This is a genomic window from Burkholderia sp. ZZQ-2 (assembly GCF_050768715.1).
GTDB classification, from domain to species: Bacteria; Pseudomonadota; Gammaproteobacteria; order Burkholderiales; family Burkholderiaceae; genus Burkholderia; species Burkholderia cepacia.
Genome location: NZ_LDVA01000351.1, coordinates 55,941 through 101,403, shown reverse-complemented (window position 1 = coordinate 101,403; position 45,463 = coordinate 55,941). Strand labels below are relative to the sequence as shown.

Here is a 45,463-nt window from a genome sequence, read left to right as displayed (position 1 = left end):
CGGCGTACCGAATGGGACTACACCGAGGCCGGGCTGCTCGCCAGCCGGGTGGACGCGGCCGGCCAGACCCTGCGCTACCAGTGGGACAAGCTCGGTCAGCTCACCGCGCTGCGCAACGAGAACGGCCGCGAAGCCGAGTTCCACTACGATCCGGTGGGTCGCCTGCTCGCCGAAACCGGCTTTGATGGCGCCACCACGCGCTACGAGTACGAGGAAGAAACCGGCAAGCTGGCGCGCGCGGTGGACGGGCAGCGCATCACCGCCTACACCTTCGATGCAATGGGCCGCCTCGCTGAGCGGCGCGCGGCGCTGCAAACCGGCGAGACGCCGCCGCGTGAGCAAGCCTGGCAGGTGGAACGCTTCGCGTATGACCTCAACGGCAACCTGGCGCTGGCCACCAACGCCGACAGCCGACTGCAATGGTTCCACGACGCGGCCGGCAACCTGGTGCGCGAGCACCAGCACTACATCTGCCTCGGCAAGCCGCTGGTCGGCGTGTGGCAGCACGAATACGACGCGCTCAACCAGCGTATCGCTACCGTGCGCCCGGATGGGCACCGCGTAAGCTGGCTCACCTACGGCAGCGGACACCTGCTGGCCCTGCAATTGAACGAGCGCGAACTGGTCAGCTACGAGCGCGACGACCTGCACCGTGAAATCGTCCGCACCCAGGGCAATCGCCTGCTGCAGAAGCAGCAGTGGGATGCCATGGGGCGGTTGAGCGAGCAGGTACTTGCCCACGAGGCCAAAGAGCCGGCCACGCAAACCGCTGGCGGCAGCCGCCTGCTGGTGCGCCGCTACCGCTACGACGCCAGCGGCCAGCTCACCGACATCAACGACACGCGGCGCGGCCAACTGGCCTACCGCTACGATCCGGTGGGCCGGCTGCTGGAGGCACAAAGCCGCCTGGGCCACGAAACCTTCGCGTTCGACCCTGCCAGCAACCTGATCGATCCGGCCGAACAGCGCGAGGCCGAGCGCCAGCGCATGCCGCGCATCAAGGCGCTGGACAACCTGCTCAAGCAATACGCCGGCACCCACTACCAGTACGACGCGTGGGGCAACCTCAGCAAGCGCTGGCACCAGGGCAAGGAGAGCCGCTACACCTGGGACCTGTTCGACCGGCTCACACACTACGAGGATGAGCGCCTTGCGGTCGATTACACCTACGACGCTCTCGGCCGGCGCCTGTCGAAGTACAGCAAGGCCCACTACGAGGAACGTCGCGAGGCCGGCCCGCACTGGAACCGCGCCGAGCGGGTGAAGCGTAACCGCGAACTGCAATGCGGCTTTACGCTGTACGGCTGGGACGGCGATACGCTGGCGTGGGAAAGCAAGATTGCCGACGAGGATGGCTTTGGCGCGCGCACCACGCATTACGTGTACGAGCCGGGCAGCTTCGTGCCGGTGGCGCAGGCGGTACGCGACGACGCCATTGAACTGCTCGACCAGCCGGACTACGGCGACTACTACCGGCAGGACGAAGACCCGCTGTGGATGCCACCACCGCCCGCGCCACCGATAGACGGCTTAGCCTGGTATCAGTGCGATCACTTGGGCACGCCGCAGGAACTGACGGACGAGCAGAGCGAGATTGCGTGGGCGGCGGAGTATCGCGCCTGGGGTGTCGCGCAGGAGGCGATTCGCAAGGCCTCCGATGGACGCGTGGAAGTGCGCAATCCGATCCGGTTCCAGGGGCAGTACCATGATCACGAGACGGGGCTGCACTATAACCGGAATCGGTACTATGACCCATACTCCGGTCGGTTCGTCAGTAAGGACCCGATCGGGCTCGCCGGTGGGATCAACGTCTATCAATACGCACCCAATCCAACGGGGTGGGTTGATCCGCTTGGGTTATCCGGTTTTGAACCTAAGGTTCTAACTAGCGGAACTGTCTTTAGAAATGCATCGGGGACCCCCGATAGCTTGACTCCGCGCTTAGGAAAAGACACGACCCGAATCGATGGGAAAGAGCCGGGCTTGTCGGCAGCCACTTCGGAAGCGGGATTGGACAGCGGGAAATATGTTGAGCAGGACATCGGCAAGCTTTGTTCGTGCGGGCTTCAAGCGACGCATGATAAGCCGAATGGTCACGTGACCATTCGACCGATAAACGATCCGACCGATTCCAAATTAACAGACTGGGCGAAGTCCAGGGGAGGCAGCTCGACGCATTCTCTGACAGAAGGTATATTGGGAGCAGTCACTGGTCGGGGGAAAAAGTGATGGCGACCGATATCCAATCCTATTTGTCAGAATATGTAGCAAAGGTAAAATGTGCCATTGAAAAGAGGGTTAATATTGAGTCATCGAATTCAGGATTTTACCAAAACTCTCTCGGCGGTACGGCATACGTAAGCTTCTACCCAAAGGAGATCGATCTAACACTTGATCTGACAGGTGTGGGTGATAAATACAGGGTAACTGCCGATCTGACGGATCAAGAGGGAAAAGTGATTTCTGGAGATATCTTTAAATTCGATGGGGATCCAGAGTATTTGTGCATGGCGCTTGACGCGTTCTTCCCTGATTTGGTTAAGTTGGTTTCGGATTTCCTTTAAATGAATGAGATGGCCGCGTCAGCGGCCCCTGGTTCGTCTACAGCCGGCATCGGTACTATGTCCAGGCACGGGGAGACTCATCAGCAAGGACCCGATCGGGCTGGCGGAAGGGTTGAACGCGTTCCAGTACGCGCCGAACCCGGCCGGGTGGATTGATCCGCTGGGCTTGGCTAAGACAACATGCGACTTATATGCATTTGGTAATGCCAGTGGTCCGCGCGAACCTAGAATTCAAGGCGTTAACACAAAATCGGGACAAAACGCAGACTTGATTGCCGACGCAGTTGGAATGGTGGGGCCGACTACTGAAGGAGGAGCGTCGACATTCGGTGATATCAATAAGGCACCTATCACAAGCTTCCAGCTGGATCGGAACTCCCAGACGGGATAGAGGTCGTTGCGGATGGCAAGGACGTTGGCGGGTCGCATGCCGCAACTCATCATACAGTTTGTCCGTCTAAGCGAATGTCGGGACAGACATTTGTCGAGAAATTCAAAAATATGCCTTGAATTAAGGCCCGGAAGAATTAATCATGAAAGATGAAGAAAATGACTCGTGGAAAAATCTTAAAGAGGCTTATCGGATCTACGTGAAATTGAGGGATGGGTTTGTAAAAAAACATCTGCCGTTTCTTTTATTCAGGGAGCCTTTTCCGTGCCTGAGGAAAGGGCTATGGCTATCGATTTGGTGTTGAGTTACCCTGAGTCAGAGAGGGTTGATTTTTTTAAACAGTTGATCTCAATGTCAAGCTATGTAAATGGCTTCACGGAAGAGTGCAGAAATTTGATATTAGAATTACCGCCTGATTGGGTGATGAAAAATATCGAGGCAGAAGTTGATGGGGTGCTGGTTAATGGGGGTTATGAAGAGTATCGCTGTTTGCTAGAGTTGTGTTGTGAGCTGGATCGAGGGTTGATGATTAAATTTGCGAAACGTGCTCTGGATAGTTCTGACGAAGACATCAAGGATGCAAGTGCAGATTTTCTGTCCCGCTAATCTTATCGAGGTCGAGCAGTTCAAATGGGCAGCGATATCGCTTCAATGCGGCGTGGCAACTGTCGCGCATCGAGGATATGCGTCAGCTCTTCCCCCCGTCCTCGCCCTTATACGCCAGCCTCAACCCACCCCGCCCCCCCGATCGCGCAATCTCCGTCGGCGTCGCACCCACCACGCGATTCATCCAGTTCGCCATGTGGCTCTGGTGCGCAAACCCGGCTTCGAGCGCGATCTGGCTGATACTCAGCCGGCCTTCGAGCAGCAACGCCTTCGCCCGCTCGACCCGGCGCCGCACGACGTACTGATGCACGGGCATCCCGAGCGTTTCGCGGAACAGCACCTTGAAATGCGGGACGCTGATCGACACGAGCGCCGCGAGTTCGGCAAGCGTCATGCGCCGCTCGAGATTCGCTTCGACATAGTCGATCACGCGCGCGGCCGCCTTCGGCGCGAGCGTGCGGCGGCGCTCGCGAAGCGCTGGCTGGCCGTCGACCAGCCGCGCGACGAGCGCCGTGCACAGGCTTTCCGCATAGAGCGGATCCGACGCGTCGTCCGCTTCGAGTTCGGCCGCCATCGCCCACGCGATGTGCTGAAGGCGCGGGTCACGCACCTGCAGCCGGCGGCGGATCTGCCCCTGCGACGGCTTCAGTTCGAGCTGCTCGACGGTGCGCCGCACGAACGTGTCGCTGAGCATGATGTGCAGGATCCGGCAGTCGGCGCTGTCGGTCCACTGGCCGGGCAAGCCCGCCGGAATCACGTCGACGTCGCCATGCGCCTGAATGCGCGATACGCGTTCGCCGTCGCACACGCAATCCGCGCGAACAGGCCCGCCGATATGCACGCCGATCCGATGATGCTCGGCCGCCGGAATCCGGTAGGTGCCCGCGCGGATTTCCAGCAGCGACGCGCCGAAGCCCTGCCAGCCGAGCCCGCGGCTGGAGCGCAGGCTGACCGGGACGCCGTTGTCCGTCGGCGCCGCGAGAATCGCATCGCTCATGGCCTTCCTCCGGTGAATGGGAATATCGAACGCGCATTGTGACGCGTTTTCGGCCCGCCTGCCGGACCTGCCGGCTGCTCACCCGGGCCGAGCAGAAAAAGATCATCCGTTTCTGCTCGTGCCCATCCTTGCGTGTGCGCCGGCGGGCGCCGTGCCGCTTACGATGGCCCCATCCGACACCTACGGAGACCGTCATGCCTCACTGCCTTGCGCAACGCGCCGCGCTCACCGCGCCGTCGCCCGCCGCCACCCACCCCTCGTCCGGCCCCCGCTCCCGCTCCCGCAACGACCGCACCACGATAGCCGCCCGGTGCCTGCGCATCGTGGGCTGGTACCGGCTCGAACGGCTGCTCGCGTCGATCCCCGACAGCAACGACGATTTCGGGCTCGTCTGACCGGCCGCACCGCCGGCATCGTCCACCTACTTGCGCCGCCGCTCGTGCGGTGCCACCGTCGCGCCGTCGATCACCGGCGCGCCCTGCTTGATCAGAAAATCGCGGAACAGCCCCGTGACCTGCGAAATGCGCCGGTCGGCGAGCGTGACCACATACCATTCGCGTTCGATCGGGTTGCCGGGGAACGGCAGTTGCCCGAGCAGCCCGGTGCGCAATTCGAGTGCACACGCGTGCAACGACAGGAACGCGACACCGAGCCCGGCTTCGGCCATCTGCTTGATCGCCTCGTTGCTCGACAGTTCGGAGCCCACATGGAAGCGGTGGCCGGCCGTCTTGAAGAGGTTCTCGACGGTCGAGCGCGTGCCCGCGCCGCGTTCGCGCACGAGCAGGTGCGCGGATTCGAGATCCTTCAGCGAGATGCGCTTGCGCTGCATCAGCGGATGGCCAGGCGCCGCGACGAACACCATCGGATGCTTCGCGAACTCCACCGCATGCGTACGCAACTCCTTCGGCGCGCTGCCCATCACCGCGAGATCGATTTCATGCGTGGCGAGCATGCGGATGATGTCGTCGCGATTTCCAACCTTGAAATAAGTCTTCACATGCGGACGCGTCGCGGTGAATTTCACGAGCAGCGGCGGAATCAGGTACTCGGCCGTCGTGATCGCACCGATCCGCAGCGTGCCGCCGAGATCGCCGGTCAGCGCGGCCACTTCGTCGCCGGCCTCGCTCCACAGATGCAGGATCTCGCGCGCATAGCGCGACACGATCTCGCCGGCCGCGGTCAGCTGTACCCCGCGCCCCACCCGCTGCAGCAAGGCGGCGCCCACCGCCTCCTCGAGCAGGCGAACCTGCAGCGACACGGCCGGCTGCGTCAGGTTCAGCTCCTCGGCCGCCCGCGACACGCTGCCGAGCCGCGCAATCATGTCCAGCGCCTTCAGCTGCCGGAACGTCGCGGTCTTTCCTATAAGTGAATACATATGAGTCGCTTATAAACATTAAATTGTTCGAGTGGGTTCGAAACTATATCGTCGGTTCTTGAGCAATGTCATCCGAATCGTCATTCAGCGGGAGCCCCACATGGACAACACCACGCCCAACCTTGCAACGGACCGCGCACCGCGCCTGCCGCGCATCGTGATCGTCGGCGGCGGCGCCGGCGGCCTGCACCTCGCCACACGTCTCGGCGATACGGTCGGACGCCGCGGCCAAGCCGAAGTCGTGCTCGTCGACCGCTACCCGACGCACTTCTGGAAGCCGCTGCTGCACGAAGCCGCATCGGGCCATCGCGACCCGGCATCGCACACGATCGAGTACGCGGCGCAAGCAAAGCGCCACGGTTTCCGTTTCGTGCAGGGCGCGCTGCAGCGGGTCGACCGCGCGGCACGCACCGCAACGGTCGCGGCCGTGCAGGATGCGGACGGCACGGAAATCCTGCCGCAGCGCGAGCTCGACTATGACGACCTCGTGCTCGCCGTCGGCAGCGTGACGAACTTCTTCAACGTGCCGGGTGCCGCGCGCCATGCGTTGCCGCTCGAAAACCTCGACCAGGCCGAGGATTTCCGCCGGAAGTTCCTCGCGGCCTGCACAAAGGCAAATCACCTGGCCGAGCAGCAACCCGCACGGCGGGCGGCGCCGATCTGCATCAACGTGATCGGTGCGGGTGCGACGGGCGTCGAGCTGGCCGCGGCATTGCGGCATGCGATCCAGCAGCTGACGACGTACCGCTTCAAGGCGCTGGTATCCGCACGCGACGTGCACATCCGGTTGATCGAAGGCGGCCCGCGCATCCTGCCGGCACTCGACGCGCGGCTGTCCGGCAAGATGCACGCGCAGCTTCGCGCGCTGAACGTGGACGTGCTGACCGATACCCGCGTGGCGGAAGTCGGCGCGGATGCGGTGACGACCGCGACGGGCGAACGGCTCGCGAGCGACATCACGATCTGGGCGGCCGGCGTGGCGGGCCCCGCGATGCTGCGCGAAATCGGCGACATCGCGCTCAATCGTGCGAACCAGGTGATCGTGACCGATACGCTGCAGACACCCGACGATCCGCACGTGTATGCGTTCGGCGACTGCGCCGCATGCCCGACGGCTGGTGCGAGCGGCTTCCTGCCGCCGCGCGCGCAGGTTGCGTACCAGCAGGCCGTGTATCTGGTCAACGCGTTCGCGCGCCGCGTCGCCGGCAAGCCGGTGACCGGCTTCACGTTCCGTGATGCAGGCACCGTCGTGTCGCTCGGGCATGCGGGCGCCGTGTACCAGGCCGACCTCGGCCTGCGTTCGCGCTCGCTGATCGTCGACGGGCTCGCCGCGATCGGCCTGTACAAGTTCCTGTATCGCAAGCACCTGTTCAGCGTGGTCGGCGTGAAGCGTGCGCTGTTCCAGTCGCTGAGCCACTGGCTGCAAAGCCGCAACCAGCCGTCGATCAAGCTGCACTGAGCGACGACTCGCACGCAGCATCGCACAACGGCATATCGGGCGGCCATCGCTCGATATGCCGTTTTTTTATATGCATATAACGGTTGCATCCACAACGTGCGCGACTTTGGTGCATCACATCGAAAACAGTCGATGCGATGCATGTCGCTCGAAAAATGTCGCGCGACACGCATCCCGCGCCGGTTCTGGCTGACACCCCGATTCATTAGTCGAATCGTATAGGTTGGATAAAAATATTAATTGGTCGCGTTTTCAGGATCGACGCTAAGGTGTGTGGCATTCCCGTCGGCGAACGGATCATCACGTTTCTGAAGAGGAATCACCGTGGTTATCGAAGCCATCGTCACCCGTCTCGACGCCGCATTCGCGCAAATCGAAGCAACACCGGATTCGCATGAATCGCGCCATCAACGCGATGCGATCATCCAGTGGCTCGACCGGGCATCGGAAGAAGGATATCGACTCGGTCTCGTCACGACGCTGCCGGCCGCACGGCTCAGCGACATGTTCGAAGGCCAGTTCGGCCGCGCGAACCTCGACCGCTTCTCGGTCGTCGTCACGGACGCAAATCAGCAGGACTCCGGATCAAACCAGCATCCTTTCGACGTCGCACTGCAGGCACTCGGCGTACCGCCCGAACGCGCGGTGGGGATCGCGAGCAGCGAACCGGAGCGCCGGGAAGCCGAGCATTTCGGCCTGTCGCGCTGCGTGAACATCACCGACACCGTGCGCTCGATCGCATCGGCCGGCCTGCACTGACCGCCGGCACACCGGCTGGCGACGGCCGGCCACCCTCGATCCGGCGGCCATCCGACGATTGCCCGGCCGAATCCTGACATTCTGCTGTCAAAGTCGCTTGCAACACTTCCGGGCTTGACCCATCCCTCCCGGAAACGGGACGACGCGAAACCGCATCGTCCCGCCCGTTGCACACCACGATGACACGCCCGACCCGCACCGCCGCCGCCCTCGCCGTTACCTGCCTGCTGCTCGCCGCTTGCGGCGGGGACGATTCGACGCCGCCCGCGGCCTCGGCCGACAACAGCGGCTCGACGCCCGCACCGCAACCGCAACCCCAGCCCACGCCGGCACCCGCGACCTATTACCAGACGAAGACGCCATACCGTCCGCAGCAGGACGCCGCGACGTACGAAGCACCGCCCGCCGGCTACGCGCCCGTCTACACCGAACTCGTCGCGCGCCACGGCTCGCGCGGGCTGTCGGGTTTCAAGTACGACGGCGCGATCTACGCGATGCTGGTCAAGGCCGAAGCCGACGGCGCCCTGACCGCGCTCGGCGCACAGCTCAAGGCCGATACGTACGCGATGATGAAAGCCAATGCGCTGCTCGGCTATGGCGTGGCGGGCATCTCCACGCCCGGGTACGGCAACCTCACGCAAACCGGCATCCGTGAACACCAGCAACTCGCCGCGCGCCTCGCGCAGCGGCTGCCCGCGCTGTTCTCGGCCGGGAACCGGCAGATCGTCGTCGTCAACTCGGGCCAGGACCGCGCGGTCGACAGTTCGACCTTTTTCTCCGCGTCGCTCGTGGCCGCGCAACCGGCACTGGCCCCGGCGATCACGCTGCCGGCCGCGCCGGCTGGTTATCCCGCGAGCGCGCCGGTCGTGCAGCCGGCCGGCACCAACCGTTTCCTGCTGTACTTCCACTCGCTGAAGCCGGCCACCGACCTCGTGACCGATACGGGCAATCCGTACTACGCGACCTACCAGGCGAACCAGGCCTACCAGGCTTATGCGAACGACGCGGCGGTAGCCGCGAAGCTCAACGCGATCAAGGCCGCGCCGCAGGCGGCCGACGTCGCGCAAACGGTACTGTCCGCGCTCGTGTCGCAGGCATTCATCGCGAAGCTCGGCACCAGCGGCTACACGTTCGCGAACACGGGCACCTATGCGTTCACGTCGGCGGACGGCAAGTTCACCAACACGCTGAAGGGCGACGGCAAGACGAAGATCGCGACGGCTGTCGATGCGGTGAACGTGCTGTACAACCTGTTGCAGGTCGCGCCCGCGATGACGGCGGAAACGGGCGGCGTCACGATGGAGAAGTACATCGGCGCGGAGCAGGCGCAGTATCTCGCGTATCTGCAGGATGCCGAGGACTACTACCAGAAGGGGCCCGGTGTCCAGGAAGCGAACCCCGTCACGTACCGGATGGCGAAGGTGCTGCAGGACGATTTCTTCGGCGAAGTCGATGCGATCGCGCGCGGCGACCTGACCCGCGCCGCGAAGCTGCGCTTCACGCATGCGGAGATCATGATTCCGTTCGCGTCGATCATGAACCTGAAGAACGTATTCGTGCCGACGCCGCAAGCGCAGACGTACACGTACGCGAACAACCCGTGGCGCGGCGATCAGGTGTCGCCGATGGCCGCGAACATGCAGTGGGATGTCTATCGCAACGGATCGCGGCTCATCGTGAAGATGCTGTACAACGAGCGCGAAACGGATTTCCAGGCTGCGTGCGATGGCGCGAAGCTCACGCCGGGCAGTCACTTCTATGACTACGCAGGGTTGAAGCAGTGTTACGGGTATCAGTGACGTGATGCAGGCAACGCCGCGCGCGACAAGCCCGTTTCGACACCCGGACGATGCATATCGCCCGGGCTTCAACATGCGCGCGCCTGCCTGCTAGATCTTGCGGACGCCGTTCTGAAGCAGCGTCCGGTGCAGGAGGTCCACCTGCGACGCCGCGAGCACCCGCTTCGGGATGAGGCGGAACATCACCGCCGACTGACAAAGCAGGATCACATAACGATCCTCGCTCCAGTGAACGAGATCCGCAAAACGAAATTCCTCGTGCGAGGTCGGGGATTCGACCACGAAATGGTCGCTGCGCCAGATGACCGTGTGCGGCTGCTGGAGGGTCTTTTGCTGGCTGTAGATCTTGCGAGCGGCACGACGCAACAGCAGATGGTTGAGCAGCGGCACGCCGATCGTGACCACCGCCGCGATTCCCGCCATCCACCAGACATTGCGCCAATCCGGAAACGCGCCGCTTGCCACCCGGAAACCACCGAACAAAAGGACGACGTACGCTATCGACGTGATCGCGAATGCCTTGAGCAGATATTTCCAGTTATATCTGCGCCAAAGATTCAGGCGGTAAGCGTGGACCAGATCGTCCACCGTCGGTTGAAACACGATATCGGTATCGCTCATGTGCGGGCTCGGAATGTTCGCTGTTTTTTTATGCTTGCGCTGGATTGTTCACCGCGAGCGCCGCGATCCGGACAGTCGGCGATGCGTGCGCAGGGTGACCTGCAAACGAGGCCGCGCGAAATCGCCGGCCATTCGATGCATGGATCGCCAATATACATGCGCAGAACTCGGACTCAGGCGAATCGCGTATCGGCGGCGGCGCTCACCCTGTCGGGCATGCACTTCCGACGCTCACGCAACCCGCCCGCCGGCCATACTGGGCTCGACCAGCATCACCTCGATCCGCTCCTTGCCCTTCCCGGTATTCCGGCGCCTGAGCGTCAGTATGCCGATCTCGCCGGTCGACGCCGGATGCGTGCCGCCGCACGCCGTCGTCGCGAAGCCGTCGACCGTCCAGAAGCGGCGTTGCGCGTCGACATCGCTGAAGTCGGTCACGATGCGCAGGTCGCGCATCGACAGATCGGCCGCAGCTGATTCGATCTCCGGAAACAACAGCGACAGGCTCGTGTCGCTCGCGAAGTCAACGCGTGCCTTGTTCGGCCCGATATGCGCGCCAATGCGCTCGATACCGGGCCGGAGCCGGTAGACCAGTTGCAGCACCATTTCCGCCGCGAAGTGCAGACGCATCAGCCGGTACCGCCGCACCCAGTCGATGCGCCAGGTCACGCGATCCCCGACGCTCAGCGAATGATCGTGCGGCAGCGTGTAGACGATGTCGAGACCCTGCTTTTCAGCGTGGATGACCTGATAGCCGCCGAGCGAACCCGAGTCGCTTTCCTGCCCGCCCGAAAACGCGAAGAAGATGGTCGCGTCCACCCGCACGTATTCGCCGTCGACGTGCGTGACGACGGTATCCAGCGTGGTCCGGTACGGATCGTCCCAGAATACTTTCTTCGTCATCGCCGCCGCGCCTTTCGCCGAGGAAAGCACGCAGGTTAGCCGGATCGCGTCGGGGTGGCTTGTACGATCTTGCGCCCGGATGCCGGTGCGTCGTCGCCTGGCGTGACGAGCGGCCCCGGCCCGGCCTCCCCCTCACCCTTGCGTTCGACGCTCCACGTATGGATCGGCCGATGCCCCGGCCGCTCCCATTCGGGCGGCATCCACAGATGTTTCAGCCGCTGCAGGATCGGCCCCGGCGCGAATACGTCACGCCACATGTCGACGAATTCGTGCAGGTTCAGCACCAGGAAGTTGTACGAACGAATCTGCTGCGTGATCCCGTAGTCGACCGGCTCCGTTTCCTCGACATAGGTGCCGAACAGGCGATCGAAGACGATCAGCACGCCGCCGTAGTTCCTGTCGATATAGCGCGGATTGCGGCCGTGATGCGCGCGATGGTTCGACGGCGTGTCGAACACGTACTCGAACCAGCGCGGCAGCCGCCCGATCGCTTCGGTATGCACGAAGTACTGGTACACGAGATCGACCGCGAGCAGGAACAGCACGACCGCGGGCGGGATGCCGAACCAGACTGGCGGCAGGTAGAACAGGAACACGCCGACGAACGCGTTCAGCAGCGACTGCCGCATCGCTGTCGTGAAGTTCATCACTTCACCGCTGTGATGCGGCACGTGCGCGGCCCAGAACCAGCGCACGCGGTGCGACGTGCGATGAAACCAGTAGTAGCAGCATTCCACGACGACGAAGATCGGCACGATCGTGAGGCCGTTTACCGGCACGTCGAACAGCCGGTGCCGGTAGACCCACGCGAAGATCGCACCGGTGAACAGGAGCCCCATCACGGTCTCGGCCACCTGATAGCCGGCGCCGAGCGACAGGTTCGCGACGATCTCCTTCCAGCGAAACGGTTCACGGCGCCCGCGCCCGGTCATCACCGCGTATTCGATCGCGAACGCGATCAGGAAGACCGGCGTCATGCCGATCAGCAACACCTGCTTCCAGTCCACGTCGTTACCCAGGAACGCATGGAGCCACGTCATCAACTCGGTCGGCATGTTCGCAGCCTCGGTCAGGAACTGGCCGGCAGTATGGTCGCGCGCGGGTCGCTGCGCGTTGACACTTGCCGACGATTACTTGACACTTTCCGCCATGCCCGCCGCCTCCCCGCTTTCGACGCAGCGCGTCTACTACTCGAGCACCTACGTGCGGCTGCTGTTCGACTATCTGTCCGAGCAGGGCAAGGATGCCGCGCGCGTGCTGGGCGAGGCGCGGCCGCCCGAGGACGACCGCGGGCTCACGCTGTACGCGAGCGCGCACTGGCGGCGCCTGCTCGAATGCGCGGTACACGTGCTCGACGATCCGCTGCTCGGCCTGCACGTCGGCCAGCGGATCACGCCCGCCCATCTCGGCGCGCTCGGCTACGCGCTGCATGCGTGCCGCGATGCCGGCGCCGCACTCGCGCGCTGGCAGCAATACGAGCACCTGATCGCGAACGTCGCGCGCATGGAAGTGCGCGTCGAGGCGGCGTCGGTCGCGATCGAATGGCACGATGCGCCCGAGCCGCTCGGCCCGCTCGTCGACGAAGTCGCGCTCACGGCCATCGTCCAGTTCGCACGCAACATCACCGGCACGCGTGACGGGCCCGACGAAGTCTGCTTCGTGCACCCGTCGCCCGGCGACGATCGGCCCTACGTCGATTATTTCGGCTGCCCGGTGCGGTTCGGCCAGCCGGTGAACCGCCTCGCGTTCCCGCTGCACCTGCTCACCCAGCCGCTGCGCCAACCGGACGACGCGCTGCTGCGGATGATGGAACGCCAGGCAAGCGCGCTGCTGGCCGAGCTGCGACAGACGGACGATCTCGAACAGTCGGTGCGCGAAGCCGTCGCGCGCCTGCTGACGCAAGGCGAAGCGAGCATCGAACAGATCGCGTCGGACCTGCATGTGTCGTCGCGCACGCTGCATCGGCGGCTTGCCGAACTCGGGCTCAACTTCCGGACACTGCGCGAGGACACGCGGCGGCGGCTCGCGATCGATCACCTGAACGATCCGCGGCTGACCCTCGCGGAAGTCGCGTGGCTGCTCGGGTATTCGGAACACAGCGCATTTACGCGCGCCTTTCGGCGCTGGACCGGCGAATCGCCGCAGCAGTGGCGCAGCCGGCAACCTGCGCGGGCGGCGAGCGTCGCGCGCGGCTGAGCGCGGTGCGCAACCGTGCCGCCGACGAACTCGCGTCCACCCGCGCGGTCGAACGAGCATCGCCGGAGAATCCCATGAAACGCGTTGCCGCTGTCGCTGTCCTGACCCTGCTTGCCGCCGTCAGCTTGCCGGCAGCCGCCGGTGCAACATCCGGCAGCGCCGGGCCGGCGCCCGTTCAAGCGCACGCGAACAACTGCGTGCCGTCCCGCAGCGCCACGCCCGACGCGCGCTCGCCGTCGAAGGCGCCGCCGATCCGCGTATGCGTCAGCGATTCCAATACGCAACTGAACCTGCCGTGGTTCCTGACCGACGTCCTCACCGCCGTGGATACGCATCAGTCGGGCGGTGACCTGCTACGCAAGATGCGCGACGATTTCTGAACGCGGCCCGCGCGACGCGCGGGCACCGCATCGTTCACTCATCTTCGGACGCCTGCAGCACCTGCGTGAACGTGCCGACCATGCCGGCCCACATCGCGGGGTCGGCAATGCTGCGCAGCAGCGCAAGCGCTTCATTTCGTTCGCCTTTCGAAAGCGGACCCTGTGCGCCGCTGATGGTGTTGTAGCGCGGCGTGCCGCGCGAAGCGAGCGCGCGATCGAGCACGTAATTGCGGGCCTGCCCGTTTACGTCGATCCGGATCCACAGCGAACCGCCGTCGGCTGCGGCTGCACCATCGATCACGATGACCGTGGGCACGGTATTTTCTTCCATCCCGAAGCTCCGGCGAGACGTGCGACCGTATCGCGCGGCGACCGAACGTGGGGCCGCGGGCAGGTCGGCAAAGACAGCATCCCGAAAGAATGTTTCCTGTCGAGACACAATGACAAAATTACACCAATTGTTGAATAACAATATTTCGTAATCTCTCGTCACATCTTATACTTGCCGCGCACCATCCTCGTGCCAAGAGACGGTGTTTTTTCGTCCCGGCCGCAAGACCATGCGGCCGGGGATTTTTTCGGTACGTTCCGCCAATTCATATGCGCCGGATGCGCATGTTCATGGAGGCAAGCCTCGGAATGAACGGCCAATTGCGACGAGGCCGTCACGGATGTCCGTCGCGACCTTAGAATCGATCGCATCGAGATGGCGGCGCGCATGACGCAGGCGTGCCGTCGATGTATCGACCGGTTCGACTTGCCTCTCCCAACACACAACACCAAAGGCGACCGCGGGAATGTCGGCGTTCACGCCAGGCTCGAAACCAGTTTTCCAGCGCAGCGGCGCCTGGCCGCGGGTCGTCTTGTTCGTCGCCGTTATCGTTTGCGTACTCATGCCGGTATTCGCGATCGCGCTTGCCGACCGCTATGCGCGCGATACCGTCATCGAACATGAACGCGTCGTGGCGAACGACATCGTGGCATCGGTCGACCGCATCCTGGACGGCGCGCGCCTGCGACATGTGGACGAACTCACCGCACTCGTCGGGCGGCCATGCGCGACGGTATTCCGGACGCTCGCCGAGATAGGCACACGCCTGCGCTACCTGCGCGCCGTCGCGCTGGTGTACGACGGCCGTGTCATGTGCTCGTCGGCGCTGGGAGCAATCGACTTGCCGCTGGGCGCGTACACGCACGAGCCGGAACCGGGTTCGACGCTCGTCACGCTGCTGCGCCAGACGCCGTTCCAGCAGGGCATCCCGGTGCTGCCCGTGTTTTACGCCACCGCGCCCGGCGCGGGCGTGCTCTACTTGGTCGAAGGCGACTACGTGGCCGACGCACTCGCGCACGGTGCCCGCTACGGGACGGAAACCGCGACGCTGTCGATCGCGGGTTCGGGCCATCTCGATCAGTACGGGAAGTTTGCGCCGGAATCGGCCGCGGAACCCGCACGCGGCAGCACGATCGTGTCGCCCCGCTGGCCGTTCACGGTGTCGGTTGCGGCATCCACGCGTTACGCGTCGCAGGTTCGGCATCACTATCGGCTGATCGGCATCACGATCGTGCTGCTGGCGGATGGCCTCGTGATGGCGGCCTACCTGCTGGCGATGGCGCCGCGCCGGCTGCTGCTGAAGGCCGTGCGCAACGCGCTCAGGCGCGACGAACTCCATGTCGTGTACCAGCCGATCGTCGAGGTCGGGACGCGCAGGACCGTCGGCGTCGAGGCGCTGCTGCGCTGGCAGCATCCGAAGTGGGGGGCCATCAGCCCGGCGGTGTTCATCCCGCAGGTCGAATCGAGCGCGGTGCTGCCGAAAGTGACCGAATTCGTGCTGCGGACCGCCGTGTCGGAACTCTCCGCACTGACGCCGTCAATGCCGCTGCGCATCGCCGTCAACATCGCGCCGAAGGATCTCGAGCGCACGCGGTTCGTGTCCATCGTCGAGAATGCGATTCGCGCACTGCCGCCCGGCTTCACGCTGGTGCTCGAAGTTACCGAGCGCATCCTGCTCGAGAAGAACGCGCGGACCACCGCGATCTTCCATGCGCTGAGAGCGAAAGGCGCGAAATTCGCGATCGACGATTTCGGCACGCATCACAGCAATCTCGACATGCTGTCGCGTTTTCCGTTCGACTACGTGAAGATCGATCGCCAGTTCGTCTCGCAACTGAACGGCGGCAGCGCGGGATTGATCGAGGGAATCGCGTCCGTCGCGCATCACTACGATCTGAAGATCATCGCGGAGGGCGTGGAAACGGAAGCGCAGCATCGCGCGCTGCAGACGGTCGGGATTCAGTACGCGCAGGGATATCTGTATCAGCGGCCGCAACGGGCAGAGCACTTAAAGCAGGATGTCGCGTGGGTGTAGGGCGCCGGTGCGTGCGCCGATGCGCACGCTGCCGAATCGCCGCGGGTCGTCTCGTCGTGCACGCGGATCACGCCATATCCGCTTGCGGGTTTCACGCCGACGGCATGCCTTGCGACGGTCCAGCGGTCTCGCGACGCGCAGCGGCATAGAACACGCGGAACCACACCCAGTAGGCCGCGCCGGTTGCGGCGAGAACGACGACCGGCATGATGCCGGACATCAGGCTGGCTATTCCGAGCACGTCGCCCACGAGGCGCAGCACCGCATAAGCCAGCAGCAGGACCGATGCCATCGACGCAAGCGACGCCCCCAGCAGACGCCGGACGTGCAGTCGACCGAGATCGCGAGGCAGGCCGAGCATCGCGCCTGCGAAGACGATCGCTGCGGGAACGACGATCCCCCCGACGTAGTTCAGCATCACGAGCTTGAGATCGTCGTCGAAATAGTCGAGCAGGATCATCACGGCCTGCGTCATGAAGAGCAGCAATACGCTGGCAAACAACCAGGCCGCGAGACCCGCAATGCGCCGCCGCGCATTGCCGCGCGGCGCCCCTTGCAACGCGTCGTTGCGAAACAGGTGGGTGACGAACCACCACGCAAGCCAGGCGACCAGCGCATAGAGGACGGCATTCACCGGCGCGATGAGCGTCACGATGTGCGTCAGGCTCAGGGAACCGCCGCGCAACATGCCCACGAGCGCCTGGAATACCAGTACCTGCACGACCTGCCAGACCAGCAGGCACAACGCAAAGGCCGTCAGCGGCAACGCGGGGCGACGGAATGCAAGCTGGTCCCGATACTCTCCGTGCCAGCGGACGATCAGGAACACCAGGCCGCTTCGAAACACCAGGCTCCCGATGAAAGTGGACAGTTGCACGGCCAGCATATTCACGGACGGCGAAGACTTCGTCGACCACACGTAGAGGCCGATCAGAAATTGCGCCGCGGTAATGACCGCCGCGATGAGCGCGGCGATACCGGGTAAAGAAATTTGCCGGGAGGAGGCGTTCATGGGGAGTCCGGGGTAAATGGGTTCATCGGCAATGCGTGCGGCGCCGCACTTCCAGGCAAACCGAACAGCCGCGCCATCCCCGCAGCAACAGGACGGCCGGGCATCCGCCGGGAAAATGCGCGTGTGCGTTTCGTGCGGTGCTTCCGGGCAACGACCCACGGCACCAATCGGGGCGACACACCGGTTGCGACCGTTTCCGGCGAACCGGCTGTCCGGCCAAGACCCTCGAGCGTGTCGCGCAGAAGGGCCCGCCCCGGCAGCCCGAGGACGAGCGACAGCGAGCCGGATTCAATCGGGATCAGTGGATGCGTGCGGTTTTGCGGTCGATTGCCTTCGCTCAGGTCGAGCGACAGGCCGGTCGACTGCGGCATGGAGGCTTTCACCAGCGACGACTGGAAGCGAGGCTGGCGAAGTCAGGTCGGCATGCGTCATGCGCTCCCACGCAGCTTGCGCGATGTGTCGGCACGTCATCGCGACCGATGCAGGACTGCCCGGCCCTGCGGTGGGGAATCGGAGCACGATTGCCAAGCCGGGAATTGAACGCGACAAGCAATGCTTGCCGAGCCGGCCGTTCCGCAATTGCTTCCATCATGCGGTGCGCATTCATGGCGCCTCTCTCAGAATGATGTTGTTCTTGACCGGCGATTCTACGAATGATGATTCCGTGACGTCAATCGGGCCGGATTCATCAGCATGCCGGCGGATGATCGGGATCGGACAGGCATGTGTCCCGATAGGCGTCGTCGACGGCACGCAGAAACGCCTTCCGTCCGCTCTCCAATGCCGTGGCCGTGTGCGCGTCCGGCGAGACAGGCATCACGCGGCCGTCAGGCGACATCGAATATCCGAGATCGACGAACGCATCGTCCGGCGCGCGCTTCGTTCCGATCCAGTAGCCGATCGAAACCGAGCCGGCGACGCCGGTCGCGCCGTTGTAACCCACTTCGAATCGTCCGGCCTTGAAGATGCGCGGCCGCATTTTTTCCGCATAGGCCAGCACTTCGGCAACCGTTGCGCCATCTTTTGTCCGATGCTGCCTGACCGCCTGTATCCAGTTGGCTTCCGTGGTCGCCGGCAATGCCTTCACTTTCGGGGAAGCGCATATCGCACGCCCGCTTCCACACAGGCAGGCCGCAACGACGACGCAGCCGGCAACACGTGCGACGCGATCAATCGCGAGTTTCATTCAATGATCCTTGACGGGTTCAATCGAGCCCGAATCTTACGATCATCGGCCCGGATGCCGGAACGGTATCGCGCACCCCGTCCCGGCACTGCCCCGCCCAAGCGCTGAAATCGGCCGCCCGGGCATCCACGACGAGCGGGCGTCTCGACAGCGTTCGAGCAGGGTCCCATACGGATTCACCCCGTCGATGCCGCGACACCGCATTTCGTCGGCGCAAAAAACCCGGGAACCCGATGCGCATCTGCCGCGCGGCGCTTCAGTCGAACGTACGCACCACGGCGGATGCCTTGGTTGCGATCAACCAGCTGCCGTCCACCTTGTGCATGACGAAGTGATCGTTGAAGAGCCGGTTGCCGATCCGCACCCGCACCGTCGCCGTTGAAAGGCCGTCCGACACATGCGCCATCGAGAGGATCGCCTCGTCCCTGGGCGCGCCGGTCGATCGCGGACTCGGCCTCCCGTTGATGAGCGCCGCATACTCGTGCGACGCCAGCGTGCGAAACCGGCCTTCATCGAGCCACTGAATCATGCAGCTCGGGTGAAAAACCTTGTCGAAGTCGCGGCTCTTCGGCTCATAAGCCAAATTGAAGTAGTCGTCGATCAACGCGACTACGGCCTGGGTCTGGGTCATGGCTGGCTTTCCTCGATAGTGAACCGCTCGTATAGTGAGCGATCGCCCCCGCCCTCGGCTACGGCGACCCGGTTATCGCTGCCATTACAGGAACACATGGATCATGGAAGACCTCGACGGAGGACTGGTAAGCGGCTTGCTTGTCCTTGCGGCCCTGGCCGAATCCGGGAGCTTCGGTCGAGCGGCCTCCCGCCTCGGCAAGACTCAGCCCGCGGTCAGTCGCGCGATCCAGCGGCTGGAGGATCGCCTGCGCGCGAAGCTCGTGCATCGCACCAGCCGGCACGTCGAAGTGACGGACGCGGGCCACGAACTGTTGTCGAAGGTGCTGCCGTTACTGCAGGGGATCGAGGAGGCGACCGCCGGCACGTCCGGCCAGGCCTCGGTCGCCAGCGGCACGCTCCGTGTGGCGTGCGATGCCGCGTTCGCCCGCCTTGTGCTCGCGCCGGAGCTGGCCCGGTTCATGAAGGAACACCCCGCTCTGCACCTGAAGCTGGAGACCCGGAACGACCTCTCGGACCTCGTCAGCGACGGCTTCGATCTCGCCATCCGCTTTGGCCCCCCATCCGTTTCCACCTTGGTCTGTCGAAGGCTGTACAGCCCGCGGGTGCTGACGGTGGCCGCGCCGTCCTACCTGGAGCGACGCGGCCGGCCGAGGTCGCCGCAGGATCTGGTCGACGACGGCCACGAATGCATCCTGGCCATCGACCCGGCTACCGGCCGCCCCTTCGACTGGGAATTCTGGCGTGACGGCGAAAAAGTGAAAGTAGCCGTAACCGGCAGCCTGACCGTCACGGATGCGGGCACCAAGATCGGCGCCTGCGTTGCAGGCTTCGGGATCGCCCAGGTGATCGACCTTGGAATCGACATGCACCTGCGTGCCGGCACACTGGAGCCGGTGCTGACCGACTGGTGCGACGAGACGTTCCCGCTATATGTCTACTACCCCAGCCGGAACCACGTTCCGGCCAAGGTGAGAACGTTCATCGACTTCGTCGTCGGCATGATGCCCAGGCTGCAGTCCAATGGCTACGGCGCGTGCCGGCAACCGCCATCCGCCGTGCTCGAAACGCTGCGGCGCGAGTAGTCGCCTTCTTTCCGTCGCGCGCCAGCCGGCACGCGGAAGATCGCGCAACGCCCGCCGGCTTCCTGCCACCTGTTGCCACGCGCGCGCCCGTCGGCACGGCCGCCATTCAAGCGCTAAAATCCGCCGCCTGGGCATTCACGACGAGCAAGCGTTTTGACGGCGTTCGAGCAGGGTTTCATCCTCACCCGCCATTGGCGGGACACCGCATCCGGCATCGAGATCGAGTTCTGGCTGGCAACCGAACACGGTCCGCGCCGCGTGCGCCTGCGCCCGCAGGAAGCCGTCGCGTTCATCCCCGCCGAACAGCAGGCGCTCGCCGAACGCGCGCTGGCGGGCGAGCACGACGCCGAGTTGCGCCCGCTCGCGCTGCGCGATTTCCGGCAGCGCCCCGTCGTCGGCCTCTATTGCAAGCGCTATCGCCATCTGTCCGGGCTGCAAAAGCGCCTCGCCGCAGCCGGCGTCGACGTCTACGAAGCCGACGTGCAACCGCCCGACCGCTACGCGATGGAACGCTTCATCACGGCATGCGTGCAGTTTCGCGGCCGGCCCGGCCGCGACGGCACGCTGACCGGCACCGAGCTGAAAGCCGCGACCGGCTACCGCCCGGCCCTGCGCTGCGTGTCGCTCGACATCGAAACCAGCGTCCACGGCGAGCTGTATTCGATCGCGCTCGAAGGCTGCGGGCAGCGGCAGGTCTACATGCTCGGCCCGCCGAACGGCGATGCAAGCAGCGACGCAGGCAGCGACGCAGGCACGCGGGACTTCGACCTCGACTATTGCGACAGCCGCGCCGCGATACTCACGCGGCTCAACGACTGGTTCGAAACACACGATCCCGATGCCGTGATCGGCTGGAACCTCGTGCAGTTCGACCTGCGCATCCTGCATGCGCATTCGGAGCAATACGGCATCCCGCTGAAGCTCGGGCGCGGCGGCAGCGTGCTCGACTGGCGCGCGCACGGCCAGCAGCCGGACCACTTCTTCGCGGGCGCGGCCGGCCGGCTGATCCTCGACGGCATCGACATGCTGAAATCCGCGACGTGGACGTTCCCGTCGTTCAGCCTCGAATACGTGTCGCAGGCACTGCTCGGCGAAGGCAAGTCGATCGACAATCCGTACCAGCGGATGGACGAGATCCAGCGCCGCTTCGATCACGACAAGCCGGCGCTCGCGCGCTACAACCTGAAGGACTGCGAGCTCGTCACGCGCATCTTCGACAAGGCGGACCTGCTGTCCTTCGCGCTCGAACGCGCGAGCGTGACGGGCCTCGCGGCCGATCGCACCGGCGGGTCGGTCGCGGCCTTCACGCACCTGTACCTGCCCCGCATGCACCGGCTCGGCTACGTCGCGCCGAACCTCGGCGACGTGACGGGGCAAAACAGCCCCGGCGGCTTCGTGATGGATTCGCGCCCCGGGCTGTACGACTCGGTGCTCGTGTTCGACTACAAGAGCCTCTATCCGTCGATCATCCGCACGTTCCTGATCGATCCGGTCGGGCTGATCGAAGGGCTCGCGAATCCCGGCGACGACGCATCGGTGCCCGGCTTTCTCGGCGCGCGCTTCTCGCGTACCGCACACTGCCTGCCCGATATCGTGCGCCGCGTGTGGGAAGGCCGCGACGATGCGAAGCGGCAGCGCAACGCGCCGCTGTCGCAGGCGCTGAAGATCATCATGAATTCGTTCTACGGCGTGCTCGGCTCGACGGGCTGCCGCTTCTTCGACCCGCGCCTCGCGTCGTCGATCACGATGCGCGGGCACGAGATCATGCACCGCACGCGCGAGCTGATCGAAGCGCAGGGCTACGAAGTGATCTATGGCGATACCGATTCGACGTTCGTGTGGCTCGGCCGTGCGCACGACGACGATGAAGCCGGCGCCAAGGGCCGCGCGCTCGTCGAACACGTGAACCGCTGGTGGCACGCGCACCTGCGCGACCACTTCGGGCTCGAGAGCGCGCTGGAGCTGCAGTACGAGCGGCACTACCGCCGCTTCCTGATGCCGACCGTGCGCGGTGCGGAAGAAGGCAGCAAGAAGCGTTACGCGGGCCTCGCCGCGGCGGCCGACGGCGGCGAGGATCTCGTGTTCAAGGGGCTCGAAACGGTGCGCACCGACTGGACGCCGCTCGCGCAGCAGTTCCAGCGCGAGCTGTATCGACGCGTGTTCAGCCGCGAGCCCTACCAGGATTTCATTCGCGACTACGTGCAGCGCACGCTGGCCGGCGAATTCGACGACCAGCTCGTCTACCGCAAGCGCGTGCGCCGGCCGCTGCGCGAATACGAGCGCAACGTGCCGCCGCACGTGCGCGCGGCGCGGATCGCCGACGAGTTCAACCACGCGCAGGGCCGGCCGTTGCAATATCAGCGCGGCGGCTGGATCAGCTACGTGATGACGACGGCCGGCCCCGAGCCGCTCGAGACGATGCGCTCGCCGATCGACTACGCGTTCTACCTGAGCCGCCAGTTGCAGCCCGTGGCCGACGCGATCCTGCCGTTCCTGCGCGACGATTTCGAACGCGTGATCTCCGGGCAGGGGCAGTTGTTCGGCGATTGACGACGTGGCGGCACCGCGGCATGGCACGCCTGTCGCCCACTGTGGCGCATTCCGGAAACACAGTTCACCCGGAATCGGCATTTATCCGGCCGGCACGGATTCCTAAACTTGCTTCGTCGGTTCGCTGAACCGCCACGCAACCGTCTGAGGAAATCATGAAATCGATCATCGCCACCGTCGTCGTCGCCACCGCTGCCGCGACTGCCCTGCTCGCCGCGCCGGCCGTGTCGTACGCGCAGTCGTCGCACTCGACGCTCACGCGTGCGCAGGTACGCCAGGAACTGTTCGACCTCGAAGCCGTCGGCTACGACCCGGTCGCCAGCAACGGGGACAACTATCCGGGCGACATCGTCGCCGCGCAGGAGCGCCTGACCGCCAAGCGTTTCGCGGCACGCAACAACGCCGCTGCCGCCTATGGGCCGGGCGGCACGCCGGGCACGGATGCGGGCGCACCGGCGGTCGCGGCGCCGCGGCCGTAACGCGCAGCCGGAAGCGCCGGCGAAGCAGGCCGTTGCGCGCCGCCGGCCGCACATCCGGCTAGAATACCGGCCTGCTGCGCGTCCTGCCGCGGCCGGAGGACATTCATCATGACCGCACGACGCGGTGCCGCGGTCGTCATTGCGCCCGGCCACGAGACAGCCAGCCTGTCGAAAGCCCATAAGACGTTCAATACGCTCGTCCAGCAGATCGAAACACGGCGCGAACGCCTCGGCGCATGGGACGCCGTGACGCCGGCCTTCCACAAGAAATTCGTCGACGGGCTGCTGCCGCTCGAGCAGGCGGCGACGGCGTTGCGGATCAGCCTGCTCAACCGGCTCGACGACGCGTTCCTGCAAAAGGGCTTGAGCAAGGCCGAGCAGCGCACGCTGTCCGACGTGATCGCGAACATGGCGCGCGACCTGCTCGACGTCAGCGACGACGCGCAGTTGAAGATCATCTACAACCGGCACCGCGCATCCGGCGACGACGACCGTACGGCAGCCGATCGCGCACGGCCGAAGCCGGCACCGGAGCCGGCGCCGGCCCCCGCGCCGGAAGACGATCTCGACACGCTGTCGCCCGACGAACTCGCCGAGCGCATGCAAGCCGAGCTGGACGAACAGTTCAGGCGCGACATGGCCGAGCACGAGGCCCGCGAGGCGCAGCGCGCGAAACGCAAGAAAACGCCCCGGCAATCGGCAGCGCAAGCGAGACGCGAAGCCGAGCAGGCCGAATCGAGCAAGTCGATCCGCGACGTTTATCGCAAGCTCGCGAGCGTGCTGCATCCCGATCGCGAAACCGATCCGAAGGAACAGGAACGCAAGACCGTACTGATGCAGCGGGTCAACCACGCGTATGCGAAAGGCAACCTGCTGCAACTGCTGGAACTGCAGCTCGAGATCGAGCAGATCGACCGGCGCGCGATCGACGGCCTCGGCGAAGACCGGCTGATGCGCTACAACGGCATCCTGGAGGAACAGGTGCGCGAGTTGGACCAGGAGATCCGGCACGTCGAAACCCACTTCCGCCGAACCTACGGCATCGCATCGTCCGTCAAGATCGCGCCCGATACGGTCATGCGGATACTGACGCGCGACATTGCCGGCATGCAGCGCAGCAACCAGGACCTGGCCATCGCGGTGCGCGAATTCGACGACCCGGACAACGTCAGGGAATGGCTGAAGGAGATGAAGCGCCGGCCGGCATCGTCCCGCTTCGACGACGATTCGTACTGAACGCACGCGCCCGGCGCAACGTCGGCACGGCGCAGAGCAGCGCACCGCGCCGCGCCTCCGTCACCCGTTCACGCCCGGTGCCCCGAGATCGGCCCCGCTTCGCCGGTCAGGTTGAACACGCTGTCGATCCACGCGAGAAACGTCGAGAACGTGAAATCCGACCACTGCTGCGTGCGGAACGCCTTCATCACCGGCGTCTCGGCCGGGTCCTGCTGGTTCAGCAGGTTGTCGACGAACGTGCCGATATCCGCGTCGGTGCCGTTCTCGTGGATCCCCGACCCGGTGAAGCTGACCGCCGTCACCTGATGGTTGGCGATGAAGTCGTTGCGCGCCCACGGCATGAAGTAGCCGAAGTTCGGCAACGGGTTCAGCGTCTGCTTCAGCCCGTCCAGCTCCTTCCCGAACATCGCGAGCGACAGCGCGTCCTTCGTCGCGTCGTCCGGCGCAGCGATCACGGCCGGCACGAACGCGCGATAGTGATACGCGGCGATGATCTTGTCGCGCTGGTAGCTGGAAAAACCGAAGCGATCATGCGGAAAGGTCGCCGACAGCGCCGCGTACGCGCTCCCCATGTTGCCGGGGTCGAACCGGCTGGTCAGGCGGCTGTTCACGGTGATCATCCCGTCGGGGCCCGTCATCCCCCACTCGGTGCGCACGCGGTCGTACAGGCCGACCGACGGATGCGTGGCCGCGTCCGCATCGAACGGCGTGTTGAACACCGTGCCGGCGTCGTCGAGCAGCGAACTGTGCGCCTGCGGCTGCAGCGTGTTGCGCAGCGTCGCGTAGTTCGCGAGCGTGCCGTAGCCGCCCGCGCTCATCCCGTACACGAGCAGCCGGTTCGGCTTGCCGAAGCCGTGCGACGTCAGCCACTGCGCGACGGCCTGGATGTTCTTCAGCCCGCTGTAGTGCTGCAGGCGCCAGTCGCCGGACGGCGACGTGTAGTTGCGCACCGCGCTGCCCATGTGGATATCTCCGGTGCAATAGGGCACGAAAACCTGTGTCCATTGCTGCGTTTCGACCTTCGGCTCGCCGACGAGAATGTGCGCGAGATCCATGCGCGTCAGCAGCGGCGACAGGAACGACGACAGCAGGCTCTCGTTCGCGGTGCCGTTCATGTAGTTGTGCGGGATGCCGTCCGGGTTGAAGCCGCCGAGGCCGGCCTCGGCACCGGTCGACGTCTGCGTGCAGGTGCCGTAGTCCCAGCACGCGCCGCCCGGCTCCATCATGTACAGCAGGTTGTCCGACTGCGCGCGATTGATGTAGAAGCGCATCGGCGTGCCGTTGCCGCACGATGCACCGGTGCTCTCCGGCAACGTCACTTCGTACCACGAATAATAAGGAACCGACGGATCCGGCATCGTCGTATCGGCCGCGTGACCGTTCAGTGCCGCGCAACCGAGCAGCGCGGCAACGGCCGCGCTCAGCAGGCATCGTGCTGTGGACATCTCCCCTCCTTGTCGATGGACATGACGCGGCCGCCGGGCGCCGCCCCGGCCGCGCGGATTCGGCGCTCAGTGCACGCCGGACGGTGAAGCGCCGTCGAACAGCTGGACGCGCAGCGCCTGCAGGCGTTGCGCGATGACGGCTTGCTGCTGGTCGGGATCGGGAATGCTCGCCTGAACCTGCCGGACGACGTCGCGGCTCTGCTGTTCGTACGAGAGATAGCGCGGGTCCTGCGCCGGCGACGGGCCGACCGTCCGCTGCGCATAGGTGTCCCATTGCGCGCGCATCGACCGGATCGCCGCGCCGCGCGTCGCCGGGTCGGCTTCGGTGTCGGTCAGCAGCGCCGCGCTCAGCGCTTCGGCCTGCACGGGCACGATCTCGTTGCGCGCGACGTGGTCGGGAAGTTCGTCGAGAATCCGGCGCGCGAGCGCGTCGCGCTCGGTTGGCGGCAGGCTGTTGCGGCGATCGCCGTAAGCGGCGACCTCGTCGCGGAAGCGCGCGAATGCGACGATGCGCTTCACTTCCGCGTCCGCATCGGGGCGCCCGGCAAGGCTGCGGCGCAGCGCGTCGACGTCGAGCCGTCGCTCCTCGGGGCCCGGTGTCGCGGCGCCGGTGCCGGTACCGAACGTATCGGCCGCGCCGGACCGCGTGCCCGCCGTCGCGACCGGCGTGCCGGACGACGCGGCTTGCGCCGGTGTCGCCGCTTCGTATCGCCAGATCGCGACGGCGGCCACGCCGATCGCCGCGATCGCGCCCGTGCGCCGCCAGAGTGCCCTGTTCTTCTTCACGTCGCCTCCTCGTCACGTCATGCCGTTCTTCGCCGGTGCATCCGCGAGTAGGTTCTAGGTCGAATCCGGCATGCAGTCAAAAGCGGCACTAGAACGCGGGCACTAAACCTGCGCGCAGCGGCGATGGCCGGCAAGACGTTTGAAACGCATTTCGTTGTCGCATCGGCACGCGCGTGATGTCGAGCGTCGTGCCCGTCCGGCGGCGGTTCGCGCCGGCACACGCGATGTGCGCCGCGACACCAAGCAAGCAGCGATCCACCTTCACGGGGCGCGACGCTCACGCTTGCGCGTGGCCGATACGGATGGCCGGATAAGACCCGCCGAACGACCCGCTGAGCGCTTGGTCGTCATTTTGGCCGGCCCTATGCTGGTTTCCGACACGCGCCGAACGGTCGGCGCGGCACACACCCCACCCCAGCCGAGCCCGTTCCATGAGCCGTGCAGACCTTCCGCATCGCGCACCCGCCGCCGTCCACGACTATCCGACCTACCGCGACGCGCTCGCGGGCCGCCGCCTTCCCGCCGCATTCGTCGATCTCGACTGCCTCGACGCGAACCTCACCGACCTGAAGCGCCGCGCGCGCGGCCTGCCGATCCGACTCGCGACGAAATCGGTACGCTCGCGCGAACTGATCGGCGCGGTGCTCGCCGCCGGCCCGTTCATGCAGGGGCTGCTGTGCTATTCGGCCGCGGAAGCCGCGTGGCTTGCGGACGGCGGGTTCGACGACATCGTCGTCGCCTATCCGACCGTCGAGGCCGACGACCTTCGCGCGGTGGCCCCGCAGCTCGGGCGGGGCCGCTCGATCACGCTGATGGTCGACGATGCCGCCCAGGTCGACGCGATCGACCGCCTCGCACGCGCGGAAAGCGTGACGATCCCGCTCGCGATCGATCTCGACATGTCGTCCGCGTATCCGGGCCTGTATTTCGGCATGTACCGCTCGCCGGTGCGCGACGTGGCCGCTGCACTCGCCCTCGCGAACCGCATCGGCGAGCGGCAGCACGTGCGGCTCGACGGGCTGATGGGTTACGAAGGACAGATCGCCGGCGTGGCCGACACGGAGCCGGGCAGCGGCGCGCGCAACGCGCTGGTGCGCCACCTGAAGCGCCGCTCGGCGCGCGAGATCAACGCGCGCCGCCACGCGGCCGTGCAGGCGCTCGCGGCGGCGGGCCACACGTTGCGCTTCGTGAACGGCGGCGGCACCGGCAGCTTCGAAAGCACGCTGGGCGACGCGTCGGTCACCGAGCTCGCCGCCGGCTCCGGCCTCTACGCGCCGGCGCTGTTCGATCACTATGCGGCGTTTCATGCGCAACCCGCCGCCGGCTTCGCGCTGCCGGTCGTGCGGATTCCGCAGCCGGGCATCGTGACCTGCTCGGGCGGCGGCTATATCGCGTCGGGCCCGGCCGGCAAGAGCCGGCTGCCCCGCCCGTGGCTGCCGGCCGGCTGCACGCTGATCGACAACGAAGGCGCGGGCGAGGTGCAGACGCCCGTGCGCGTGCCGCGCGGCGTCGCACCGGCGATCGGCGATCCGATCCTGTTCCGCCACGCGAAGGCCGGCGAACTGTGCGAACGCTTCAACACGCTGCTGCTGATCCGCGGCGGCCGCGTGGTCGGCGAGGCGCCCACCTATCGCGGCGAAGGCAAGAGCTTTTTCTAGCGGGCCGCGCAGCCCGTCGCTCAAACCGTTCACCTCATTCGATCGACAACCACGGAGACAATGCCATGTGGCGTAACTGGTCGGGATATGTCTGCAGTCCTGATGCAACCGTGTCGACGCCCGCGTCGCACGCCGCGCTCGCAGCGGTGCTGCGCGAAGCGGCGTCAGCCGGCGCCACCGTGCGCGCGGCCGGCGCCGGGCACTCGTTCTCGCCGCTCGTGCAGACCGACGACGTGATCCTGTCGCTCGACGCGATGCAGGGCGTGATCGACGTCGACCGCGACCGGCGCGTCGCGCGCGTGCATGCCGGCACGCGGCTGTGGGCGCTGGGCCCGGCGCTCGCCGCGCACGGCCTCGCGATGGAGAACCTCGGCGACATCAACGTGCAGTCGATCGCCGGCGCGACCAGCACCGGCACGCACGGCACCGGCATCACGCTCGGCAACCTGGCGACGCAGATCGACAGCCTGACCTTCATGTGCGCGGACGGCAGCGAGATTCGCGCGAGCGCCGACACGCATCCCGAGCTGTTCGCCGGCGGCCGGATCGGGCTCGGCGCGCTCGGCGTGCTGACCGAGATCGGCCTGCGCCTCGTGCCCGCGTTCAAGCTGCGCCTCGAGCGCGGCGGCATGCGGCTCGACGATTGCCTCGCTCAGGCGGACACGCTGATCGCCAGGCATCGCTCGTTCGAGTTCTACTGGTTCCCGCACACGGACACCGTGCTGACCAAGGCGTGGGACATGACCGACGAGCCGGCCGACGCAGTGCACTGGGCGAGCCGCGCGTCCGAGTCGTTCCTCGAGAACACGGTGTTCGGCGCGCTGTGCGGGCTCGGCCGGCGCGTGCCGGCGCTGTGCCCGCCGTTGAGCCGGCTGTGCGCATCGACCGTGTCGGCCGGCCGGCACGTGGATGCGAGCTACGCGATGCTGTCGACGGTGCGCCGCGTGCGCTTCAACGAAATGGAGTGGTCGGTGCCGGCCGACCGCGGCGCCGACGCGCTGCGCGAAATCCGCGCATTCATCGCGCGCCGCAGCTTCCCGCTGATGTTCCCGCTCGAATACCGCTGGGTGCGCGGCGACGACATCTGGCTGAGCCCCGACTACGGGCGCGACAGCGTACGCATCTCGGCGCACCAGTATCGCGGGATGCCGTTCGACGCGTATTTCTCGGGCGTGCAGGCCATCTGCCGCAATCACGGCGGGCGGCCGCACTGGGGCAAGGTGCATGCGATGAAGGCCGCCGAGCTGGCGGCGTGCTACCCGCACTGGGACGATTTCCTCGCGCTGCGCGAGCGGATGGACCCGCACGGCCGCTTCCTGACGCCGTACCTGCGTACGCTGTTCGGCCTGCCGCAAAGCGCAGGCGCAAACGCAAGCGCCACCGCTCGCGCCACGCCGGCCCGCCGGGGGATACACCCGATGCACGAAACGGCCGGCGTCGCGCAAGACCGGCCGCGATCCAGCCAGGAGGCCTCATGAGCACAGCCACGCCGCACGCGGCCGCGCAGTCGCGTCCCGATCCGTCGACCGGCGCCGTCGTCCGCCTTGCGCTCGCGTTCGCGGCCGCCACCAACGGCCTGATCCTGTCGCCGTTCCTCGTCGCGGCGGTGATGACGCGCTTCCGGCTCGACGAAGGCACCGCGACCGCGCTCGTCAGCGCCGAGATCCTCGGCATCGCGATCAGTTGCGCGCTGCTGTCGCACCGGATCGCGCGCGCCGCGCGGCCGTTCACGCTGGCGGGCCTGATCGGCACGATCGCCGGCCAGGCCCTCGGCGCGGTCGCGCCCGGCATCGTGTCGGCGGCGCTCGCACGCGGGATGACGGGGCTGTTCGAGGGCATGCTGTTCGTCGTCGTCGCGTCCGGCGTGTCGCAGCGCGCATCGACCGACCGCCTGTGGGGGCAAATCAACCTGCTCGCGGGCATAGTCAACGGCGGCATCCTCGTGCTGATCTCCGCGCTGCCGGCCGCGTGGCTCGGGCGCTGGGTGTTCGCGCTGCTGGCCGCCGTCGTCGCTGTGCTGGCGCCCGCGATCCGCGGCATCGACGCGTTCGCGAGCGCGCCCGCGCAGGCCCGCTTGCGCGCCGGCACGCTGCCGTGGCGGCCGGTGATCGCGATCTGGGTCGTGACGGCGCTCGTCTACGGCGTGCAGGCGTCGCAATGGGCGATCGCCGGCTTCGTCGGCGAGCGTGCCGGGCTGTCGCCCACGACGATCGGCGTGCGGCTGTCGGTGTCGTCCCTGCTCGGCTTCGTCGGCGCGGCGATTCCGTCGCATCCGGCCAGCCACCGGCACCGCCTCGCGCTGATCTGGGCCGCGCAGCTCACGATGATCGCGTCGATCGAATGGTTCTTCGGCGCGCGCGGCGGCAGCGCGTACTTCCTGAGCCAGTTCGTGCTGAACAGTGCGTTCTTCGTGATCGTGCCGTTCCTCACCGGCATGCTGTCCGACGTCGACCCGGACGGCTCGCTGGTCGCGCGCACGCTCGTCATCACGTTCTTCGCGGCCGGCATCGGCACCGCGCTGTCGGGCGCGCTGCTCGGCCGCTTCGGCGGCACGCGCGTCGCACACGTGCTGTGCGTGGCCGTGCTGGCCGCCGCCCCGTTCGTGCGGCTGGCGCTGCGCCGCGCGGCACCCGCTGCCGTGGCCGGCGCGGCGCCCTGACCGCAGTGCGCCATGCCGTGGCCGCGACGCACCACGAGAATGGCCGCCGCGGCCTTGGCCCGCGCAAATTTGGCTTTCTACAGTCGTTCCCGGCGGCGCGAGCCGTCCGTCCCCAGTTCGATGCGGAGTCCAGAAGAATGAATCGTCACGATAGCGTTCGCGCCGCGTGCTGCGCGATGATGGTCCTGGCCGGTACCGGTGCGCACGCGCAAGGCAACGTGACGCTGTACGGCGTGATCGATGCGGGCATCCGCTACGAAACGCACGGCGTGTCCTACGGCGCCGACGGCACGCCGGTGTCGACGGGCCGCAAGATCTCGATGGCCGACGGGGGCGGCCTGACGGAAAGCTACTGGGGCCTCAAGGGCAATGAGGATCTGGGCGGCGGGTTGTCCGCGCAGTTCAACGTCGAAAGCCACTTCGGCCCCAACAGCGGCGCCATCGTGCCGGCCGGCTCGCCGAATTTCTTCCAGGTCGCGTACGTGGGGCTGACGTCCACTTCGCTTGGCCAGCTCTCGCTCGGGCGCCAGTACAACGTGCCGTTCGAGATGGCGTCGCTGACCTTCGGCTCGAACCTGTGGGCCGGCCCGCAGGACCCGTACTTCAACCTGTTCAAGCCGGAGCAGACGATGCTCGCGGGCGCGCGCACCAGCAACATGATCCAGTACGGCGCGCAGCTCGGCAGCTTCTACCTGCTCGCGCAATACGCGCCGGGCGGCCACGCGGGCGGCGGCGTGCGCGGCGGCCAGCTCGGCGCGGCCGCCGCATATGCGCCGGACAAGGGGCCGTTCACGGTCGGCGCATCGTTCATGCGCAGCTGGGACGACGTCACGCACGGGAAATTCGACATCTACACGGGCGGCGGCTCGGTGACGATCGGCAACGCGACCGTCAACGCCGGCTACATCGAGAACGCACGCGACAACGACTTCACGTCGTTCGAGAACGGCCCGTTCAGCCCGACCGATCTGGCGGGGCTCGGGATCATCTCGCCCGCGCAGGTCGTCGACCCGACCGTGCCCGGCGGGTTCCGCCGCCGCAAGATGGCGCTCGCGGGGCTCACCTACCGCTTCACGTCGGCGTTCACGGCGGCCGTCAACGCGTGGTGGACGCAGCAGTCCGGCTATACGGCGGATTTCGACGGCCGTGCGCGGCAGTTCCAGGTGATCGCCGGCTACAGCCTGTCGAAGCGCAGCATGCTCTATGCGGAAGTCGACTACGCGATCTACCGCGGCGGGCTGGTCGGCGCGCAATTGGTCGGCGTAAACGGGCAGGCGCCGAGCACCAGCACCACGCAGCTCGGCGCGACGGTCGGCCTGCGTCACTACTTCTGAAGCGGGGCCGCGCGGGATGTGGGCGATCGCGGCCGGGGCGGCACCGGGTCTCCGGCCGGGCGGGACGAGTACAATCCATGGAAAAAAATACGGAGCATCCATGGACGATACCGACCGTTATACGACGGCGAATCTGCCGGTCCATCTGTTGCGGTGCCTCGCGGAGACAAGCAAGGAACTGGGCATCGACCCCACGCGGCTGTGCCTCGGGCTCGGCTTCGACGTCGCCGACCTGTCGAATCCGTCGTGCCGGATTTCATTGCGCCAGGCGAGCACGATGATCCGCCGCGCGCTCGAGATGGCGCCGGGGCGGGCGCTCGGCCTCGAACTCGGCACGAGCGAGACGATCGCGTCGATCGGGCTGGTCGGCTATGCGATGCTGACGAGCCCGACGCTGAAGGACGCGATCGTGACCGGTATCGGGCTGCAGCGCCACACGGGGCCGCTGATGCGCTTCGACGTGATGTCGGATGCGCGCACGCTGTCGGTCCGCGCGACCAACGTCTTCCTCGAGCCCGACATCGAGGCGTTCCTCGTCGAGGAGGCGTTCGGCAGCTTCATGAAGATCGGGCGCTCGCTCGTCGGCCCCGCGTTCCAGCCGAAGGTCGTCGATCTCAGCTACCCGCCGCCGGCCTATGCGGAGCAATACGCCCGCGTGTTCCCGTGCCCGGTGCGGTTCGAACAGGAGCAGAACCTGTTTTCGTGCGACGCCGCGCTCGGCAACCGCCCGATCGCGACCCACGATCCGCTCGCGCATCGCCAGGTGCTCGAATTCCTGCAGGACGCGCTGCCGCCCGAACCCGAAGGCACCGAATTTCTCGAATCGATCGAACGGATCATGCGGCGCGACCTGCGGCATGCGCCGTCGCTCGCCGAGATCGCCGCGCAGCTGTGCATGAGCGAGCGCACGCTGCGACGGCGGCTCGCCGACCAGGGCGTGTCGTACCAGACGGTGATCGACACGATCCGCCGCAAGCGCGCATTCACGCTGCTGAGCAATCCGCGGCTGTCGATCGAGGATGTTGCACACGAAGTCGGGTTCAGCGACGCGCACAACTTCCGGCGCGCGTTCAAGCGGTGGACGGGGCACGGGCCGAGAGAGGGGCAGCGGGCGGCGATGTAGCGGCGCGGCCTGCCGCGGGGCCGCGCCGCCTCATTCGGCCGGGTCAGACGGCCACTCGTGCCCTGCGAGCGTGCGCCGGCTGTCACCCGGCCGGGTCTTCGACATAACCCTTGCGCAGTTTCTCCGCCACCAGCTTGTCCATTTCGCGGCGCGCGCGTTCGACGCTTTCGAATTGCTTCAGGTTGACTTGCCCGTTCGTGCCGATACGACCGTACGTCACGCTCAACTCGGTACCGCGCAGGCTGGCGCGCCAGAACTTGCTGGACGCGCCCTGCATGTATCGCAGCGACCGCACCCGCTCCGTCGGCGCACTGGCCGCTGCCACCGCTTCCTCGTCGACCGCGGCGGCCTCCCGGGCCGGGGTCCGGACGGGAAACACCGGGAGCTCGATTTCCTGGTCCAGCGCGCGATCTTCCCCGTCCGCGAGCATCGCCTCGATGCGTGCAAGCACCCCCGCCGAGTCATCCAGCCAGTCCTTTCCGGGAATGTCGAGCACACGCCAGCCGAATGCGCGCAGAATGCCGGTCCGGAACACGTAGCGCTCCGCGGTATCGGCCACGATGCTGGACGGGTTGTCGAGCAGGATCGCCAGCGAATAGCCCTGCTTCGTCGCATCGACGATCGCCAGGTCGCAGCGGAATTGCGATCGACCGACGTCGACGTCGACCCGATGGCCGCGTGCGCGCAGCGCGTCGGCCAGTGCGTCGCGAATGGCGTCGGGCGAGGTCCGCCGCGTGAAGGCATCGCGCGCGCCCTGATTCAACGCACCGAGCACCGCCTGCGCACGATCGAACTGGCCCGTGGCACTGGCCTGGGCAAACTGCAGGAACGCTCGCAACGCGGCCGCGCCATCGTTGTGCACGTTGGTGATCGCGTCGGCTTGGATCGTCGACACCACGGCCATCCGATGCCTCGCGCGGCTAAAGATGACATTGAGGCGCTTCTCTCCCCCGCGCTGGTTGATCGGCCCGAAATTCATCAGCATCCTGCCGTCGGGACCCGGTGCGTAACAGATGCTGAGGATGATCACGTCGCGCTCGTCACCCTGGACGTTTTCCAGGTTCTTGACGAACAGGCCATTGAACTGGTCGTCGTCTTCGCGCACGTACTCGCGCTCGAGTCGCGCGGCAAAGTCGGCGTCCTCGGCAGCCAGCGCCTCCAGCGCCGCTTCGATCGCGCTCTGCTGCGCCTCGGAGAACGCGACGATACCCAGGCTCAGGCCGCCCTCCCGGCGCAGGAGCTCGCGCACGACCCGCGCGATATAGCGCGCTTCGGGCACGTTTCCGCGCTCGACGTATACGCCGTCGTCGAGCCGGTGAAAACTGATCGGCCGCGCCAGCAGCGCATCGGCACCGACGACGCCTGCATCGTCCTGATCCGATCGCAACGACTGCACGCCGTCCTCGTTTTGCTCGAGCACGCGATCGGGAATCGTGACGAGGCGGCCATCGTAGAACGCCGCATTGGAAAAGCTGATCAACGCTTCGTGTCGGCTGCGGTAGTGCCATGCGAGCAGCGTCGCGGGCAAATTGCGCGCCGCCTGATTCAGCAGGCTGTCGGAGTCGAGACTGATTGCGATGCGCTCGCCCTCTTCCTCGATCACGATCTCGTCCTCGCCTTCCGCGCCCGCCGCCGTGAAGAAACTCGTGGGCGGCAGCTGCATTTCGTCGCCCACGACCACGACCTGCCGGGCGCGGCTGAGCGCCGGTACGGATTCCTCGGTGGGAATCTGGCTGGCCTCGTCGAAGATCACCACGTCGAACAGGTCGGGCGACAGCGGCAGCGTATCCGACACGGAGAGCGGGCTCATCAGCCAGATCGGCTTCAGGTCGTTGACGACCATGCCCGTTTCGTCGTCGGCGAGATCGCGAATCGAGCGGTGCCGCATGCTCTTGCCGAATTCGTGTTCGAGCTCGCGCCGGCCGGTCGCGTAGCGCTTCTTGAAGGTCTTGCCGTCCGCATCGAGCTGCGTGGCCGACAACGAAGACTGTCGTACGTGCTCGGCGAACTGCCGGTGCAACGTCGAGCTCACCACCTGCGCGTTCACGGCCAGCAGTTCGCGCTGAATCCGGGCGGCGGCGCGCGCGGCCTGGGCAAGCGCCGCACCGCCAAACCGCGCGAGCACCGGGTTCTCGCGCTCGAGCCGGCGCAACGCCTCGTCGGCAATCAGCGCCTCCAGCTCGGCAGGCGCATGATCGACGGACTGAAGCGTGGCCGCATACGCGGGATCGGCCGCGTGCACCGCGCGCAACAGCGGCAACAGGTCGGGCAAGTCGTCCAGGCCTTCCCGCAGATCGCGCAGCGATTCGGCGATATCGCCCAGCGACGCGTCGTCGCTCATCACGAGGTTCTCGCGGATGCGCCCCGCCAGCTTGTCAAGCGCCTCGCGGGCGCCGGCCTCGACACGTGCGGCAGCAAGCGGATCGACGGCCCGGCGCAGATGAGCGATCCGTTCGCGCAAATCATCGTCCGATGCCAGACGTGCTTCCAGCTCGGCCAACGCGCGCAGGAAGGCGCCCATTTCGCTCACGCCGTAGCGCTTGCGGCATTCGACATCGGCCGAGTCGAGCGCAGCGGCGGCCGCCTGCTCCGCGGCCAGCTGCTCCAGGACCTTGACGTAACCAGGATGCACCGCATGCTGCCCGAAGTCGTAGCGACGCCGGAGTTCGCCGCGCAGCCGCCACCATGCCGGCTGCAGCCATCGCAGCGCCGACGTCTCGAACCGGCGCGCGAGCGCCAGGGCGGACGCCGTATCGCCCGGCGACAGCTTGTCTCGCCAGTGCACGGTCTCGGCCTGCGCGGCCGTCAGCGCGTCGGCATGTGCAGCCAGTGCGTCGCGGTCGTCGCGCAGCGCCGCCTGAGCGGACGATGCCGGGTCGAGCACGTCGAGGTGCGCGGCGAGGCCGGTGTCGACCAGCCACTGGCAGTCGGTCGCGATCGTGCGGGCGCGCGCCAGTGCGGTTTCGTGTCCGATCGACGCCGCCGTGTTGTCGAGCACCGGATCGAGCGCGTCGAACAGCGCGTCGGCGTCCCGGCACAGCTGCTCGGCCCGTCCGAATGCGCGTTCGTCGGCCAGCAGCCCTGCCGACAGCCGTGCGAACGGTTGCGAAGCGAGACTGTCCGCGCCGAACCGTTCGCGCATCGCGCGATGCACGCGCTGGGTCAGCTCGCCATGCCGATCCCAGACAGCGAGCGCCGGCAATCGCTCGCGCAACGCGAAACCCGCTTCCGGTGCGACCGGCAGCGCGACCAGACGGCGCAACAGTGTGCGTACGCTCGCACCCAGCGCGTCGGGCGCCGCGGCCATCGCCGCTTCGAACGCGTCGATGCGCTGCTGGTGCAGGTCGAGCGCATCGATCAGTGCCGCCCGCCGTGCGTGCAACGATTCGCTGTCGTGCGATTGCGCGATCCAGCGCTCGTAACAGGTCTTCAGATCGGCAATGAACGCCCTCTTGTCGGTCTGAGAATCGTGGATCAGGCAACACAGTGCGTCCAGCCCGCTCTGCTTGAGCCGATGGAACACCACGTCCAGCGCCGCGCGCTTCTCGCACACGAACAGCACGCGCTTGCCGCGCCCCGCGTAATCCGCGATGAGGTTGGTGATGGTCTGTGACTTGCCCGTGCCGGGCGGCCCTTGAATGATGAAGCTGCGCTGGCTGCGAGCCAGACTCACCGACGCATTCTGGGTCGCATCGGACGCCACCACGTTCCACTGTTCTCCCGCCGGCAGCGGAGCAGGGGCGATCGTTTCCACCTCGCGCGGCTCGATCGAGAACACCCTGTCGAACGCAGGGTTCGCGCCGGTTTCATCCAGCAGTTGCGCGTAATCGCGCACCAGCGACATCTTCCGGTAGTTGAAGTTGGCCAGCGTGACCTGCGTCAGGTCGAGATCCCACGCATAGCGATGGCCCTCCGCCTCCTGCAGCACGTAACCTTGCCGCTCGTCGACGCGCTCGGCCGCCGTGTCCGCCATCTGCGGACGACGCAGGCTGGCACCCGGTGCGGCACCCGCCTCGAAGCGCTGCGGCAGCTCGCTCGGCCGCACCCATTCCTCGAACAGCGCGCGGCCGAGCGGGCGATAGTCATCCTGGCTGTAGCTGAACGACGGCAGCCGGCTGCCGCGCGACTCGCCCGCGCGCGCCGCGGGCTTGCGGCGCCGGTACTGCTGCATGCGCTGCAGCGCCTTCTGACGCACCAGCCGAACGGACGCCTTGTCGACGAGCCGTAGCTCGACCGCCGGTTCGGAGCGCCGGATCTGCGCGAGGATATCCGCGTGAATCTCGGCCAGCGTGATCTTGCCCAGATCGACCGTCTCGGGCAGCCGGATGTCGTAGAGCTGACTCAGGTGGTGCCGCAACACCGGATTGAATTCGGCGTCGCCGCCCGTGCACTGGATCACGTACTGATCGCGCACGCCCTTGCGCTTGACGAGTTCGACCGGCAACCAGAGCAGCGGCGACACGATGCGTTCGTCGGGTGTCTCTTTCAGATTGTGCCAACGCAGGAACGCGACCACGAGACGCAGGTTGCTGAAGCCGAACTCCGCACGTTCGCGGCGCGTATCGGCAATCAGCCGGTCCAGCGACGCCGGCAAGTAGGGCTGGTCGTCGAAGCGCAGCCATTGCTGCAGCGGCACGGCCTTGCCGGCCACCAGGTCGGCCGCGAACGGTCCGCCCCACGTGCAGATGTGTTCCGGACGCACGCTTTCGATCTGCAGCATCAACGGCACGCTGGCCACGGTCAGGTTGACGGTCGCGGCGGTCGGGCGGAAATGCAGCAGCCGGTTGCGACGCGACAAATCGAACAGGCGGTCGCGCAGATGCGTCAGCACGGCGCCGCGACGCGATGCCGCGCCGGTCGTCCCCGCCAGCGCGCGCTCGACGTCGAGGCCGAGCGGTTGCTCGCGCCACGTGCGCAGGCGCATCGCGAGCGCCGCCACATCGGTCGCGCGGTCGTGGCGATTCACTTCGGTCATCTCGACGATCACCGCAGCGACGATCGGATGCAGCCGTTCGTGAAGCACGAACAGATTGCGCCGATGCGCGACGAACCCGTTCAGGTCGCTCCCGGTCTCGAAGTTCAACCCGCATGCGAGGCTGGCGAGCACCATGCCCAGCAGGAAAACGTCTGTGATCTCGTCATGATGGCCGAGCGATCGCTCCCAGCTCGCATACCCGGGCAAATAGACGGGGCGCTCGATGGGGGCTGCCGCATCCGTCTGCAGCGCGAGGTCGGTCTGATCGTGGCGGCCATCCGGTGTGTGTTCCAGCCGCAGCGCGCCGACGATGTTCAGGCCCGAAGCAGGGTGCGGCTGCACGCGATGCACGGCGCCGATGTCCATCTGCGGCGTTTCGCCCTCGGGGTGTCGCAGCGCCAGCCCGCCCTCTTCGCCGATCACGATGCTGTCGGCGTCGAGCCGGGCCACCTTGCCCCGAGCATGCAGCGCGGCCACCTGTCCGAACAGCGGCAGCACCAGCACGAGTACGTCGTCGGTCGGCAGTGCCGCGCCGGCCTGCGCGGCGATCAGTGTGCGCAGCGTGCGCGGCGCACCGTCGTCGATCGTGTCGTTCATGCGTCCTTCTCCCCGGTCAGTTGCCGCTTGTAGCGTTCGAGATCGCGCTTGCCGAGGCCCGCGTCGCGCCGAAGGTTGAGTTGCAGTGCGTCGAGGCTGCCGAGCGACCGGGCGACCTGCCCGGCGCGCAGCAACGCCACGTCGCGCTGATCGGGGTCCGCCAGTGCAAGATCCATCATCAGCGCGTTGAGATAGCCGCGCACACTGTCGTCGACGCCTGCCGCCGCGAATGCGTCGGGGCCGACGACGGGCTCGTCGTCACACCAGTCCGGAAACAGCATGCGCACCTGGGCCAGCACGGCGTCGCTCGCCAGCGACGCGCCGTCGAGATAGTGCGCAATGAACCCGCGCGTCAGCGCCTGCAGACGCGCCTGGCCGGGCAGGTCGAGACGCTCGAGCGAAAGCGGGCCGTGCAGGCGCGCGTCGATCCAGTCGTCGAGACCGGCCTCGCCGTCCCACCACAGAGCAAGCGCACGTGCGCGGATGAAGGTCTCGGGATGGCTCAATGCGGCACTGGCGCCGGACTCGTTCGATTCGATTTCAGCGGCCTGACGCAGATACGCGGCGGCATCGACCGTGCTGATACCCGTCTGCACCTTCACGAGCGTCGATACGGCGGGCGCCACCGCGCCGGCCGCGATGGCGCCGCCCCGATCCGCGAAGAGTTCGGTATGCAGCGCGTAACGCCGAAAAGTCTCGCGATGACTGTCGGCTCCGGCCGGGTTGGCCACCGCGTCGTTGAGAATCCGGTCCGCCGTCAGGAAGCGGCCGTCGGCGCGCGACCACAGCAGATGGTGCGCGAGTTCGTGCCCGAGGATCGCCAGCAGTTCCTGCGAAGACAATCGCTCCAGTACGGATCCTTGCAACAGGATGTGGATCTCGCCCGGCACGAAAACGAGCGACGCATTCATCTGGTTGCCCGGCGACTGGTAGAGCGTGGCCGGTATATCGACGATACCGAGTCGCTCCATGGCCAGTGCCAATGCGGCATGGACATCGCCGTGCGCGTCGGCGTCGATCCGGTAGGTTTCGCGCAACAGCGACGCGCGCAGCGATTCGAGCTGTTCGGTGTACGTTTCGCGCTCGCCGGTCCAGCGCCAGACGTCCGGCTCATGCCGGCACAAATAATCCGCTACGGCTTCGTGGTAGACGAGGGGCGCCAGCGCGCCGCGGTTCGGGGCGTGAGAGTCCATGCGAGGCACTCCGGTTGGGAAGTGCCGATTCTACCGACGGAATACGGCGCCGCAACTGTCGAAAAGAGGCCGTCGCGACCATCCGTTCGGGACTTCGGGAGAGGACGCTCGTCGAGTCGACTCGACGGCGAGCGTCACGCATGACACCGGGCCGCATCCGGCGTCCCGGCGTGTGTCCCGGCGCCCGGACCGTCGGCGTTACGCCGGTTCGTGGCCGGTGTGCGGCGCTGCCTCCCCCTGCTGCAACAACACCGCGTCGCGCTTCTCCAGCAGATGCCGCCGCAGGATCGCCGCGAGCGCCTTGCCGTCGCGCGCCTCCAGCGCCTTGATCATCTCCTCGTGATCGTGCACCGCGCGATCCCATTTCTCGACGTGCTGGTTCGAGCGGAACCGCATCGACATGATCCGGCGATTGATCGACTGGTACGTGGCGCGCAGCGCCGAGTTGCGCGCGGCCTCGTTGATGCGGTCGTGGATTTCCTGGTTGCGGCTGTAGTAGCCGGGCAGGTCGTTCTGCAGCCGGCACGCGAGCATCGAGTAATGCAGCGCCTTGATCTCCGCGAGCTCCGCTTGCGTGATGCGCTCGCAGGCCAGCTCGCCTGAAAACGCCTCCAGCCCCGACATCAGCTCGAACGTCTCGCGGATCTCCGATTCGCTCATCCGGTACACGCTCGCGCCGCGATTCGGCGACAGCACCAGCAGCCCCTCGGCCGCCAGCACCTTGAACGCCTCGCGCAGCGGCGTGCGCGAGATGCCGAGCGTCTCGCACAGCTCGCGCTCATTCAGCCGCATGCCCGGCGCGAGCACGCCTTCGACGATGAATTTGCGCAGGTGCTCGACGACCGTGTCGTGCAGCCGCTGCCGCTCCAGTTTCGGCAGTGCCGGCGCGCCGCCGGCTTGCTCCAGATCATTCAAATCTTGCATGCAAAATCCTTCCTTCTTGCTTCACGCGATTCTACTTCAACTCGCCCGACCCGAATATCTCCCCGCCAACGCCGGGTAAACACCGGCATTTTCGGCGAAATCAGTTCTTGGGTTTGCCGCGATCGCTCTGCTAAAGTATTTTGCATGCAAAATTCAAAATGCAACCAAGGAGACAGAACAACCATGCTGCAACTCGACTTTCATCCGTCCGGCCGCCATTTCCTGCAGATTCCGGGGCCGAGCCCGGTACCCGACCGCATCCTGCGGGCGATGAGCTATCCGACCATCGACCACCGTGGCCCCGAATTCGGCGCGCTCGGCCTCAAGGTGCTCGCCGGCATCAGGAAGATCTTCAAGACCACGCAGCCGGTGATCATCTATCCGGCGTCGGGTACCGGCGCATGGGAGGCCGCGCTGACCAACACGCTGAGCGCCGGCGACACCGTGCTGATGTACGAGACCGGCCACTTCGCGACGCTGTGGAAGAAGATGGCCGACGCGCTCGGCCTGAAGCCCGAATTCCTCGGGCTGCCGGGCATCGAAGGCTGGCGCCGCGGCGTGCAGCCCGACATGATCGAGGCGCGCCTGCGCGCCGATACCACGCACGCCATCAAGGCGGTGTGCGTGGTGCACAACGAAACCTCCACCGGCGTCACCTCCGACATCGCGGCCGTGCGCCGCGCGATCGACGCGGCGGGCCACCCGGCGCTGCTGATGGTCGACACGATCTCGGGGCTCGCGTCCGCCGACTACCGCCACGACGAATGGGGGGTCGACGTGACGGTATCGGGTTCGCAGAAAGGGCTGATGCTGCCGCCCGGCATCAGCTTCAACGCGGTGTCGCCGAAGGCGCTCGCGGCGAGCGGGCACGCGACGCTGCCGCGCGCGTTCTGGGGCTGGCACGAGATCATCGAGGCGAACAGGAACGGCTACTGGCCGTACACGCCGAACACCAACCTGCTGTACGGGCTCGCCGAAGCGCTCGACATGATCCTCGGCGAAGGGCTCGACGCCGTGTTCGCGCGCCACCAGCGGCTCGCGGAAGCCACGCGCCGCGCGGTGCGCGCATGGGGCCTCGAGATCCAGTGCGCGGACCCGGCCGTCTACAGCCCCGTGCTGACCGGCGTGATGATGCCCGACGGCGTCGACGCGGACGCCGTGCGCAAGCTGATCTACGAACGCTTCGACATGTCGCTCGGGCAGGCGCTCGGCAAGATGCGCGGCAAGATGTTCCGCATCGGCCATCTCGGCGACTGCAACGACCTCACGCTGATGGCCACGCTCGCCGGCTGCGAGATGGGGCTGAAGCTCGCCGGCGTGCCGGTTGCCGCGAGCGGCGTCGTCGCGGCGATGGACACCCTCGCATCGAACACGCACGCCCCCGCGCTGCGCGCGGCGGCCTGAGCGCCGGCGGGCGGCGCGCACGTTTCACGCACGCCGCCTGACGCGCCCTTTCCGTTTCACGGGCGGCCGCGCGCGGTCGTCGCGACACGCACCGGCCGCTGCCGGCGCCCGCCCCGCTTCATCGGCACGACCCACCTCGATGCCGGCCTCGACGCCGGCACGGGCAGCCAGCCAGACAACATCCAGGAGACAAAACATGAAGCTGTTCCGAGCGACCGGCATCGTGCTGGTGATGCTGTGCGTGATGTACTTCATCACGTACCTCGATCGCGTGAACGTGAGCACGGCCGCTGCCGGGTTCGGCAAGGAATTCGGGCTGAACAGGACGGAGATCGGCCTCGTGTTCTCCGCGTTCGCGTATCCGTATCTCGTATTCCAGATCATCGGCGGCTGGGTCAGCGACCGCTTCGGCGCGCGCCGCACGCTGCTCGCCTGCGGGCTGCTGTGGGCCGTCGCGACGCTGCTCACCGGGATGGCCGGCGGCCTCGCGTCGCTGCTCGCCGCGCGCCTGCTGCTCGGGCTCGGCGAAGGCGCGACGTTCCCGGCGGCCACGTCGGCGATGTCGCGCTGGGTGCCGCGCGAGAAACGCGGCTTCGCGCAGGGCATCACGCATGCGTTCTCGCGCGTCGGCAACGCGGTCGCGCCGGCCGCCGTCGTCGCGGTGATGGCCGTGTACGGGTGGCGCGAATCGTTCTACATCTGCGGCGTGATCAGCATCGTGTGGGTCGCGGTGTGGGCGCTCGTCTATACCGAACACCCGAAGGACCACCCGCGCATCACGCAGGCCGAACTCGACGCGCTGCCGCAACCGAAGCCGAAACCCGCCGCCGTGCCCTGGGGCCCGTTGTTCCGCCGGATGATGCCCGTCACGATCGTGTACTTCTGCTACGGCTGGACGCTGTGGCTGTTCCTGAGCTGGATTCCGCAGTATTTCCTGCACAGCTACGACCTCGACCTGAAGAAATCGGCCGTGTTCGCGTCGGCGGTGTTCTTCGCGGGCGTGATCGGCGACACGCTCGGCGGGATCGTCACCGACCGCATCCTCGCGCGCACCGGCAGCCTCAAGCGCGCACGCAGCTGGATGGTGTCGATCTGCATGCTGCTCACGCTGCTGTCGCTGTTGCCGCTGCTGTTCACGCATCACCTGTACGTGTCGATGGCGTGCCTCGCGGCCGGCTTCTTCTTCGCCGAAATGACGATCGGCCCGATGTGGGCCGTGCCGATGGACATCGCGCCGGAATACTCGGGCACCGCGAGCGGGATGATGAATTCCGGCTCCGCGCTCGCGGCGATCCTGTCACCCGTGATCTCCGGCTTCGTGATCGACCGCTTCGGCAGCTGGGAGCTGCCGTTCATCGGCAGCATGGTGCTGATGGGCGTGGGCGTGCTGCTCGCGTTCCGCATGCAGCCGGAAAGCCGCTTCGCCGACGCCCCCGCCGAACAACCGGCCGCCAATCGCTCGCCGGCCTGATGCCAACGGGGCGCTGCCGCCCGCGGCGCCCGCCCTTTCCCCGACTGCAACGATGACCCAGGCTACCCACGACCTCGCCGTCCGGCTCGCCGCCGGCTGGCAACACGGCATCGCGTTCGCCGCGCTGCCTTCAGCCCTCGTCCCCGCCGATGCCGACGCCGCCTATGCGGTGCAGGCGCAACTGCTCGCCGAGCGCCGCGCCGCGATCGGCGCGTGGAAGGTCGGCGCGAAACGGCCCGACGGGCCGATCCAGGGCGCACCGCTGCCGGACGACTGCCGCCATGCGAGCGGCGTCACGCTGCCGCGCGGCGCGTTCCGGCCGCTCGGTCTCGAACTGGAGATCGCGTTTCGCTTCGGCCGCGACTTCGCGCCGCGTGCGCCCGCCTATGCCGACGACGAAGTGTTCGACGGTATCGCGCAGATGGGCGCCGCGATCGAGATCGTCGCGAGCCGCTTCCGCGAGTGGCCGGACGTCGCGCCTGCCGCCCAGCTCGCCGACCTGCAGAACCACGGTGCGCTCGTGCTGGGCGAGATGACCGGCTATCGCGCCGATTTCCCGTTCGCCGCGCCGGCACCGGCGTTCACGTTCGACGGGCACGACATCGCCGGCACCGCACCTGGCACCAACCCGGCCGGCGACCCGCGCAGCCTGCTGCCGTGGCTCGTGAATCACGCGTCGCGGCGCGGCATCGCGCTGCCAGCCGACACCGTCGTCACGACCGGCTCGTACACGGGCATGCATTTTCCGCGGGCCGCGGGCACGGCCGTCGGCCGCATCGCGGGGCTGCCGCCCGTCAGCGTCACGCTCGCCTGATCCCTCATCCGATCCTCGCCCGATCCGTTCCCATCCGATACCGACCGCCGCCATGACATCCGCCGTCTCGCCTTCGCTGGTTCGCCCCGTCCATCTCGTGCCGTCGCAAGGCGCCGCGCTGTCGCCGCTGTTCGAGCGGCTGCGCCGTGAAATGCGCGGCGACGTCTACGCCGATCGCGCGAGCCGCGGTCGTTATGCGACCGACGCGTCGATCTACCAGATCATGCCGCTCGGCGTGGTCGTGCCGCGCGACCAGGACGACCTGCGGATCGCACTCGACATCGCGCGCGACCGCAAGATTCCCGTGCTCGCGCGCGGCGCCGGCACCAGCCAGTGCGGGCAGACGGTCGGCGAGGCGCTCGTCGTCGACAATAGCAAATGGCTGAACCGGATCGTCGCATTCGATGCGCAGGCGCGCACCGTCACCGTCGAGCCCGGCATCGTGCTCGATCATCTGAACGCGTGGCTGAAACCGCACGGGCTGTGGTT

General features: G+C 66.6%; 41 protein-coding genes (1 of these 41 running past the window's edge). 24 read left to right on the top strand and 17 right to left on the bottom strand.

Translation table 11 applies throughout. From position 1 onward, the window contains the following. From ABY44_RS34580 to ABY44_RS34565, 4 genes are all read left to right on the top strand, one after another. Nucleotides 1-2,229, top strand: a 2,229-nt coding sequence (locus ABY44_RS34580; protein ID WP_431643436.1) for an RHS repeat-associated core domain-containing protein, incomplete at its 5' end; no start/stop codon positions are given. After that, on the top strand, nt 2,229-2,564 hold the full coding sequence (locus ABY44_RS34575) for a hypothetical protein (RefSeq protein ID WP_155637890.1): 336 nt from the start codon (nt 2,229-2,231) through the stop codon (nt 2,562-2,564). The genes ABY44_RS34580 and ABY44_RS34575, both read left to right, overlap by 1 nt. A 4-nt stretch (nt 2,565-2,568) precedes the next feature. Further along, nucleotides 2,569-2,955, top strand: a complete 387-nt coding sequence (locus ABY44_RS34570) for an RHS repeat-associated core domain-containing protein (protein ID WP_081072659.1) — start codon at nt 2,569-2,571, stop codon at nt 2,953-2,955. A 282-nt stretch (nt 2,956-3,237) separates the two neighbouring features. Further along, a complete protein-coding gene (locus tag ABY44_RS34565; protein WP_431643434.1) occupies nt 3,238-3,561 on the top strand; it encodes a hypothetical protein in 324 nt (107 codons plus the stop codon). Nucleotides 3,562-3,643: 82 nt separating this feature from the next. Here the strand turns inward: ABY44_RS34565 and ABY44_RS34560 are convergent, their stop codons facing one another. Continuing rightward, complete coding sequence (locus ABY44_RS34560) at nt 3,644-4,558, bottom strand: AraC family transcriptional regulator (protein WP_060172367.1); 915 nt, start codon at nt 4,556-4,558, stop codon at nt 3,644-3,646. A gap of 194 nt (nt 4,559-4,752) precedes the next feature. Here ABY44_RS34560 and ABY44_RS34555 point away from each other — a divergent pair, with 194 nt between their 5' ends. Then, nucleotides 4,753-4,953, top strand: a complete 201-nt coding sequence (locus ABY44_RS34555) for a hypothetical protein (RefSeq protein ID WP_081072660.1) — start codon at nt 4,753-4,755, stop codon at nt 4,951-4,953. A gap of 26 nt (nt 4,954-4,979) precedes the next feature. On the opposite strand, the gene ABY44_RS34550 is transcribed toward ABY44_RS34555, so the two are convergent. Next, the gene (locus ABY44_RS34550; protein ID WP_021158002.1) at nt 4,980-5,933 is read right to left on the bottom strand and encodes a LysR family transcriptional regulator; all 954 of its coding nucleotides are present in this window, start codon (nt 5,931-5,933) and stop codon (nt 4,980-4,982) included. Between the two features lie 100 nt (nt 5,934-6,033). On the opposite strand from ABY44_RS34550, the gene ABY44_RS34545 reads away from it, so the two are divergent. The 3 genes from ABY44_RS34545 (at nt 6,034) to ABY44_RS34535 (ending at nt 9,950) form a co-directional block, all read left to right on the top strand. Beyond that, a complete protein-coding gene (locus tag ABY44_RS34545; RefSeq protein WP_060172371.1) occupies nt 6,034-7,392 on the top strand; it encodes an NAD(P)/FAD-dependent oxidoreductase in 1,359 nt (452 codons plus the stop codon). Between the two features lie 324 nt (nt 7,393-7,716). Beyond that, nucleotides 7,717-8,151 carry a hypothetical protein gene (locus tag ABY44_RS34540; RefSeq protein ID WP_021158004.1) on the top strand — a complete coding sequence of 145 codons (435 nt, stop codon included), beginning with the start codon at nt 7,717-7,719 and terminating at the stop codon, nt 8,149-8,151. Between the two features lie 179 nt (nt 8,152-8,330). After that, nucleotides 8,331-9,950 (top strand): histidine-type phosphatase, encoded by a 1,620-nt coding sequence (locus ABY44_RS34535; protein ID WP_060172471.1) that lies wholly within the window; start codon nt 8,331-8,333, stop codon nt 9,948-9,950. Between the two features lie 90 nt (nt 9,951-10,040). On the opposite strand, the gene ABY44_RS34530 is transcribed toward ABY44_RS34535, so the two are convergent. From ABY44_RS34530 to ABY44_RS34520, 3 genes are all read right to left on the bottom strand, one after another. Next, the gene (locus tag ABY44_RS34530) at nt 10,041-10,571 is read right to left on the bottom strand and encodes a YcxB family protein (RefSeq protein ID WP_027790029.1); all 531 of its coding nucleotides are present in this window, start codon (nt 10,569-10,571) and stop codon (nt 10,041-10,043) included. A gap of 231 nt (nt 10,572-10,802) precedes the next feature. After that, nucleotides 10,803-11,471: an alanyl-tRNA editing protein gene (locus ABY44_RS34525; protein WP_060172373.1), complete on the bottom strand. Its 669-nt coding sequence runs from the start codon at nt 11,469-11,471 to the stop codon at nt 10,803-10,805. A gap of 35 nt (nt 11,472-11,506) precedes the next feature. Next, nucleotides 11,507-12,526 carry a sterol desaturase family protein gene (locus ABY44_RS34520; RefSeq protein ID WP_060172376.1) on the bottom strand — a complete coding sequence of 340 codons (1,020 nt, stop codon included), beginning with the start codon at nt 12,524-12,526 and terminating at the stop codon, nt 11,507-11,509. 94 nt (nt 12,527-12,620) lie between these two features. Here ABY44_RS34520 and ABY44_RS34515 point away from each other — a divergent pair, with 94 nt between their 5' ends. Together ABY44_RS34515 and ABY44_RS34510 are read left to right on the top strand one after the other, a co-directional pair. After that, a complete protein-coding gene (locus ABY44_RS34515) occupies nt 12,621-13,667 on the top strand; it encodes an AraC family transcriptional regulator (RefSeq protein WP_059695165.1) in 1,047 nt (348 codons plus the stop codon). A 74-nt stretch (nt 13,668-13,741) separates the two neighbouring features. Continuing rightward, nucleotides 13,742-14,047 (top strand): hypothetical protein, encoded by a 306-nt coding sequence (locus tag ABY44_RS34510; protein ID WP_060172473.1) that lies wholly within the window; start codon nt 13,742-13,744, stop codon nt 14,045-14,047. A gap of 34 nt (nt 14,048-14,081) precedes the next feature. Here the strand turns inward: ABY44_RS34510 and ABY44_RS34505 are convergent, their stop codons facing one another. Next, complete coding sequence (locus ABY44_RS34505) at nt 14,082-14,540, bottom strand: hypothetical protein (protein WP_431643428.1); 459 nt, start codon at nt 14,538-14,540, stop codon at nt 14,082-14,084. A gap of 126 nt (nt 14,541-14,666) precedes the next feature. Then, entirely contained in the window at nt 14,667-14,942 is a 276-nt protein-coding gene (locus tag ABY44_RS34500; RefSeq protein WP_185735979.1) for a hypothetical protein, read from the bottom strand. On the opposite strand from ABY44_RS34500, the gene ABY44_RS34495 reads away from it, so the two are divergent. After that, a complete protein-coding gene (locus ABY44_RS34495; RefSeq protein ID WP_060172380.1) occupies nt 14,845-16,413 on the top strand; it encodes an EAL domain-containing protein in 1,569 nt (522 codons plus the stop codon). The two genes, ABY44_RS34500 and ABY44_RS34495, sit on opposite strands and share 98 nt — an antisense overlap. Before the next feature lie 91 nt (nt 16,414-16,504). On the opposite strand, the gene ABY44_RS34490 is transcribed toward ABY44_RS34495, so the two are convergent. From ABY44_RS34490 to ABY44_RS34475, 4 genes are all read right to left on the bottom strand, one after another. Continuing rightward, the gene (locus ABY44_RS34490) at nt 16,505-17,425 is read right to left on the bottom strand and encodes a hypothetical protein (protein WP_431643426.1); all 921 of its coding nucleotides are present in this window, start codon (nt 17,423-17,425) and stop codon (nt 16,505-16,507) included. Beyond that, nucleotides 17,422-17,796 carry a hypothetical protein gene (locus ABY44_RS34485; RefSeq protein WP_155637892.1) on the bottom strand — a complete coding sequence of 125 codons (375 nt, stop codon included), beginning with the start codon at nt 17,794-17,796 and terminating at the stop codon, nt 17,422-17,424. Before ABY44_RS34485 ends, ABY44_RS34490 begins: the two co-directional genes overlap by 4 nt. 317 nt (nt 17,797-18,113) lie before the next feature. Further along, a complete protein-coding gene (locus tag ABY44_RS34480; protein ID WP_155637893.1) occupies nt 18,114-18,611 on the bottom strand; it encodes a hypothetical protein in 498 nt (165 codons plus the stop codon). Nucleotides 18,612-18,867: 256 nt separating this feature from the next. Further along, nucleotides 18,868-19,242: a nuclear transport factor 2 family protein gene (locus ABY44_RS34475; RefSeq protein WP_027790038.1), complete on the bottom strand. Its 375-nt coding sequence runs from the start codon at nt 19,240-19,242 to the stop codon at nt 18,868-18,870. A 103-nt stretch (nt 19,243-19,345) separates the two neighbouring features. On the opposite strand from ABY44_RS34475, the gene ABY44_RS34470 reads away from it, so the two are divergent. From ABY44_RS34470 to ABY44_RS34455, 4 genes are all read left to right on the top strand, one after another. Continuing rightward, nucleotides 19,346-20,326 (top strand): LysR family transcriptional regulator, encoded by a 981-nt coding sequence (locus ABY44_RS34470; RefSeq protein WP_060172387.1) that lies wholly within the window; start codon nt 19,346-19,348, stop codon nt 20,324-20,326. Nucleotides 20,327-20,479: 153 nt separating this feature from the next. After that, nucleotides 20,480-22,876: a DNA polymerase II gene (locus ABY44_RS34465; RefSeq protein WP_060172389.1), complete on the top strand. Its 2,397-nt coding sequence runs from the start codon at nt 20,480-20,482 to the stop codon at nt 22,874-22,876. A 155-nt stretch (nt 22,877-23,031) separates the two neighbouring features. Then, nucleotides 23,032-23,355, top strand: a complete 324-nt coding sequence (locus ABY44_RS34460) for a DUF4148 domain-containing protein (RefSeq protein WP_431643424.1) — start codon at nt 23,032-23,034, stop codon at nt 23,353-23,355. 108 nt (nt 23,356-23,463) lie between these two features. Then, a complete protein-coding gene (locus tag ABY44_RS34455; protein WP_060172391.1) occupies nt 23,464-24,591 on the top strand; it encodes a J domain-containing protein in 1,128 nt (375 codons plus the stop codon). Nucleotides 24,592-24,659: 68 nt separating this feature from the next. Here the strand turns inward: ABY44_RS34455 and ABY44_RS34450 are convergent, their stop codons facing one another. Then, the gene (locus ABY44_RS34450; RefSeq protein ID WP_060172393.1) at nt 24,660-26,036 is read right to left on the bottom strand and encodes a pectin acetylesterase-family hydrolase; all 1,377 of its coding nucleotides are present in this window, start codon (nt 26,034-26,036) and stop codon (nt 24,660-24,662) included. Nucleotides 26,037-26,102: 66 nt separating this feature from the next. Beyond that, on the bottom strand, nt 26,103-26,822 hold the full coding sequence (gene plcR / locus ABY44_RS34445) for a phospholipase C accessory protein PlcR (RefSeq protein WP_060172395.1): 720 nt from the start codon (nt 26,820-26,822) through the stop codon (nt 26,103-26,105). 431 nt (nt 26,823-27,253) lie between these two features. On the opposite strand from plcR, the gene ABY44_RS34440 reads away from it, so the two are divergent. The 5 genes from ABY44_RS34440 to ABY44_RS34420 all read left to right on the top strand — a co-directional run bounded on the left by ABY44_RS34440 (nt 27,254) and on the right by ABY44_RS34420 (nt 33,596). After that, nucleotides 27,254-28,480: an amino acid deaminase/aldolase gene (locus ABY44_RS34440; protein ID WP_060172397.1), complete on the top strand. Its 1,227-nt coding sequence runs from the start codon at nt 27,254-27,256 to the stop codon at nt 28,478-28,480. A gap of 65 nt (nt 28,481-28,545) precedes the next feature. After that, nucleotides 28,546-29,958, top strand: coding sequence for a D-arabinono-1,4-lactone oxidase (locus ABY44_RS34435; RefSeq protein WP_060172399.1), 1,413 nt, complete (start codon nt 28,546-28,548; stop codon nt 29,956-29,958). Next, complete coding sequence (locus ABY44_RS34430) at nt 29,955-31,139, top strand: MFS transporter (RefSeq protein WP_060172401.1); 1,185 nt, start codon at nt 29,955-29,957, stop codon at nt 31,137-31,139. Before ABY44_RS34435 ends, ABY44_RS34430 begins: the two co-directional genes overlap by 4 nt. A 137-nt stretch (nt 31,140-31,276) precedes the next feature. Beyond that, nucleotides 31,277-32,473 (top strand): porin, encoded by a 1,197-nt coding sequence (locus ABY44_RS34425; RefSeq protein WP_060083031.1) that lies wholly within the window; start codon nt 31,277-31,279, stop codon nt 32,471-32,473. 100 nt (nt 32,474-32,573) lie between these two features. Next, on the top strand, nt 32,574-33,596 hold the full coding sequence (locus ABY44_RS34420) for an AraC family transcriptional regulator (protein ID WP_027790048.1): 1,023 nt from the start codon (nt 32,574-32,576) through the stop codon (nt 33,594-33,596). 82 nt (nt 33,597-33,678) lie between these two features. On the opposite strand, the gene ABY44_RS34415 is transcribed toward ABY44_RS34420, so the two are convergent. The 4 genes from ABY44_RS34415 to ABY44_RS34400 all read right to left on the bottom strand — a co-directional run bounded on the left by ABY44_RS34415 (nt 33,679) and on the right by ABY44_RS34400 (nt 41,470). Next, the gene (locus tag ABY44_RS34415; protein WP_060172403.1) at nt 33,679-39,168 is read right to left on the bottom strand and encodes an AAA domain-containing protein; all 5,490 of its coding nucleotides are present in this window, start codon (nt 39,166-39,168) and stop codon (nt 33,679-33,681) included. Next, the gene (locus ABY44_RS34410; protein ID WP_060172404.1) at nt 39,165-40,361 is read right to left on the bottom strand and encodes a M48 family metalloprotease; all 1,197 of its coding nucleotides are present in this window, start codon (nt 40,359-40,361) and stop codon (nt 39,165-39,167) included. Before ABY44_RS34410 ends, ABY44_RS34415 begins: the two co-directional genes overlap by 4 nt. A gap of 198 nt (nt 40,362-40,559) precedes the next feature. Next, nucleotides 40,560-41,285 carry a GntR family transcriptional regulator gene (locus tag ABY44_RS34405; RefSeq protein WP_060172406.1) on the bottom strand — a complete coding sequence of 242 codons (726 nt, stop codon included), beginning with the start codon at nt 41,283-41,285 and terminating at the stop codon, nt 40,560-40,562. Further along, complete coding sequence (locus ABY44_RS34400; RefSeq protein WP_155637894.1) at nt 41,273-41,470, bottom strand: hypothetical protein; 198 nt, start codon at nt 41,468-41,470, stop codon at nt 41,273-41,275. Before ABY44_RS34400 ends, ABY44_RS34405 begins: the two co-directional genes overlap by 13 nt. Here ABY44_RS34400 and ABY44_RS34395 point away from each other — a divergent pair. From ABY44_RS34395 to ABY44_RS34380, 4 genes are all read left to right on the top strand, one after another. Next, the gene (locus ABY44_RS34395; protein WP_060083029.1) at nt 41,469-42,689 is read left to right on the top strand and encodes a pyridoxal-phosphate-dependent aminotransferase family protein; all 1,221 of its coding nucleotides are present in this window, start codon (nt 41,469-41,471) and stop codon (nt 42,687-42,689) included. The two genes, ABY44_RS34400 and ABY44_RS34395, sit on opposite strands and share 2 nt — an antisense overlap. Before the next feature lie 196 nt (nt 42,690-42,885). After that, nucleotides 42,886-44,160, top strand: a complete 1,275-nt coding sequence (locus ABY44_RS34390) for an MFS transporter (protein ID WP_027790051.1) — start codon at nt 42,886-42,888, stop codon at nt 44,158-44,160. Nucleotides 44,161-44,212: 52 nt separating this feature from the next. After that, a complete protein-coding gene (locus tag ABY44_RS34385; protein ID WP_060172409.1) occupies nt 44,213-44,974 on the top strand; it encodes a 2-keto-4-pentenoate hydratase in 762 nt (253 codons plus the stop codon). Between the two features lie 52 nt (nt 44,975-45,026). After that, nucleotides 45,027-45,463: the 5' portion of an FAD-binding and (Fe-S)-binding domain-containing protein gene (locus tag ABY44_RS34380; RefSeq protein ID WP_060172411.1), read on the top strand. Its footprint extends 2,602 nt past the window's final position; 437 of the gene's 3,039 nt are visible here — the first part of the coding sequence; its start codon is at nt 45,027-45,029; its stop codon lies beyond the right edge, outside the window.

Excerpts from the sequence above, each read along its gene's own strand:
- ABY44_RS34470 (WP_060172387.1), top strand. The coding sequence starts at position 19,346 with ATGGAAGACCTCGACGGAGGACTGGTAAGCGGCTTGCTTGTCCTTGCG.
- ABY44_RS34495 (WP_060172380.1), top strand. The coding sequence starts at position 14,845 with ATGTCGGCGTTCACGCCAGGCTCGAAACCAGTTTTCCAGCGCAGCGGC.
- ABY44_RS34510 (WP_060172473.1), top strand. The coding sequence starts at position 13,742 with ATGAAACGCGTTGCCGCTGTCGCTGTCCTGACCCTGCTTGCCGCCGTC.
- ABY44_RS34565 (WP_431643434.1), top strand. The coding sequence starts at position 3,238 with ATGGCTATCGATTTGGTGTTGAGTTACCCTGAGTCAGAGAGGGTTGAT.
- ABY44_RS34440 (WP_060172397.1), top strand. The coding sequence starts at position 27,254 with ATGAGCCGTGCAGACCTTCCGCATCGCGCACCCGCCGCCGTCCACGAC.
- ABY44_RS34385 (WP_060172409.1), top strand. The coding sequence starts at position 44,213 with ATGACCCAGGCTACCCACGACCTCGCCGTCCGGCTCGCCGCCGGCTGG.
- ABY44_RS34480 (WP_155637893.1), bottom strand. The coding sequence starts at position 18,611 with ATGAAACTCGCGATTGATCGCGTCGCACGTGTTGCCGGCTGCGTCGTC.
- ABY44_RS34410 (WP_060172404.1), bottom strand. The coding sequence starts at position 40,361 with ATGGACTCTCACGCCCCGAACCGCGGCGCGCTGGCGCCCCTCGTCTAC.
- ABY44_RS34400 (WP_155637894.1), bottom strand. The coding sequence starts at position 41,470 with ATGGTTGTTCTGTCTCCTTGGTTGCATTTTGAATTTTGCATGCAAAAT.
- ABY44_RS34520 (WP_060172376.1), bottom strand. The coding sequence starts at position 12,526 with ATGCCGACCGAGTTGATGACGTGGCTCCATGCGTTCCTGGGTAACGAC.
- ABY44_RS34395 (WP_060083029.1), top strand. The coding sequence starts at position 41,469 with ATGCTGCAACTCGACTTTCATCCGTCCGGCCGCCATTTCCTGCAGATT.
- ABY44_RS34455 (WP_060172391.1), top strand. The coding sequence starts at position 23,464 with ATGACCGCACGACGCGGTGCCGCGGTCGTCATTGCGCCCGGCCACGAG.
- ABY44_RS34435 (WP_060172399.1), top strand. The coding sequence starts at position 28,546 with ATGTGGCGTAACTGGTCGGGATATGTCTGCAGTCCTGATGCAACCGTG.
- ABY44_RS34515 (WP_059695165.1), top strand. The coding sequence starts at position 12,621 with ATGCCCGCCGCCTCCCCGCTTTCGACGCAGCGCGTCTACTACTCGAGC.
- ABY44_RS34550 (WP_021158002.1), bottom strand. The coding sequence starts at position 5,933 with ATGTATTCACTTATAGGAAAGACCGCGACGTTCCGGCAGCTGAAGGCG.
- ABY44_RS34450 (WP_060172393.1), bottom strand. The coding sequence starts at position 26,036 with ATGTCCACAGCACGATGCCTGCTGAGCGCGGCCGTTGCCGCGCTGCTC.
- ABY44_RS34560 (WP_060172367.1), bottom strand. The coding sequence starts at position 4,558 with ATGAGCGATGCGATTCTCGCGGCGCCGACGGACAACGGCGTCCCGGTC.
- ABY44_RS34460 (WP_431643424.1), top strand. The coding sequence starts at position 23,032 with ATGAAATCGATCATCGCCACCGTCGTCGTCGCCACCGCTGCCGCGACT.
- ABY44_RS34490 (WP_431643426.1), bottom strand. The coding sequence starts at position 17,425 with ATGAACGCCTCCTCCCGGCAAATTTCTTTACCCGGTATCGCCGCGCTC.
- ABY44_RS34430 (WP_060172401.1), top strand. The coding sequence starts at position 29,955 with ATGAGCACAGCCACGCCGCACGCGGCCGCGCAGTCGCGTCCCGATCCG.
- ABY44_RS34545 (WP_060172371.1), top strand. The coding sequence starts at position 6,034 with ATGGACAACACCACGCCCAACCTTGCAACGGACCGCGCACCGCGCCTG.
- ABY44_RS34485 (WP_155637892.1), bottom strand. The coding sequence starts at position 17,796 with ATGCCGCAGTCGACCGGCCTGTCGCTCGACCTGAGCGAAGGCAATCGA.
- ABY44_RS34405 (WP_060172406.1), bottom strand. The coding sequence starts at position 41,285 with ATGCAAGATTTGAATGATCTGGAGCAAGCCGGCGGCGCGCCGGCACTG.
- ABY44_RS34555 (WP_081072660.1), top strand. The coding sequence starts at position 4,753 with ATGCCTCACTGCCTTGCGCAACGCGCCGCGCTCACCGCGCCGTCGCCC.
- ABY44_RS34390 (WP_027790051.1), top strand. The coding sequence starts at position 42,886 with ATGAAGCTGTTCCGAGCGACCGGCATCGTGCTGGTGATGCTGTGCGTG.
- ABY44_RS34570 (WP_081072659.1), top strand. The coding sequence starts at position 2,569 with ATGAGATGGCCGCGTCAGCGGCCCCTGGTTCGTCTACAGCCGGCATCG.
- ABY44_RS34415 (WP_060172403.1), bottom strand. The coding sequence starts at position 39,168 with ATGAACGACACGATCGACGACGGTGCGCCGCGCACGCTGCGCACACTG.
- ABY44_RS34535 (WP_060172471.1), top strand. The coding sequence starts at position 8,331 with ATGACACGCCCGACCCGCACCGCCGCCGCCCTCGCCGTTACCTGCCTG.
- ABY44_RS34575 (WP_155637890.1), top strand. The coding sequence starts at position 2,229 with ATGGCGACCGATATCCAATCCTATTTGTCAGAATATGTAGCAAAGGTA.
- ABY44_RS34525 (WP_060172373.1), bottom strand. The coding sequence starts at position 11,471 with ATGACGAAGAAAGTATTCTGGGACGATCCGTACCGGACCACGCTGGAT.
- ABY44_RS34420 (WP_027790048.1), top strand. The coding sequence starts at position 32,574 with ATGGACGATACCGACCGTTATACGACGGCGAATCTGCCGGTCCATCTG.
- ABY44_RS34425 (WP_060083031.1), top strand. The coding sequence starts at position 31,277 with ATGAATCGTCACGATAGCGTTCGCGCCGCGTGCTGCGCGATGATGGTC.
- ABY44_RS34500 (WP_185735979.1), bottom strand. The coding sequence starts at position 14,942 with ATGAGTACGCAAACGATAACGGCGACGAACAAGACGACCCGCGGCCAG.
- ABY44_RS34475 (WP_027790038.1), bottom strand. The coding sequence starts at position 19,242 with ATGACCCAGACCCAGGCCGTAGTCGCGTTGATCGACGACTACTTCAAT.
- ABY44_RS34530 (WP_027790029.1), bottom strand. The coding sequence starts at position 10,571 with ATGAGCGATACCGATATCGTGTTTCAACCGACGGTGGACGATCTGGTC.